Below are 54,392 nucleotides of genomic sequence, written 5' to 3' on the forward strand. Positions count from 1 at the left end.
AGGGCGGCCGGGGGCGGCGACGCGACCGTCACCGGCGCGCTGCTGGCCGTCGGCGTCGTGCTGGCCGGCTGCGGGCTGGCCATCCACCTGCTCGGCGTGCGGATCATCCACCGCGTCTTCCCGCCGATCGTCACCGGCGGCGTGGTGATGCTGATCGGCTTCGGCATGGCCTACGTCGCGGCCGACGTCTACTGGCCCAAGGACCCGTGGGTGGCGCTGCTCACGATGGCGGCCACGTTCGTGTTCATCGGGGTCTTCAAGGGCTTCCTCGGCCGCATCGGCGTGCTGCTCGGCCTGGTCTTCGGGTTCGTGCTGTCGTGGGTCTGGGACGTGGTGGGCGGCAAGATCCTGGCCCCCGACGCCACCGGCAAGGTGACCGAGCACTTCCGCGTCAACCTCCAGGGCGTCGCCGACGCCGACTGGATCGGCCTGCCGTCGCTGCACGGGCCGGTGTTCGAGGTGTCGGCGATCGTGCTGGTGCTGCCGGTCGTGATCGCGCTCATCGCCGAGAACGTCGGCCACGTCAAGGCCGTCGGCGAGATGACCGGCGCGGACGTCGACGGCTACATGGGCCGCGCCATCATGGCCGACGGCGTCGGCACCGTGGTCGCCACCTCGGTCGGCGGCCCGGCCACCACCACGTACGCCGAGAACATCGGCGTCATGGCGGCCACCAAGGTCTACTCCACGGCCGCCTACTACATCGCCGCGGTCATCGCGATCCTGTTCGGCCTGTGCCCCAAGTTCGGCGCGCTCGTGGCCGCGACCCCCGACGGCGTGCTCGGCGGCGTCACGACCATCCTGTACGGCATGATCGGCCTGCTCGGCGCCCGCATCTGGATCGAGAACAAGGTGAACCTGTCCGACCCGGTCAACCTGGTCCCGGTGGGCGCGGGCATCATCATCGCCATCGGGCCGGTCGCGTTCCCGATCACCAGCACGTTCTCCCTCAGCGGCATCGCCCTCGGCACGATCGTGCTGCTCGTCGGCTACCACCTGCTGCGCGCCACGCGCCGCGAACCGGTGCCCGAAACAGGCCGATAACCCCCTCTCTGACCGGCCGGCGACTTCTCCGTACGGAGGTTCGCTCTGGTGACCGCGGGATATTTGGCAGATCATGCCCGTGTAGCCGCATCCCAGCGGTCCTAATGTGCCCGCAAAGGCACGGTCGCCGGCCCGGAAGAGAGGGCGCAGATGGTTTTCGGATGGACCAGACACGGTGACGGCAGGCATCTGGCGCCCGGCGAGGTGGTCAGGCCCGACGAGCGGCTGAGCTGGCCGCGCATGATCGGCTTCGGCGCCCAGCACGTGATCGCGATGTTCGGCGCCACGTTCGTGTTCCCGCTGGTGATGGGGCTCGACCCGAACGTCGCCGTGATGATGTCCGGCGTCGCGACGATCATGTTCCTGCTGATCGTGAAGGGCAAGGTGCCCAGCTACCTGGGCACCAGCGCGTCGTTCGTCGGCGGCGTGTTCGCCATCAGGGCCGCGGTCGGCACCGACCAGAGCGTCGCCGACGCCATCGTGACCGGCTCGATCCTGGTCGCCGGGCTCGTGCTGGCGCTGGCGGGGCTGGCCGTGCACGTGCTCGGGGTGCAGATCATCCACCGGGTCTTCCCGCCCGTCGTCACCGGCGCGGTGGTGATGCTCATCGGGTTCGGGCTGGCGTACGTGGTCGCGGACGTCTACTGGGGGCAGGACCAGTGGGTGGCGCTGATCACGATGCTGGTGACGTTCGTGGTGATCGTGGCGTTCAAGGGGTTCGCCGGGCGCGTCGGGGTGCTCATCGGGCTGGTCACCGGGTTCGCGCTGTCCTGGGTGCTGGACCGGGTGGCGGGGCCGGTCACCTCCGTGCTGCCCGGCCAGAACCTGCGCGACGCGGCCGGCGCCGCCTGCCCGGCCGAGGGCACGTACTGCGTGGCCACGGCCTTCCCGCACGACCGGGTCAGCTTCGACGCCGTCGCCAGGGCCGACTGGTTCGGGCTGCCGGACTTCCACGCGCCCGACTTCCGGTTCTCCGCCGTGCTGCTCGTGCTGCCCGCGGTGATCGCGCTCATCGCCGAGAACGTCGGCCACGTCAAGGCCGTCGGCGAGATGACCGGCACCGACGTAGACCCCTACATCGGCCGGGCGATCATGGCCGACGGCGCCGCCACCGTCGTCACCAGCGCCGTCGGCGGCTCGCCCACCACTACGTACGCCGAGAACATCGGCGTCATGGCGGCCACCAAGGTCTACTCCACGGCCGCCTACTACATCGCCGGCCTGATCGCGATCCTGTTCGGCCTGTGCCCGAAGTTCGGGGCGCTGGTCGCCGCCACGCCGGGCGGCGTGCTCGGCGGCGTCACCGTCATCCTGTACGGCATGATCGGACTACTCGGCGCCAAGATCTGGATCGAGAACCGGGTGGATTTCGCCGACCCGGTGAACATGGTCCCGATCGGCGCGGGCATCATCCTGGCGATCGGACCGGTGACGCACATGATCGGCGGAGACTTCTCCCTGGAGGGCATCGCGCTCGGCACCGTCGTGGTGGTGGGCGGCTACCACCTGCTGCGCGTCATAGCCGGGCGCTCACCGGGACCGGCCCGGAAACCGGCCCCGGGCGAGGCCGGGTGAAGCCGCCGCCGTTCACCCACCACGCCCCCCGCGACCTGGAGGCGGCGCTGCGGACGCTCGCCGAGGTGCCCGGCAAGGTGCTGGCCGGCGGCCAGAGCCTGATCCCCATGCTGAACATGCGGCTGGCCGCGCCCGAGCACATCGTCGACATCAACCGCCTGACCGCCCTGGACACGGTGGAATCGGGTGGCGACGGGGTGCGGGTGGGCGCGCTGGCCCGGCACTCGCGGGTGGCCCGGTCCGGCGCGCACCCGCTGCTGACGAAGGCGCTGCGGCTGGTCGCCCACCCCGTGATCCGCAACCGGGGCACGGTCGTCGGGAGCCTGGTGCACGCCGATCCCGCCGCCGAGCTGCCCGCGGTGCTGGCCGTCCTGGGCGGCTCGGTGCGGCTGGCCCGGTGGACCCCCGCGGGCGTCGCCGAGCGGGACGTGCCGGCGCGGGAGTTCTTCGTCGGGCCCATGGAGTCCGGCGTCCGGCCGGACGAGCTGGCCGTGTCGGCCTACTTCCCGGCGCTCGGCGGGCGCGCCGGGACGGCGTTCGAGGAGGTGTCCCGGCGGCACGGCGACTACGCCCTGGCCGGCGTCTGCGCCGTGGTCACGCTCGACGACGACCTGCGCGTCGCCGCGGCCAGGGTCGCCTGCGTCGGCGTGGGCCCGGTCCCCGTCCTGATGGACGTGACCGGCGCGTGCGGCCACCGGCCGGCCGCGAGCGTCGACTGGCCGGCCGTCGCGCGGACCGTGCGGGACGGGACCGACCCCGAAGGGGACATCCACGCCACCGCCGCCTACCGGCGGCACCTGGTGGGCGTGCTGGCCGAACGGGCCCTGCGCGAGGCGGCACGGGAGGGGACGGCGACCGGTGGAACATGAGATCACGCTGACCGTGAACGGCACGGCGAGGCGGGTCAGCGTCCCCGGACGCCGCCTGCTGTCCGACTGCCTGCGCCACGACCTCGGCCTGACCGGCACGCACGTCGGCTGCGAGCACGGCGTCTGCGGCTGCTGCACGGTGCTGCTCGACGGCGAGCCGGTCCGGTCGTGCCTGACCTTCGCGGTCACCGTGGACGGGCACGAGATCACCACCGTCGAGGGCCTGGCCGGCCCGGACGGGCTCTCACCGGTGCAGCGGGCCTTCGCCGAGTGCCACGGCCTCCAGTGCGGCTTCTGCACGCCGGGCTTCCTGTGCACGGTGACCGCCCTGCTGGCCGACAACCCGGCGCCCACCCACGAGGAGGTGCTCGAAGGCGTGTCCGGCAACCTGTGCCGGTGCACCGGCTACCAGAACATCGTCAAGGCCGTCCACCGCGCCGCCGAGCTGCTGGCGGAGGAGTCGTGAGCGGCGCGCGGGCCGGCGGGCCGCGACGGGAGGGACCGTGACGACCAGGATGTTCGGCGAGCCGGTGCGGCGGCGGGAGGACCCGAGGCTGCTCACCGGCCAGGGCCGCTTCCTCGACGACCTGGGCCGCGACGCGCTCGCCGCCGCGTTCGTCCGGTCACCCCACGCCCACGCCCGCGTCGGCGACATCGACGTGTCCGCCGCGCTCGACGTGCCGGGCCTGGTCGCGATCTACACCTGGGAGGACCTGCCCGAGCGGGTGGGCCGGCCGCTGCCGCTGCTGATCCCGCACCCGGCGCTCACCCACGGGCGCACGGCGTACCCGCTGGCCAGGGAGGTCGTCCGGCACGTCGGCGAGCCCGTGGTCATGGTCGTGGCCGCCGACCGGTACGCCGCCGAGGACGCCTGCGCGCTCATCGAGGTCGCCTACGAGCCGCTCAAGCCGGTCGTCGGCCTGGCCGAGGCGGTGCAGGGCGCCCAGCTCGTGCACGAGGACGTGCCGGGGAACGTGGGGGCGCACCTCGTCCAGGAGGTGCCGGGGGCCGACGGCAGGGGCGCGCGCGAGGCCGTCGAGAGCGCGCCGCACACGCTGGCCTTCCGGCTCGACATCGAGCGCAGCGCCAGCATGCCGCTGGAGGGCCGCGGCGTGCACGCCCGCTGGGACGGCCGCGACCTGCGGGTCCACTCCAGCACCCAGACCTCCACCAGCGTGCGCATGGCCGTCGCCGCAGCGCTCGGGCTGCCGCTGCCGCAGGTCGAGGTGATCGCCCCGGACGTCGGCGGCGGCTTCGGCGTCAAGATCGTGCACCCGTGGCCGGAGGAGATCCTGGTGCCGTGGGCCGCGATGACGCTCGGCCGCGAGATCAAGTGGACCGAGGACCGCAGGGAGCACTTCATCTCCTCCGCGCACGAACGCGCCCAGATCCACCACGTACGCGTCGGCTTCGACGACGACGGCCGCGTCCTGGGCCTGGACGTGACGATCCTGCACGACCACGGCGCCTACACGCCGTACGGGATCATCGTGCCCATCGTCACCTCCACGCAGTTGCTGGGGCCGTACAAGCCGGGGGCCTACCGGGTCGAGTTCACCGCGGTCTACACCAACACCGTGCAGGTCACGCCGTACCGGGGGGCCGGCCGGCCGCAGGGCGTGTTCTGCATGGAGCGGACCATGGACAAGATCGCCCGCTACCTGGGCAAGGACCGCACGCAGGTGCGCGCGGCCAACTTCATCCGGCCCGAGGAGTTCCCCTACGACCAGGGGATGACGTTCCAGGACGGCCGCCCGCTCATCTACGACAGCGGGAACTACCCGGAGATGCTCCGCATGATCAAGGAGCTGATCGGCTGGGACTCCTTCGAGCGGCGTCCGGGCCGGGGGATCGGCATCGGCTGCTACGTCGAGGGCACGGGCGTCGGCCCGTACGAGGGCGGGCACGTGCAGATCACCTCCGACGGCCGGGTGCACGTCTCGACCGGCCTGACCTCCCAGGGGCAGGGGCACGAGACCGCCTTCGCCCAGATCGCCGCCGCCGAGCTGGGCGTGCCCATCGAACGCGTCAGCGTGGTCACCGGCGACACCCGCAGGTTCGGGTACGCGGTGGGCACCTTCGCCTCCCGCGCGGCCGTCATGAGCGGCAACGCCATCGCCCTGGCCTGCCGGAAGGTCAAGGAGAAGGCGCTGCGCATCGCGGCCGACGCCCTGGAGGCCGACCCGGCCGACCTGGAGATCGACGACGGCCTGGTGCACGTCGTGGGCGCGCCGACCGCCGCGATCCCGCTCTCGACGGTGGCGGTGCTGGCCAACCCGCTGCGGTACGCCTTCGACGAGGAGACGGCCAGGGCGACCCAGTTCTCCGGCGCGGCCGACCCGGCCCGCCCGCCGGTGGCCGAGGGCGACGAGCCGGGCCTGGAGGGGCGGGAGTTCTACTCGCCGATCCGGTCCACGTTCGCCTCCGGCATGCACGCGGCCATCGTCGAGACCGACCCGGACACCGCCGAGATCAGGGTCGTCAGGTACGCCGTCGTGCACGACTGCGGCCGGCTGATCAACCCGATGATCGTGGAGGGCCAGATCCACGGGGGAGTGGCCCAGGGCATCGGCGGCGCCCTGTACGAGCGCATGGAGTACGACGTCCACGGCCAGCTCGTCAACGCCTCGTTCATGGACTTCCTCATGCCGTACGCCACCGAGATCCCCCCGATCGAGACCGCCCACCTGGAGACGCCCTCGCCGCTCAACCCGCTCGGCATCAAGGGCGCGGGCGAGGCCGGCGTGATCCCGGTGTCGGCGGTCATCGCCTCGGCGATCGAGGACGCCGAGGGCATCGAGATCGACCGCATGCCCATCTCGCCGTCCGACCTGTTCGGGCTGCGTATGCGATGATCGGCGCCATGCTCGCTCCCGGCGCCGGCCTGACCCGCTTCCCCGACGTGCCCGCCGACGTGCGCACGATCGACCTGGCCTGGAACGAGATCACGCACGTGCCCGCCCGGGTGTCCGGGCTGGCCGCGCTGGAGGAGCTGCGGCTCGACGGCAACCGGCTGCGCGAGCTGCCCCGCCTGTCCGGCCTGACCGCGCTGCGCGCCCTGCACCTCGACGGCAACGAGCTGAGCGAGGTCCCCGACTGCCCGCCCGGCCTGGAGACCCTCTTCCTCTACGGCAACCGGATCGAGCGCCTGACCGGCGACCTCGGCCCGCGCCTGCGCCACCTCACGCTCGGCGGCAACCGGCTGACCTCCGTGCCCGCCGGGCTGTGGAAGCTGACCGCGCTGGAATCCCTCAACCTCGCCGAGAACGCCCTCACCGAGATCCCCGCGGCCATCGGCGGACTGACCCGGCTGCGCATGCTCGACCTCGGCCACAACCGGCTCGCCTCGATCCCGCCCGAGGTCGGCGACCTGCCGCTCACCGACTACCTCTACCTGAGCGACAACGGGTTCACCGACGTCCCGGCCGCGCTCGGCCGCCTCGACCGGCTGGCCTACCTCAACCTCACCGACAACCGGCTGACCAGGCTCCCGGACGCGCTCGGGTCGATGGCGTCGCTGGTGGAGCTGCGCCTGTACAACAACCGGCTGGAGACGCTGCCGGAGACCGTCGGCGGGCTCGGCCGGCTGCGCGAGCTGCACCTGCAGGGCAACCGGCTGACCCGGCTGCCCGCCGCCCTCGCGGCGCTGACCGAGCTGCGCGTGCTCGACCTGCGCGACAACCAGCTGAGCGAGCTGCCCGCGCTGCCGTCCGGCCTCACCCATCTCGACCTGCGCAACAACCGGCTGCGCGAGCTGCCCGCCGCGGTCGCCGAGCTGACCGGCCTGCGCAAGCTCGACCTGCGCTGGAACAAGCTCTACGACGACCCGCCGGTGCTCGATCTGCTGCGCGCCCGGGGCTGCGTCGTCCTGCGCTGAACCGGCGCGGGGGGCCGTGCGTATCTCCGCACATGACGACACTTCCACGTCTGGCCGTGCTCGCGCTGCTGGCCGGGCTGGTCGCCGCCTGCTCCGCCGGCGGCGGCTCCGGCGGCCCGGCGGCGGCCGGCCGGAACGCCCCGCGGGCGGCGGCGCCCCAGACGGTCGAGCAGCTCGCCGCCAAGGTCGGCTGCAAGCCGCGCATGCAGGTCGACGCCGCCGAGATCCGTACGGGCTACTGCCGGACCGCCGACGGCCAGTTCTTCGTCACGACGTTCGCCAGCCAGTCCGGCAAGGACGCCTGGATGGACGCCGCCCCCGAGTACAACCCGCACCTGGTCGGCAACCTGTGGACCGTGCTGTCCAGCCGCAAGGTGCTGGAGCTGCTGAAGGAGCGGCTCGGCGGCGACCTCCACCTGAAGGACCACCGCACGAACCAGATGCGCACGGTCGGCTGAGGCGCCCTACGCCGCCGCGAGCATGACCCGCTTGCGGAACACCCAGTACGTCCAGCCCTGGTAGACCAGCACGAACGGCAGCGTGATCAGCCCGATCCAGCTCAGCATCGTCAGCGTGTACGGCCCCGAGGCGGCCGCCGCCAGGGTCAGCTCGGGCAGCGGCGCGACGCGCAGCTCCATGAAGACCGCCAGCGTGGCCAGCACGATGCCGGCGGCGGTCGCGCCGAACGCCCAGCCCTCCCTGCGCCGCCAGATCAGCGCCGCCGCGGCGGCCAGCGCGGCCATGGCGGCCAGGGCGGGCAGCGAGCCCAGGTTCGAAAGGGCCAGCACGGCCACCGGGATGGCCACCGCCGCCGCGGCCATGGCGGCGGTCCTGGCCCGGCGGCGCACCGGGCCGGTGGTGCGCAGCGCGAGGAAGACCGCGCCGTGCAGCACGCAGAGCGTCAGCGTGAACGCGCCGCCGAGCAGGGCCGCCGGGCCGCTGTCGAACAGCACGTCGGCGAAGATCGCGCCCCACAGGAACGCCGGGAGGCCGCTGCCGACCAGGATGCCGAGGTCGCACCAGATCGGGTTGGCGACCTTGCCGCGCCACTCCAGCCCGACGCCGCGCACGATCAGGCCGACCAGGATGAGCGTGACGGGCAGGTAGAACGCGCTGAACAGGCCGGAGTACCAGGCGGGGAAGGCGGCGAACATGGCGCCGACGGCCGTGATCAGCCACACCTCGTTGCCGTCCCAGACCGGGCCGATGGTCTGCAGGCTCTGGCGCTGCTCGGCGGCGTTCCTGCTGAGGAGCGGCGCCAGCAGGCCGACGCCGAAGTCGAAGCCTTCGAGGACGAAGTACCCGGTCCAGAGGAAGGCGATGATGACGAACCACAGGTTGATCATGGTCTGGTCCCTCTAGTACATCAGCGACGGTTCGAGCGGCTGCGCCTCGGGAGCGGGCTGCCGCTCCTCGACGCCCTTGCGCACGTGCTTGGCCAGCAGGACGACCTCGGCCACGGCCAGGCCGCCGTACAGGAGTGTGAAGACGGTCAGCGAGATGGCGACCTCGGCCAGGGTCACGCCGGGCGAGACGCTTGAGGCGGTCAGCAGCTCGCCGGCGACCGTCCAGGGCTGCCGGCCGATCTCGCTCAGCAGCCAGCCCGCGATCACCGCCGCGAACGGCAAGGGCAGCGCCAGCAGCAGCGCCCGCGCCAGCCAGGACGGCACCTCGCGCCTGCGCCGGGTCAGCCAGAGGCCGAGCAGCGCGAGCCCCGCGGTGGCCATGCCGAACACGATCATCACGCGGAACGACCAGAACACGATCGTCGGGTCGGGCCGGTAGTCGCCGGGGCCGAACTGCTGCTCGAAGCGCTTCTGCAGGTCCTCGGTGCCCTGGACGGTGGCGTCGGGGTCGTTGGTGGCCAGGAAGCTGAGCACCTTGGGGATCTCGATGCCGGGCGCGAGGGAGAAGGCCGCGCCCGCGGTGTCGCGCTCCAGGCCCTCGGCCGCGGCCAGTTTCATGGGCTGCTGCTCGTACATGAGCTTGGCCGACATGTCGCCGGTGCCCGCGACGACCGCCCCCGCGATCGCCGTCATGACCAGCGCGCCGCGCGCGGCGCTGCGCCACATCGGCGCGCGCGTCCGCAGCAGCCAGTAGCCGCTGACCGCCAGCACGAACCCGCCCGCCACGATGAACGCGGCCCCGATGACGTGCGGCACCTGCGCGACCGCCGTGGAGTTGGTCAGCACCGCCCACAGGTCGGTCATCCTGGCCTTGCCGTCCACGACCTCGTAGCCGACCGGGTGCTTCATCCAGGCGTTGGCCGCGAGGATGAAGTAGGCCGACAGGTTGGAGCCGATCGCGGCGGCCCAGATGCTGGCCAGGTGCGCCTTCTTCGGCAGCCGGTCCCAGCCGAAGATCCACAGGCCGAGGAACGTGGACTCCATGAAGAAGGCCAGCAGCGCCTCCATGGCCAGCGGCGCGCCGAAGACGTCACCGACGAACGTGGAGTACTCACTCCAGTTCATGCCGAACTGGAACTCCTGCACGATGCCGGTCACCACGCCCATGGCGAAGTTGATCAGGAACAGCTTCCCGAAGAACTTCGTGAGCTTGAGGTAGTGCTCCTTGCCCGTGCGGTGCCAGGCCGTCTGGAGGCCCGCGACGAAGATGCCCAGACCGATGGTCAGGGGCACGAACAAGAAGTGGTACACGGTGGTGACCCCGAACTGCCACCGTGCCGCGTCAAGCGCGTCCATCAATCCCCACCCGCTCATAGCTCTACAAGCTGTAGTACTTCTACCTGTAGTAGTACTACAGGCCGTAGAGCATCGCGATGCGACGTTGGTCACATCCCCCGGTTCTGCCTACTTTTCGAGGATCCCGTACGGGTACGTCCCGGCGCGTCACCCGCCGGGCGGATTGCGCACTACCCCGCCCGGCGGACCCCGCCCGCGGCGTCGAGGTAGGCCTGCAGATTGCCCAGCTCGAAGCCGCGCCGCTTGATCTTGTCGATCAGCACCCGGAAGTCGGCCGCCAGGTTGGGCCGGAAGTGCAGGAGCAGGATGTCGCCCGGACGCAGGCGCTTGTCGGGCACCTGGTAGGCGATCTTGCCGCCCGGCTGCACGGTAGCGGTCCACAGCAGCACGGCCTTCACCCCGCACCGCCGGGCGGCCCGCAGCGTGTCGGTGTTGTAGCTGCCGAACGGCGGCCGGAACAACGCCGGCCGGGTCCCGATCTCCTTGCCGACCACCTGGGCCGCGCCGCAGATCTCGCGGCGCTGCCCGTCGAGGGCCAGGCGGCGCAGGTCGGGATGGGTGAGGGTGTGGTTCTCGACGGGCACGTGGACGTCGCGGAGCTGCCGGAAGTACCCCCACTTGCCGGCGCCCACGTAGCGGCCGGGGCCGCCGGCCGGGTCGGGGCTGCCCTTGGCCTCGACCGCGTCGCGCATGGCGAAGGCGGTGATGGGGACGCGCCGGTCGCGTACCAGCTTGACGAAGCCCGGGTCCTGCTCCCAGCCGTCGTCGATGGTCAGGAAGACGACCTTGCGCTTGGTGGGGATCGAGCTGATCACCGGGGGCAGGCCGTTCTCGCCCCTGATCGGGCCCACCTCGCCGGCCCGCGGCAACGCCCCCGGCGGGCCCTGCGGAGTGGGCCGGGACGTGGGGACGCCGGTCGCGGACGGCTTCGCCGACGGCCCGGTCACGACCCCGCCGGTGTCGCCATCGGTGCCGCCGGTGGCACACCCGGCGGCCAGCGCCACCAGCACCCCGGCGAGCACGGCCGGCCCCAGCCCGCCACGCCCGGCCCCGCCCCTGACCGTTCCACGCCCCCAGCACATGGAGCACCATCTTGCCAGCCCTGATCAGCACGACGCGTCGCCCGACTGGCAGGTCTTGCCCTTAACCAGCCGGTCACCGGTGCCTAGAGTGGCCGCATGAAGGTGGCGGGCAGCGCCGTGATCGGCGTACAGCGAGATCGAGTGTGGGCCGCGCTCCAGGATCCGGCGGTGCTCGTGCGCACCATCCCGGGCTGCGAGCGCCTGGAGGAGACCGGGCCGGACACCTACAGGATGACGGTCAACGCGGGCGTGGCGTCCATCAAGGGCGTCTACCAGGGGGAGGTCGCGCTGGCCGAGCCGCGCGCGCCCGAGAGCTTCACGCTGCGGGCGCGCGGCCAGGGCGCGCCGGGCACGGTCGAGGCGACCGTCCTGGTACGGCTGAGCGAGATCGACGGCGGCACCCGGGTGGACTACGACGCCGACGCGGTGATCGGCGGGATGATCGGCGGCGTCGGGCAGCGCATGCTCGGCTCGGTCGCGAAACGCACGGCGGGCGAGTTCTTCTCCGCCGTCGAGGGCCACCTCAGCGCCCCGCCCCCGATCCCGGCCGCCCAGACCGCACCGGAGACCGCACTGGAGGCCGCCCCGGCCGCCCCGGCGGTCTACGAACGGCCGCCCGCGCGGCCCGCCGAGCCCCGCCCGTGGGCGCTGCTGGCCGCCTTCGGCATGGGCGCGGCCGCCGCGCTCGCCGGCGTCGCGGTGGGCCGGCTGCTCGGCCGCGACACAAGTGGCCGGCGCGGCTGAGGGACGCGCCACGACGACCCTCGCGGAAAAGGATCTCCCGGCGTAGCGTGGCGGTATGCGGCAGGCACACGCTGAAGACGCACGGAACGAAGCCAGGCGCATCGTACGCAACCTGCTGGGGGAGGAGCGCCCCACCGCCGAGTCGCTGGTCGCCGAGGTGCGGCCGGTGTTCGGCGACCAGCGGACCGACCGCGCGCTCGGGCTCGCGCTCGGCGCGTCGCTCACCCGCCGATCGGCCGAACTGGCCGCCATCGCCGCGCTCCTCGTCGGCGCCCGCGAGCTGGGCGCCGGATGGTGGACGCGGCCCAGGGGCGGCAAGCTGCCGCCGCCCGACGAGGTGCTGCGCACAGCCGTCGCGATCGAGCCGTGGACCGACCTGACCGCGCTGGAGATGCTGGCCGCCTGGATCGCCGACGACGCCGCCGACCAGGTCTGGGGCCGGCCCGTCGCCGAGGTCGACCTCAACTCCTGGCAGGCCGAGGACCGCTTCGAGCTGCCGCCGGGGGTCCGGCCGGGTCAGCGGCTCGTGGTGCACTTCGACGCGGGCGGCCGGCTCGACGCGGTCGTCGCCCGCCGTCCCGACGACGAGCTGGGGTCCAACCTCGACTTCCAGTCGCTGCGCTACTCCAGGCCCGCCGAGGCCCAGTGGAGCTGGGGGGTGGCCGCCGGGCTCGGGCCCCACCGGCTGCCCGGCGAGAAGCCCGACCCGTACGCCCGCGAGATCCCGGCCGCCGCCGCGGGCGTGCTGCGGGCCTGGGCCGTCCGCCACGGCGTCACCCGCGAGGAGCTGGGCGAGCGGTGGGGGACCGTCGGCGACGTGGTGGCCGCCATCGAGCGGGTCGACTGGATGTGGCGCAGCGGCGAGTGGTTCGGCTGGTGGCGCGGCGCGTCCGCCCTGGTGGACGACTCGGCCTACCTGCCGTACCGGCTGGAGGAGCTGGCCGCCGGATGACCCGCGGCCGGCGGAATCGTCGTGCGGGCCGCGTGGTTGTCGATGGGGTGAAAGTCGAGATTTTCTCCGATGTCGTGTGCCCCTGGTGTTACATCGGGCACGTCAGGTTCGCCCGCGCCGCCGAGCGTTTCCGTGCCAAGGGCGGCACGATCGAGGTGACCATGCGCCCGTTCCAGCTCAACCCCGACGCCCCCGTCGAGGGCGAGCCGCTGATCCCGGCCCTTGAGCGCAAGTTCGGGCCGGGCGCGCGGCAGATGACCGAGCGGGTCAAGGCCGTCGCCGTCGAAGAGGGCCTGGAGATGGACTACGAGCGGGCCGTCAACGCCAACACCTTCGAGGCCCACCGGCTCATCGAGGCCGCCACCGCCCAGGGGCTCGGCAAGGAGATGGCCGACCGGCTGTTCCGCGCGTACTTCGGCGAGGGCGCGAACGTCGGCGACCCCGCCGTGCTGAGCCGCCTGGCCGGCGAGGTCGGCGTCCAGGACACCGGCGAGGGCGCCGAGCAGGTGCGCGAGCATCTCGCCAGGGCCGGCGCGCTGGGTGTCAGCGGGGTGCCGCTGTTCCTGTTCGAGGGCAAGTTCGCGGTGTCGGGCGCGCAGCCCGAGGACGCCTTCGCGGCGGCGATCGACGAGGTCGCCGAGCGCACCGGTCAAGCGCCGATCACCCAGCTCGCCCCGCCGGCCGACGGCTGCGACGACGACGGCTACTGCGCGGTCTGAACGGCCCCGCCCGCGGCGGTGCGACAATCGGAAGGTGTCGAGCCGCCGCCTTGGTTACCTGCTCAAGCATGCCGCGCTGCGCCTGGCCGAGTTCACCGGCCCGGCGCTCGCGCCCTACGGGATCGACGGGCGGGAGCTCGGGGTGCTGTCGGTGATCGACGCCCCCGAGCCGCTGTCGCAGCAGGAGGCGGCCCAGCGGCTCGGCATCGACCGCACGACGATGGTCGCCATGGTCGACGCGCTGGAGGGCAAGCGGCTGGTGGCGCGGCGGCCGCATCCCGGCGACCGCCGCAAGAACGCGGTCGAGCTGACCGAGCACGGCCGCGAGACCATGCGCCTCGCGGTGCCGGCCGTGGAGGAGGCCGAGCGCGCCTTCCTGTCCGCCCTGCCGGAGGACGAACGCCGCCTGTTCCACGCCGCCCTCGACCGGCTGGTGTGAGCAACGCGGCTCAGGCCGGGGCCAGGCACGCGGGTCAGGCCGGGGCGCCGCCCTCGCCGAGCTGGCCGGAGCGGTGGTGGCGGCGGCAGAGCACCTGGTAGCGCACCGGCGAGGCGTCGGTGTCGCCGATCACGACCTGCTCGCCCGTCCGCGCCAGCACCCCGCCCACCACGCGCGCGTTGAGCTGCCCGGGGCGTCCGCACCAGCACAACACCTCGACCTGCAGCCGGCACACCTCGTCGGCCAGCTCGAACAGCCGCTGCGCGCCGGGGAACATGACCGATCTGAAGTCGGAGGCCAGCCCGAAGGCGTAGACGTCGATGCCGTGCTCGTCCACCAGGTCGGCGAGCTGCTCGATCTGCTCGACCGTGTAGAAGCAGGCCTCGTCGCAGATCAGGTAGTCGATGCGCTCGTGCGAGGTGACCAGGCCGACGAGGTCGAGGGAGTCCTCCACCTCGATCGCCTCAAGGCCCAGCCCGATCCGGCTGGTGACCTTCGGGCCGCCGGAGCGGTCGTGCTTGGTCAGGACCAGTCCGCGCCGCCCCTGGCGGCCGTGGTTGTAGTTCATCTGGAGCGCCAGAGTGGACTTCCCGCAGTCCATGGGGCCGAAGTAGAACTTCAGCACGGCGTCCCGGGCTCCGGATGGCACGGCTGACAAGGCAGACAGTTCGGTCACAGGAGGCCAGCTTAGCGGCTTGGCTTGTTCCATGACCTCGTGGGACATTTCTCCCCTGGACTATCAGGAGGAACTGTGGTCACCGACAATCCACCGACGCTCGACGCGATGCTGACACAGGACGACGTGACGGCCGCCCAGGCCGACGCCACCCGATGGCGGTACGGTTTCCTGGTCGTCGTGGCGGGCATCGTCGCGATCCTGATCGCCTTCGGCGCCGCGGTGTTCGCCACCAAGGAGTTCGCCGCGTTGTTCGCGGGCGTGGCCGGGGTGGTGGGCACGATCATGGGCGCCTATTTCGGCGTGCAGGCCGGCCAGTCGGGGAAGGCCAGAGTCGAGGCCGAACTGGCAAAATCCCAAGAGCTGGTGGTGCGCCTGGCGGCCTACGTCGGCACCCAGAACGCGCCCCGGGTCATCGACGAAGTTCTCGGCCGTCGCCGAAGCTGAGGAGCCATGCGTAGCGTCCGAATCGGAGTGGACACCGGGGGCACGTTCACCGACGTCGTGGCGGTGGACGAGCAGACCGGTGAGATCGTCACCACCAAGACCCCCTCGACGCCCGCGAACCCGGCCGACGGGTTCGTCGCGGGCATCGGGAAGCTGGGCGAGCTCGACGTCGCCTCCATCGTCCACGGCACCACCGTCGCGACGAACCAGCTGCTCGAAGACCGCATCGGCAACCTCGGGTTCATCACCACCGAAGGCTTCGAGTTCATCCTGGAGATCGCCAGGCAGAGTGTGCCGGACGGCTACGGCAACTCCTACTTCTGGGTCAAGCCGCCGCGGATCGTCCCCGTGCACCTCGTCAGGACGGTCGGCGGCCGGCTCGACCACCTCGGCAACGAGGTGCGGCCGTTCTCCGAGGAGCAGGCCGTCGAGGCGGCGCGCTGGCTCAGGTCGAAGGGGATCACCGCGGTCGGCGTGTGCTTCCTGCACTCCTACGCCAACCCCGAGCACGAGCGCCGCATGCGCGAGATCCTCTGGCGCGAGCACCCGGAGGCGGTGATCTCGCTCTCCAGCGACGTGCTGCGCGAGTACCGCGAGTACGAGCGCTCGATCACCACCCTGGTGGACGCCGCGGTCAAGCCCGCCGTGCGCGGCTACATCGCCGGACTGTCCAACCGGCTCGGCATGCCGTTCTCGGTGATGAAGTCCAACGGCGGCGTGCTGTCGGCGCGCGAGGTCGTCAACCAGCCGATCACCACCGTGCTGTCGGGCCCGGCGGCGGGCGCGCTCGGCGCGGCGCTGATCGCCTCCACGGCCGGGCACCCGTCGGTGATCACCCTCGACGGCGGCGGCACCTCGACCGACGTGGCCGTGGTGATCGACGGCGAGCCGTCCCTGACCACAGAGGGCACGGTCGGCCGGTACCCGTGCAAGATCCCGATGATCGACATCGTCACGGTCGGCGCGGGCGGCGGCTCGGTGGCCTGGATCTCGCCCGAGGGCACGCTGAAGGTCGGCCCCCGCTCGGCCGGCGCCGATCCGGGGCCCCTGTGCTACGGCAAGGGCGGCTCGGAGGTCACGGTCACCGACGCGCACGTGTTCCTCGGCCGCATCCCGCCCCACCTGCTGGGCGGCGAGATCCCGCTCGACGCCGACGCCGCCCGCCAGGGCGTCGAGGCGCTGGCCGACAAGCTCGGGCTCAGCCCCGAGCGCACCGCGACCGGCATCCTGGAGATCAGCGCGTTCAACCAGAGCAACGCGATCCGGCAGCTCACCGTCAAGCGCGGCCTCGACGTACGGGACTTCCCGCTGGTGACGTTCGGCGGGTCGGGGCCGCTGCTGGCCTGCCGCCTGATCGACATCCTGGGCCTGCCCGCCGTCGTCGTGCCGCGCGACCCGGGCAACGTCTCGGCGTTCGGCCTGCTCACCGTCGACGTCAAGAACGACTACGTGCGCACGTACGTCACCCGCGACCTCGCGCTCAAGACCGCCGCGCAGATCTTCCAGGAGCTGGAGGGCCAGGCCGCCCAGGCGCTCGACCGCGAGGGCTTCGACGACCCGGTCCACGTGCGCAGCGCCGACCTGCGCTACTACGGGCAGGCGTTCGAGGTGCGCGTCGCGGCTCCGGCGGGCCCGCTCGACGACGACTGGAAGCGCACGGTGATCGACGCCTTCCACGACGCCCACGAGAAGCTGTACGGGTACGCCTACCGCGACGACCCGCGCCACGGCGTCGAATGGGTCAACCTGCGCGTCTCGGGCATCGGTCCCATCACCCGTCCGGCGATCCGGCGGCTCGGCAAGCCGGGGGAGGGGGCCACCTCCGTCCGTCCCGTGCACTTCGATGAGACCCGCGACACGCCGATCCACCAGCGGGCCGCGCTCGGGCCGGGCGCCACCGTCCAGGGCCCGGCGGTCATCGAGGAGTACGGATCGACGATCCCCGTGCACCCGGGCTTCACCGCGAAGGTGGACGAATACGGAAATGTGGAGATCCGACGTGATTGATCCGATCCTGGTGGAGATCGTCGAGGGCACGCTGGCCTCCGTCGAGCGGGAGGTCGAGACGGCCATCGCCCGCACGGCCCGCTCCCCGATGATCCGCGACGCGCACGACTTCCGCGCCGGCATCCACGACGCCCGGCTGCGCAAGCTCACCGGCCGCTCCTACAGCGCGCTCGTCCAGCCGATCGTGCGCGACTTCCCGATCGAGACGATGAAGCCCGGCGACGTCTACTTCCACAACGACGTCTACCTGTCCGAGGGCGGCATCGGCCACCTGCCCGACCTGTGCGTCACCGTGCCGGTCTTCCACGACGGGGCCGTGGTGGCGTTCGTGCAGGCGTTCGGCCACCACGACGACATCGGCGGCGCGGTGCCCGGCTCGATGCCCTCGCACGCCCGCTCGGTGTACGAGGAGGGCCTGATGATCCCGCCGATCAAGCTGTGGGACCAGGGCGTGCCGAACGAGACCGCGCTGCGCATCATGACCCGCAACTCCCGCATGCCCGACTCCCTGGCCGGCGACCTCGACGCCGAGTGCTCGGCCTGCCTCATGGGCGCCCGCCGCCTCGGCGAGCTGTTCGACCGGTACGGCAGGCAGGCCGTCGAGGACTGCTTCGACGCGATCGTCTCCAAGACCACCGAGACCTTCCGCAGGGAGCTGCTCGCCAAGATCCCCGAAGGCACGTACGTCTGGGAGGACTACGCCGAGCACGACGGCGTCGACGAGCCCCGCCTGCACGCCCAGCGCATCACGCTCACCGTCGACCACGCCGCCGACGCGCCGCTCACCATCGACTTCACCGGCACCTCGCCCCAGGCCAAGGGCCCGATCAACCACGCGGGCGACTACGCCGACGGCGTCTTCCTGAAGAAGTGGCTGGCGCCGGTGCTGCGCAACCTCGCCGACACGCCAGAGCGCATGGCCGAGCTCGACGTCAACGAGGGCGTCGTGCCGCTGATCAGGATGGTCTTCCCGGAGAAGGGCACGCTGCTCACCCCGGTCTTCCCGGCCCCCACCAACGCCCGCACGTTCGTCATCCTGCGCCTGCTCGGCGTGCTGGCCGGGGTGCTGGCCAAGGCCACCGGCGGACGCATGCCCGCCGACCAGGAGACCATCCGCTACACCGGCGTCTACGGCAGCGACGCCGACGGCACGCCGTACCTGATGCGCGAGGTCCTGGGCGGCGGCTCGGGCGGCCGCTGGTACGCCGACGGCGAGGACACCATCCACATCGTCCCCGACTCGCGCAACATCCCGGTCGAGTTCGCCGAGGCGCGCTGGCCGTTCCGGGTGGAGCGGCTGGGGCTGGCCTGCGACTCGGGCGGCCCCGGCATGTTCCGCGGCGGCCTGGGCTACGACAAGCACATCAGGATGCTCAGGGACGCGTCGTACATGTCGATCGCCGACCGGTCGATCCTGTCGTGCTGGGGCGTCAACGGCGGCCTGGCCGGGCGTCCGTTCCGGGTGGAGATCGCCGGCAAGGAGATGGACGGCCTGGTGGACGACCACCCCGTCCAGGCCGGCGACCTGATCCGCATCCGCACCACGGGCGGCGGCGGCTGGGGCTCCCCCTACGACCGCGACCCGCGGGCGGTGGCGGCCGACGTTCGCGACGGCAAGGTCTCGATCGCCGGCGCCCTGGGCGACTACGGCGTGGTCCTGGACGGCGACCGCATCGACGAACGCGGCACCGCCGAGCTCCGCGCCCGCCTCCGCCCGCCCGCGGACCGCTTCTTCGACCGCGGCCCCGGCTATCCGAGGCTGTCCGGCGGCAGGACGTTCGCGGAGGTGGACGAACTGTAGGGAACCGGCGGGGCTACTCCTCGTCGAAGCTGGCGAAGTAGGTGGCCACCATGTCCTGGTCGCCATGCCCCTGCGCCTCGGCGCGGCGCAGCCGCTCGCCGGCCGCCGCCACCATGTCCAGCCGCACCCCGGCCGACTCGCCCGCCTGGGTGATCAGCCGGGTGTCCTTCTCGGCGTTGTGCACGGTGAAGGACGGCTCCAGGTCGCCCTCCAGGATGGCCTTCGACTTGGCCTGGAAGTAGACGTTGTCCAGCGGGCCGCCGGTGATCACCTCGCGGACCAGGCCGGGGTCGACGCCGAGCCCCTTGGCCAGGGCCAGGGCCTCGGCCACGATGCCGGTCATCGAGATGGCGTAGCTGACGGCGGCCATCTTGAGCCTGGTGCCGGTGCCCTGGGCGCCGTCCTCGCCGAGCCACAGGGTGCGCGCGCCGACGGCGTCGAACACCGGGGCGAGCGCCTGCCTGGCCGGCTCGGGGGCGGCCGCCAGGATGAGCAGCGTGCCCTGTTCGGCCGGCTGCCTGGTGCCCTGGACGGGCGCGTCGGCGAAGGTCAGCCCGTGCTCGGCGGCCAGGGCGGCCAGGCGGCCGACCGCCGCCACGCCGACCGTGCTCATCTGCGCCCACACCTGGCCGGGGCGCAGCGCGGGCGCGGCGGCGGTCATCGCGTCGTGCACGGCGTCGCCGTCGCTGAGCATCGTGACGATCACGTCGGCGCCCTCGACCGCCTCGGCGGGGGAGCCGGCCACGACGGCGCCGTCGGCCGCCAGCGGCTCGGCCTTGTCCCGCGTGCGGTTCCACACCCTGACCGGCAGGCCGGCCTTGAGCAGGTTGCGGGCCATGGGAGCGCCCATGAGCCCGGTCCCGAGCAATGCGACTTCAGTCATGAGGATCACCCTACGACGGCCCGCTCCGGCGGCTTCGGCGAGGTACGGCGTCCGGATGCGAGGATGGCGGCCATGGGACCTTCGCGGATCGTCGCCGTACGCCACGGGGAGAGCCAGGCGAACCTGGCGCACGCGCAGGCCGGCGACCGGCCACTGGTCTACGAGCGGGGCGACCACGAGGTGACGCTGACCGACCTCGGCCTGCTCCAGGCGCGGGCGCTCGGCCGGATGCTGGCCGGGCTGCCCGCCGGCGAGGCGCCCGAGGAGGTGTGGTGCTCCCCCTACCTGCGGGCCCTCGACACCTGGAAGGCCGCCCAGGAGACCTGGGGCGCCGGCGCGCTGCCGGTGACCGTGGATGAGCGGCTCAGAGACCAGGAGTCGGGCGATTTCGCCCGGTTCAACCTGGCCGCCATCGGCGAGCGGTTCCCCGGCGAGGTGCGGCGGATGCGGGCCGAGGGCCCCTACGCCTACCGCCCGCCCGGCGGCGAGTCGCTGGCCGACGTGGTGGCCCGGCTGAAGGACTTCCTGCACGGGCTGCGCGCGGCGGCGGACGGGCGGCGGGTGCTGATCGTCGCCCACGACTCGGTGGTGCTGGGCCTGCGGCACGTCATGGCCGGGCGGGACGACGCCGATCTGGCCGACGTCCTGCGCTTCGCGCCGGTGCTGAACGCGTCGGTGTCGGTCTGGCGGGCCGCGGGCGGAGGGTTCGAGGTGGTGGCGTTCAACGACGTCACCCACCTAGATCCCGCTTGAGCCGCAGCAGCCGCGCCCGCCGCGCGTGGGCCTGCCCGGTCAGCACGGCGCTCACCGCCACGAACGCCAGCCCGAGCGCCAGCGCGCCGGTGGCCACGGCGGCGACGAGCGCGGTGGTGAGCAGGGCCGCCGCCAGGGCGATCCAGCCGGCGATCACCCGGTCGCGGGCGAACAGCGGCGTCCTGCGCGTGCTCAGCCAGCCGCCGTAGCAGGCCCAGGCCAGGCAGAACGCGGTGAGGGGGGCGAAGGCCAGGTGGGTGCGGCCGGGCAGCGGGCCGGGCTCGGTCCACCACAGGGCGCAGACGAAGACCGTCCCGGCGGCCCCGGCGAGCAGGGCGGTCAGCGCGCGCACGCGCCGCCACGGCGACAGCGACGGTTCGAGGCGCTCGATGATCTGGTCGGCGGTCAGGCGCGGCTCATCGGTCATGGTCGATCTCCTTCAGGTGGTCGCGCAGGAGGCGGCGGGCGCGGCTGAGTCTGGACTTGACGGTTCCGGCGGGGATGCCGCAGATCTGGGCGCACTCCTCGACCGGCAGGTCCTCCAGGTAGTGCAGGACGAGGATCTCCCGCTCGGGAGGCGGCAGGGCGGACAGGGCGGCGAGCAGGCCGGCGCGGTCGACGACGGCCTCGGCGGGGTCCTCGGTCACCGGTTCCGGCTCGGCCGCGCCCTCCGCCCTGGCGTACTCCTCGCGCAGGCGATCGGTGACCGCCCGGCGGGCGATGGTGAACAGCCAGGGCGCGAACCGTCCGGGCGCGCGCAGCCGGGGCAGGCCGCGCACGACGGCCGCCCAGATCTCCTGGGCGACGTCGTCGGCCCGCTCGGCGTCCAGCATGCGCCGGACGTAGGTCCAGACCGGGGTGTGCCAGCGGCGTACGAGTTCGGCGATCGCCGCGCGCTCGCCCAGCTGGGCGCGTACGACGAGCAGCTCATCTGTCATGTCGTCCTTCCGTCACCCTGCTCAGTCGGGCGGGAGGGCGACCCGGTTCACGTCTCGACGACGAGATCGGCGCGCTCGCGGGTGCGGTCGGCGGCGAACCAGGCCCGTTCGGCGGCGAACCACTGCCGCCACCGGGGTTCGAGCTCGGGGCCGTCGCGGTCGAGGACGCGCCGCAGCCGCACGGACTCGGGGGCCTCCACCCAGACGGTGAAGGCCAGCAGGCGGGCGGCCGACCGGCGGGCGGTGCCGACGCCCTCGACGACCAGCACGGGCGCGGCCGGCACGGAGACCTGGTCGGCGTAGCGTTCGCGCACCCAGTCGTACCGGCGGAAACCGGCCGGGCGGCCGTGCCGCAGCGGTTGCAGGACCTGCTCGTCCAGCAGCCGGAACCAGGCGCCGGGGCCGTCGTCCCAGTGGACGGGGAAGTCGTCGCTGTGGATCACCTGGCAGCCGAGCGCCGCGCCGAGCCGGCCGGCGAACGTGGTCTTGCCCGAGCCCGCCGGGCCGTCGACGGCCACCAGGCGGACGGGCCCGCAGGAGGGCGGCAGGGCCTGGATGCGGCGGGCCAGGGACTTCACCGGACCAGGGTAGGCGATGGTGGACGGCCGCCTGAGAGAATATTCTTCCGGCCCAACGCAAGCTGGAGGTTGACCTTGCTCGGACCCCTCGGCGACGTCGTCGTCCTCGATCTGTCCAGGGCCCTGGCGGGGCCGCACGCCGCGCAGATGCTCGGCGACCTGGGCGCCCGGGTGATCAAGGTGGAGCACCCGGACGGAGGTGACGACTCGCGCGGATGGGGGCCGCCCTTCGTCGGGCCCGACCACGACATCTCGACCTACTTCCTGGCGGCCAACCGCAACAAGCAGTCCATCGCGGTCGATCTCAAGTCCGCCGAGGGCAGGCAGCTCATCGAGCGGCTCGTCCGGCAGAGCGACGTGCTGATCGAGAACTTCCGCACCGGCGTGCTCGACCGGCTCGGCTTCCCCGTCGAGCGCCTGCACGAGCTCAACCCGCGCCTGGTCGTCCTGTCGATCACCGGGTTCGGCCACGACGGGCCCGAGGGCGGCCGGCCGGGCTACGACGTGATCGCCCAGGGCGAGGCGGGGCTGATGTCGCTGACCGGGCCCTCGCGCGAGGAGCCGTACCGGGTGGGCGCCTCGATCGCCGACCTGCTGGCCGGCATCCACGGCGCCTACGGCGTGGCGGCGGCCCTGTACGAGCGCGAGCGCACCGGCCGGGGCCGGGTGGTGCGCACGTCCCTGCTGGCCGCGGTCACCGGCGTCCACTCCTACCACGGCACGGCCTGGACGGTCGGCGGCCAGGTCCCCGGCGCCAACGGCAACCACCACGCCTCCATCGCCCCCTACGGCGCCTTCCGCTGCGCCGACGGCATGCTGCAGATCGCCGTGGCGAACGACGGCCAGTGGAAGAAGGTCGCCAAGCTACTCGACATCGACCCTGATGTGGCGAAATATGCGACCAACAGGCAGAGATTCGCACACCGGGACGAGCTGATCGCCGACATGGAGAAGGCCCTGGCCGACCACGACCGCGCCCACTGGCTGGCCAGGCTGGGCGAGGCCGGCGTGCCCGCGGGCGCGATCAGGTCGATCGACGAGGTCTACGCCTGGGAGCAGACCCGCTCCCAGGGGCTCCTGGTCCAGGTGGACCACCCCGTGCTGGGCCCGATCGAGCTTCCCGGGCCGCCGCTGCGCTTCGACGGCCTGCCCGCGGCCGAGCACACCGCGCCCCCCGCGCTCGGCCAGGACGGCGAGGCCGTGCTCGCCTGGCTCGAAGAGCGGGAGGGATGATCGGCAATTCCCGGCTCCGGCATGTACCCTCGTGCGTCACCATGGCATCATCGGTTGATCGTTAGGAGCGATAGTGAGCCGTCCGGACGCGCGCACACTGATCGAAGCGGTCCTCGACAGGGGGTCGTGGAAGTCGTGGGACGCGCCGCCCGCCGATCCGGCGGAGCCCGGCTCCTCCTATGCCGAGGAGCTGGCCGCGGCCCGCGTGAAGTCCGGCTACGACGAGTCGGTGATCACCGGCGAGGGGCTGCTCGACGGCCGCAGGGTCGCCGTCGTGGTCTGCGAGTTCTCCTTCATGGCGGGGTCGGTCGGGGTCGCCGCGGCCACCCGCATCGCGGCCGCGGTCGAGCGCGCCACGCGTGAGCGGCTGCCGTTGCTGGCCGCCCCGGCCTCGGGCGGCACCCGGATGCAGGAGGGGGCGCTGGCTTTCGTCCAGATGGTCCGGATCACCGTCGCGGTGCAGGAGCACCGCGCGGCCGGGCTGCCGTACGTCGTCTACCTGCGCCACCCGACGACGGGCGGCGTGCTGGCCTCCTGGGGCTCGCTCGGGCATGTCACGGCGGCCGAGCCGGGGGCGCTGATCGGGTTCCTCGGGCCGCGGGTGTTCGAGGCGCTGCACGGCTACCCCTTTCCCGAGGGCGTCCAGGTGGCCGAGAACTTCTACGAGCACGGCCTGGTCGACGCCGTCGTGTCGGCCGACGACGCCCGCAGGGTCGCGATCCGGGCCCTTTCCGTGCTGTGCGCCGCGCGTACCGGCGTCGAGGCGGGCGAGCCGCCCGCGGAGGACCTGCGGCCGGTGGAGGCGTGGGAGGCGATCACCCGCTCGCGCCGCGACGACCGTCCGGGCGTGCGCACGCTGCTCAAGCTCGCCGCCACCGACGTGACGCCGCTCAGCGGCAGCGGCGCCGGCGAGAACGAGCCGGGGCTCGTGCTGGCGCTGGCCAGGTTCGGGTCGGCGCCCGCCGTGGTGCTCGGCCAGGACCGGCGAAGACAGCGCCGGCGCTCGCCGCTCGGCCCGGCCGGGCTCAGGGTGGCCAGGCGCGGCATGCGCCTGGCGGCCGAGCTGGGGCTGCCGCTGGTCACCGTGGTCGACACCGCGGGGGCCGACCTGTCGAAGTCGGCCGAGGAGGGCGGGCTGGCCGCCGAGATCGCCCGCTGCCTGGCCGAGCTGGTCACCCTCGACGCGCCGACCGTGTGCCTGCTGCTCGGCGAGGGCGCGGGCGGGGCGGCGCTGGCGCTGCTGCCGGCCGACCGGGTGTTGTGCGCGCAGCACGCCTGGTTGTCGCCGCTGCCGCCGGAGGGCGCCTCGGCCATCCTCTACCGGTCGGTCGACTTCGCCCCCGAGATCGCCCAGGCCCAGCACATCCGGGCCACCGACCTGCGGCGCGACGGCATCGTCGACCGGGTGATCCCCGAGCTGCCGGACGCCGCCTACGAGCCCAGGCAGTTCTGTGAGCGCGTGGGGCGGGCGCTGGAGCACGAGATCGCCAAGCTGCTGGAGGTGCCCCCGGCCGACCGCCTGGCGGCCCGCCTGGCCCGCTATCGCGCCCTGGGCTGACCGCCTACGGCACGGGGATGCGTTCGACGCGGATGGAGAAGACCTCCTCGCGCGGCACGACCACCTCGTACGCGCCGTGGTCGACCATCCAGTAGCCGAGCGCCTCGGCCTTCATGCCGCTGTGGCCGGTGTAGGCGATGTGCAGGCCGTCGTCGTCCTCGTCGAGGACGATGCACGGCTCGCCGCCGAAGGCGCCGACGGTGCGGACGAGCACCAGCCACTCCAGCCGCGACCTGGCCACCACCCGCCGCCAGTAGCCCGAGGCGGGCTCGAAGCCGTCGAGCTCCACCTCGCTGAACAGCACCACCTGGTCGTTGTCGGGGCCGAGCGCGGCCGGCAGCGTACGCTCGCCGAACCGGGCCACGAAGCCGGAGGCGACCGGCGTGATCTCCTCGCTCATGCGGCGGGCCGCCAGGTCAGGCCGTCGTAGCCGGCGAAGGGTCGCTCGCCCTCGCCGGTGACGTGGACGATCTCCGCCCCCGCCGGGATCGGCATCGGGACGGTGTGGAACTGCGGCACCACGTGGTCGGGCGAGGTGGTGAACCCGTTGCCGGCGAACGGCGGCACGTCGCTCCAGTCGCCTCCCATGTGCGGGCCGTAGGGCACCGCGTAGGTGTCGACGTCGCGGGCGTGCCAGCGCATCAGGTAGAGCTCGGGCACCTCGGGGAACAGCTCCGAGCCGTCGAAGGACAGGTCGAGGCCGTAGTAGAGGGCCGCCGGCGTGGTCAGCCTGACGCAGTCCTGGACCCGGTAGACGTAGCCGGAGATCACCGTGCGCTTGCCCGACAGGTACGGCACGAGCAGACGCGGCGGCACGACCTTCTGCATCTGCGTTCCGCTCATGGCTCTACTTTACGGTCGGTTGACCCTTGAGCACCCGGTGATCCAGACACGGGAGCATGGCCCTGGCGGTGGCCGTCCATTCGGTGTCGAGGCGGACGAGCTGGACCCCCGGACCGGTGCCGAGGTCGGCCCGGACCACTCCGAGCGGGTCGACCAGCATGCTGCGGCCCACGCCGAACCCGTCCTTCGACTCCTCCGGGTTGGGCGCCTGGCCGACGGCGGCCGTCCACATCGTGTTCTCCAGGGCCCGTGCGCGGACCAGCGTGACCCAATGGTCCTCCTTCAGCGGGCCCGACCCCCAGGCGGCGATCACCGCGAACAGGTCGGCGCCCTTGTCGACCAGCGCCCTGGTCAGCTCGGGGAAGCGGATGTCGTAGCAGGTGACCAGCCCGACGCGCAGCCCGGCCAGCTCGACCACGGCCGGCTCGGCGCCCGGCGCCACCAGGTCGGACTCCTTGGAGCCGAAGGAGTCGAACAGGTGGATCTTCCGGTAGGCGGCCTTGATCCCGCCGTCGGGGCCGATCGCCACGGCCGTGTTGTGCACCTTGGCGCCGGCCGGGCCCTCGCCCGGCTCGAACACGCCGGCGATCACCGCCAGGCCGTGGGTGCGGGCCGCCTCCGCCAGTCCCGACACGAACGGCCCGTCGAGCGGCTCGGCCAGCTCGGTGACGCGCCTGCCGTAACGGGTGAGCGTGGCCTCGGGGAAGATCGCCAGGTCGGCCCCCTCGGCGCGGGCGAGCGCCTCCCTGGCCCTCTTGAGGTTGGTGGCCGGGTCAGGAGAGACCGGAATCTGGCAGAGGGCGATTGTGGTCACGGCCCGACTCTAACCGGTTGGGCACCAGTCGAAACCAGGTCAGGCACCGCCAGATCCACTCAAGTGGGCCGTACCGAAATCTGGTGAGCCACCAGCCGCTGAACAACGTCTGCGCCACCACGGTGGTCAGCGCCACCGCGAGCACCGGCCAGCGGGCGTCGCCGGTCTTCAGCGGGACCGTGCACAGCGCGATCACCGCCGTGCCGGTGACGTAGTTCGTCAGCGCCATCCGGCCCAGCGGCTCCAGCAGGGCCGACGACCACGGCCGCAGCGCCAGCAGCAGCCCGCTGGCGTACGCCGCCGCCCCCGACAGCGCGGCCACGCTGTAGACGGTCCAGTCGCCCGCCCCCGGCCCCTCCGCGACGCCCGCCCAGCTGACCGTCAGCACCAGGGAGGTCAGCGCCGAGGCCGCGAACACGGGGGCCAGCAGGCTCCGCGGCGGGCGCAGCCGCATCAGCCCCATGCCGACCAGGAACAGCCCGGGGATGAGCGACGGGCCCGCGCCGTGCCAGGTGGCCCAGACGGTCGCCACGACGCCGAGCGCCAGCACCGGCAGGCCGCCCGGCAGGAACGAGGCGGGCAGCAGCACCACCAGGCCGTAGAGGGCGTAGTCGGTCAGCACCTCGCCCTCGTAGAAGGTGTGCTGGAGCAGGCCGAAGCAGGCCAGCCAGGCCAGCCGGCGGGCCAGCGCCCAGCGGCTTCCCGAACGGTCGAGGAACAGCACGAAGCTGATGCCGAACAGCAGCGAGAAGATCGGGTAGAAGCGGCTCTGGAACAGCGCCTCGATCGTGCGGTCGATGCCGGTGTAGGGCTCGTGGCTGGCGTGCTGCCAGGTGTTGACCAGCATGATGCCGCCCACCGCGAAGCCGCGGAGGGCGTCCAGCTCACGGATGCGCGTCACAGGAACCAGGTGAACCACCATACGAGGAATCCGGCGCCGGCGACCGCCGCCACGATGTGCGGCCACCGCCGATCGTGGAACAGGGCCGAGACGCTCAGCACGGCCGAGGCCACCGCGATCCACGTGTACAGGCCGCCGACCGGGGCGGGGACGCCGACGGCCAGGGCCGTCTCGTTCCTGCTCGCCATGCCGTAGACGGCCTGGCCGGTCAGCCCGGCGAACGCCACGCCGGCCAGCCCCGCGAAGGCGGTCACCGACCTGCCGCGCAGCGCTCCCGCGGCGAGCTGGACGAGTGAGACGAGCGCGAACAGCGCGAAGGGCGCGGCCAGCCAGGGAACCTGCGAGATCCGGTACGGCGCGCCGGTGACGTGCGTGTCGGCGAGCCGGAGCGTGGGCGGCCGGCCCGGGTCGGGCTCGCACGGCTTCGGCGACACGCCGCCGGGGGACTCGACGAACTCGGCGATGTGCCTCCTGGCGCACGCGCTGGTGAGGAAGACGGCGTGGCTGCCGCGGAACGTCTCGAACCGGGCGCCGGGGATGGCCCTGGCGGCGGGCCCGGCCGTCCTGGCGGGGGTGGTGGGGTCCCGGTCGCCGCCGACGACGTAGACGGGGGCCTTGGGGACGGCGTTCACGGGGGCGGATTTGGGAAGTTGCCACGCATCACAAACCGCTTTGTCCGCGTTTACCGTGAAAAGTCGGGATTTGGTGGTGAAGGTGTTGAACGGCACCTCGTCCTGGCACTGCACCGCGTGGTACAGCCCGAACTCGTGCGACACCAGCCCCTCGCCCACCGCGTCGGCCAGCGGCCGCAGCAGCTCGTCGTGCCCCTCGGCCAGGCCGCCGACCAGCGCGGGCGCCACGGCCGACACGTCCGCCTCGTGCAGCGCCTCGGCCAGGACGGTGGCCACGTCGTCGCCGGACATCGTCGCCGTGAACGGCCGGCCGAGCAGCGGATCGGTGGTCGGCACCCGGGCGGGGGAGCGGTTGAGCCCGGCCACCACCCGGTCGAAGGCGTCGCCCACGCCGAGCGCGGCCACGGTGTCGCGCAGGTTGCGGTCGGCGTCGTCGTACCAGGCCACGGACTCGGGCAGGAACGAGTCCAGCACGACCGACCGCACGCCCTGCGGATCGGCCGCGGCGACGTCGGTCATGACCCGGGTGGAGTAGCTGACGCCGAACAGGTTCCAGGAGGGGAAACCGAGCGCCTGGCGCAGGGCGACCACGTCGGCGGCGATCTCCTTGGTGTTGTAGCCGCGCAGGTCGACGCCCTGCTCCTGGAGGCGGGCGCGGCAGCGCCGGGCCGCCGCGCCCACGTCGGCGGGCGGCCTGCGCAGCCGTCCGAGCAGCGCCTCGGCCGTCTCGGGGCAGCCCAGCACCGGACGGGAGTACTTCCCGCCGCGCTGCTCGATCGTCACCACGTCGCGGTAGGGGAACATCTGGCTCAGGAACCCGGTGAGCTGCAGCGACGACGACGCCGGCCCGCCGCCCATGTAGACGATCGGGTCAGGTTTGCGGCCGGCGGCCGTCGAGGTGTGCACGGCGTACCCGACCTTGATGGTCCGGTCCGGCGTGTCGCGGCGCTCGGGGACCAGCAGGAACCCGCAGACGGTGTGCTCAGGCACGGCGACCGGGCAGGGCGCGGACTCCACGGGAGGAGGCGTGGCAGGCGTGACGAGGGGAACGCTCAGGGCGAGGGCTAGCACGACCCGGATGATCACGAGACGAGACTAATAGTGTGGGGGCGTGACCGAACCACTTGTTTCCAGGATGCGCGCCTTCGGCACGACGATTTTCGCCGAGATGAGCGCGCTCGCCGTGCAGACCGGGGCCATCAACCTCGGACAGGGCTTCCCTGACACCGACGGCCCGGCCGCCATGCTCGACCGCGCCGTGCAGGCGATCACCTCGGGCGCCAACCAGTACCCGCCGGGGCCTGGGGTGCTGGAGCTCCGGCAGGCGGTCTCGGAGCACCGGATGGCCCACTACCGGCTCGACTACGACCCGGCGGGCGAGGTGCTGGTCACCGTGGGCGCCACCGAGGCCATCGCGGCGAGCGTGCTGGCGCTGTGCGAGCCGGGCGACGAGGTGATCGCGTTCGAGCCGTACTACGACTCCTACGCGGCCTCGATCGCGCTCGCCCAGGCCAGGCTCGCGGCGGTGACGCTGCGCCCGGTGGACGGCCGCTTCACCTTCGACCCCGACGAGCTGCGCGCCGCCGTCACGCCGCGTACCCGGGCGATCCTGGTCAACTCACCGCACAACCCCACGGGGACGGTCTTCACCAGGGACGAGCTGACGGTCATCGCCGAGCTGTGCCAGGAGCACGGCCTGATCGCGATCACCGACGAGGTCTACGAGCACCTCACCTTCGACGGCGTCGAGCACGTCCCGCTGGCCACGCTGCCCGGCATGCGCGAGCGCACGGTCATGATCTCCTCGGCGGGCAAGACGTTCTCGGTCACGGGCTGGAAGACCGGCTGGGTGTGCGCGCCGCCCGAGCTGGTGCGGGCGGTCTCGACGGTCAAGCAGTTCCTCACCTTCACCGCGAGCGCGCCCTGGCAGCTCGCGGTGGCGTACGGGCTGCGCACCGAGCTGGAGTGGGTGGCCGCGCTGCGCGCCGGGCTCCAGGACAAGCGCGACCGGCTGATGGACGGGCTGGCGGCGGCGGGCTTCGAGGTGTTCGGGCCGGCGGGCACGTATTTCGTGCAGACCGACATCCGGCCGCTGGGCTTCACCGACGGCCTGGAGCTCACCCGCCGCCTGCCCGAGCTGGCCGGGGTGGTGGCCATCCCCACGCAGGTCTTCTACGAGCACCCCGAACGCGGCCGGCACTTCGTCCGCTTCGCGTTCTGCAAGAAGGACGAGGTCATCGACGAGGCGGTGACCCGGCTCAAGCGCCTGTCGCAGGGGTAGCCCGGCGCAGGCCGTCGAACAGCACGGCCAGGGCCCTGGCCCGCAGGTCGTCGCTCCAGTTGTGGTGCTGCGCCGCCAGGCAGGCGGCGCTGAGCAGGGCGAGCAGCTCCGTCATGCCCACGTCCTCGCGCACCGCCCCCGCCCGCTGCGCCCGCTCCAGCAGCGCGCCGATCGCGCCCCTGATGTCGGGCGCGCCCGCCTTGGCGTCGATGCCGGCGCTGGCCAGCGCGTCCACCAGGATCTTCTTGACCGTCGAGTAGGCCACGATGCGGTCGAAGAACTCGAAGAAGGCCGCCCCTGCGTCGGCGGCGCCGGCCAGCTCTTCGGCCATCTCGGCCAGCCGCTCCTGCCGGTCGGCCACGATCGCCGCGTACAGGGCCTCCTTGGTGGGGAACTGGCGGTAGATCGTCCCCACGCCCACGCCGGCCAGCGCGGCGATCTCGCGCATCGAGGCGTCGAGCCCGTCGCGGGCCAGCACGACCTCGGCCGCCTCCAGCACACGGGCGCGGTTGCGCCGGGCGTCGGCACGCATGGGCCCTCCTCGCGTTGACATCCTCGCGTTGACATCCGGAACCGTTGTTCCGTATCGTTCCCCGCATCCAAGCGGAACAGTCATTCCGATTCTAGGGGTATCTTCGTGCACTTCCAGACCATGGGACGTTCCGGGCTGCGCGTCTCCCGCGCCTGCCTCGGCACCATGAACTTCGGCACCGAGCACGGGCTGGCCGCGGGCGACGCCGCCGAGGCGGGCCGCGTCATCGACGCCTACCTCGACGCGGGCGGCAACTTCATCGACACCGCCGACCTCTACCACCGGGGCGAGACCGAGGAGATCGTCGGCCAGGCGCTGCGCGGCAGGCGCGAGTGGGTCGTGCTGGCCACCAAGGGCGCCATGCCGGTCGGCCCGGAGGGGCGGGGCCTGTCCAGACGGCACCTCACCCGCGCCCTGGAGGCCAGCCTGCGCCGCCTCGGCACCGACTACATCGACCTCTACCAGTGCCACCAGTGGGACCCGGGCACGCCGATCGAGGAGACGATGGCCACCCTCGACGGCTTCGTCCGTTCGGGCAAGGTGCGCTACCTCGGCTGCTCCAACTTCACCGCCGCGCAGATCGTCGAGGCGCAGTGGGCCGCCGAGCGGGTGGGCGGCACGCCGTTCGTGAGCCTGCAACCGCAGTACTCGCTGCTCCAGCGGGTCGTCGAGGCCGAGATCCTGCCCGCCTGTGCCCGGTTCGGCCTCGGCACGGTGGTGTACGGCGCGCTCGGCGGCGGCGTCCTGACCGGCCGCTACCGGCGCGGCGAGATCCCCGACCCGGACAGCCGCATGGGCCGCCTGCTCGGCGCCGCGATGCCCGGCGCGGCCCGCTGGGCGCAGTCGCTGCTCAACGACCGCAACCTGGCCGTCGCCGAGGGGCTGGCCGAGGTCGCGGCCGAGCTGGGGGCCGACCCGGCCGCGGTCGCCCTGGCCTGGGTCGCCGGACGTCCCGGCGTCACGTCGGTGCTGCTCGGGCCACGCTCGGTACGGCAGCTGCGGGAGAACCTGGCCGCCTTCGACCTCACCCTCCCGCCGGAGGCGGCCACCCGCCTGGACGACCTCTCCGACCCCGCCCACACCCCCGCCGACGGCTCCTTCTTCCACCTCGTCCCCCGCTGACCCCGTTCACGAGGTGAGCTTGACCGGGAGGCGGCGTTGGCGGATGGCGGTGCGGACGGCCTTGGCGAGCTGGTCGTACTCGGCCGCGCGGGCCGAGGAGGCGCGGTAGGCCAGGCCGATCGTGCGGCCGGGGGCGGGGGCGGCGAAGCGGCGCAGCGCCAGGCGTACCCGCTTGCCGGTCTCCACCGGCACGGCCGATTCCGGCAGCAGCGTCACGCCGAGGCCGCCCGCCACGAGCTGCACCAACGTCGGCAGGCTGGTCGCGTACGTGGTCGCGGTGGCCCGCGCGCCCACCTCGCGGCACACGTCTATGGCCTGTTCACGCAGGCAGTGACCCTGGTTGAGGAGCACGATGTCCAGGCCCTTGAGCGCGTCGCGGTCGAGCGGCGCGGGGTCCGCGGCCAGGGGGTGGTCGTGGGGGAGCGCCAGCAGGAAGTCCTCGTCGTAGAGCGGCGTCTCCACCAGGCCGCCCACGTCCGTCGGCAGGGCGAGCAGGACCAGGTCGAGCCGCCCCTCGCGGACCTCCTCCAGGATCGTGTCCGTCTTGGCCTCGTGGACGGTCAGCTTGAGCTGCGGGAAGCGCTGGGCGAACATGGGCAGCAGCGCGGGCAGCACGTACGGCGCCACGGTGGGGATCACGCCGAGGTGGGCCGGGCCGCTGAAGGGCTCGCGGTTCTGGGCGGCCTCGCCCATCAGGTCCTCCACGGCGGCCAGCACCCGCCAGGCGTGCTCGGCCACGCGCTCGCCGGCGGAGGTGAGCAGCACCTTGCGGGTGGTCCGCTCCAGAAGCTGTGTGTCCAATATCTCCTCCAATGAGGCGATATTTCCGGACAGGGTGGGTTGGCTCATCTTCAGTGCCGTCGCCGCCTCCCTGAAGTGGAGATGCTCGGCCACGGCGAGGAAGGAACGCAGCTGAGCGAGGGTGGGCATGGGCTCACTGATAGGAATCACCTCTCAGATTGGTCCAACTACTCGATTTCTCGAATCAATGCTAGGTGCGGCAACGTAGGTGCCCTGACCCGCACTTCCTCCGAAGGAGTAGGAACTTGCTCACCGTCGGTGACCGCTTCCCCGAGTACGAACTCACGGCCTGTGTCGACCTCGACCCCGACAAGGCGTTCGCTGAGATCAACCACAAGACCTACGAGGGCAAGTGGCGCGTGGTGTTCTTCTGGCCGAAGGACTTCACGTTCGTCTGCCCGACCGAGATCGCCGAGTTCGGCCGTCTCAACGGCGAGTTCGCCGACCGTGACGCCCAGGTGCTCGGCGTCTCGATCGACTCCGAGTTCGTGCACCACGCCTGGCGCAAGAACCACGAGGACCTGCGCGACCTGCCCTTCCCGATGCTGAGCGACATCAAGCGCGAGCTGTCGCAGGCCTGCGGCGTGCTCGGCCAGGACGGCGTCGCCCAGCGCGCCACGTTCATCGTCGACCAGAACAACGAGATCCAGTTCTCGATGGTGACCGCCGGTTCCGTGGGCCGCAACGTCAAGGAGGTCCTGCGGGTCCTCGACGCCCTGCAGTCCGACGAGCTGTGCCCGTGCAACTGGAACAAGGGCGAGGCCGGCCTCGACGCCCAGAAGCTGCTGGCCCAGTGAGCGTCGACACCCTGAAGTCGCTCCTGCCCGACTACGCCAAGGACACCAGGCTCAACCTGGGCTCGGTCACGACCACCTCGTCGCTGACCGACCAGCAGCTCTGGGGCACCGTCCTGGCGTGCGCCCTGGCCACCAGGTCGGCGCGGGTCATCGCCGAACTCTCGCAGGACGCCGCCGACCACCTGTCGGCCGAGGCGTTCACCGCCGCCAAGGCGGCCGCGTCGATCATGGCGATGAACAACGTCTACTACCGCGCCACCCACCTGATCGGCGACGAGACGTACGCGACGCTGCCGGCCAGGCTCCGGATGACCGTGATCGGCAACCCGGGCGTGGACAAGACGGACTTCGAGCTGTGGTGCCTGGCGGTCTCCGCGATCAACGGCTGCGGCCGCTGCCTGGAGTCGCACGAGCAGGTGCTGCGGGGCGCGGGGCTGCCGCGTGAGCAGGTCCAGGAGGCGCTGCGGGTGGCCGCCGTGATCAACGCCACCGCCGCCACCCTGGAGGCCGAGGCCGCGCTCCAGACGGTCTGACCTCCCTGCGGAACCGCGGAACCGCGGAACCGCGGAACCGCGGAACCGCGGAACCGCGAAAGCGTGAAAGCGCCCTGCGGAACCGCGCAAGCGCGAACCGCGTAACCGCAGGACCGTGAAGGCGGGCGCCCGTACGGGTGCCCGCCTTCGGCGTGTGCGGGGTGCTAGCTGCTCTGGGGTTCGTCGAGCGGGGTGAGCGCCTGGCTGGCCTGCTCGTGCTCCAGGCCCGTGGCCTGCAACAGGTCCACCGCGATCGACCGCAGCTGCGCGATGATGACGTGCGCCGAAAAGCCCAGCCGCTCGGGCCGTTCCCGGCCGGCCACCGCGAGCAGCGCCTGCCGCGCCAGCAGGGGATCGCGTCCGGCGGCCAGCTCCAGCTGCAGTAGCAGCGCCGCCTCCGAGACCTCCCGCATCGCCTCGGCCAGCGCCGTGGGCGGCGGGCTCGCCTCGCCCAACGCGGCCAGCGTGCGGCGGACCATCACCCGGGCGTTGCGCAGGGCCAGGTCGACGGGGACGGCGGCGGTCTCGTACCGGGCCAGGGCGGCCCGGCGATGCCAGTGCAGCGGCGAGATCATGGTGATCTCCTTGCTGGTCTCCAGCGCCATCGCGAACTCCTCGACGGCGGCCTGCGTCGTCCGCGCCTCCTCCAGCGCCTCGGCGGCCAGGTCGACGTCCCGCTTCTCGATCGCCTCCGCCGCCTGCTCCAGGACGGTGGACAGCGCGTCCAGCACCCCCGACAGGTGTTTGGCCGCGATCGTGAACGGGCTGGCGGGCATCAGCGCGACCGCCGCGACGCCGATGACGCCCCCGGTGAGGGCGTCGGCCATGCGGTCGAGGCCGCCGGCGTTCTCGCCCGGCAGCAGCGTGGCCACCAGCACCGCCGACGAGCCCGCCTGCGCGACGAACAGCGCCCCGCCGTTGAGCAGCAGCGCGACGGCCATGGCCAGCCCGACGACCAGCGCGAGCTGCCAGGGACCCGAGCCGATCCAGGACACCAGCAGGTCGCCGACGCCGACGCCGAGGCTCACGCCGACCACCAGCTCGGCGACGCGCCGCAGCCGCTGGCCGAGCCCCACGCCGACGCAGATCAGCACGGAGATCGGCGCGAAGAACGGCCGGGCGTGCCCGAGCAGGTCGACGGCGACGATCCAGGCCAGCGCCGCGCCCACCGCGCACTGCACGATCGAGGGCGCCATGAGACCGAACGTGCCCAGTCGTTCCCTTACGTGATCGCTGAGCCTCGTTCGCACCTTTTCACCTTGGCGGATCTTTGTGACATTGAGGTCACGTTTGCCCCGTGACATCCGGCTGAACCGCGCCGGGGGCGAGCCGCCTGCGGACGAGCACGATGATCGCGACCACGACCGGCGTGGCCATCCACAGGAACGTGGAGTCCTCGCCGACGCCGAACGCCAGGACCGCGCTGACCGCCCACAACACCCCGCAGCCCCAGTACACCCAGGCCGAGGTGGCCATGCGCCGCCTGCTCGCGTGGGCGTTGAGCAGCCCCTGCGACAGGGCCAGCGTGAACAGCGCGCCCTGGCAGAACATCAGGAGCGCCTCGGTCCCCGCGAACAGCGCCAGCGCCAGGCCCTTGGACGCCTGCACGTCGATGTCGGCCGCCGACATCTCGCTCCACAGGTTCATCGTGTACGGCAGGAACGCCGAGCACAGCAGCAGCGGCACGTGCAGCAGCAGGACCGGCTGGGAGACCCGGTGGAGCTGGTCGAAGAGCGTGTGGTGGGCCCGCCAGCTGAACCACAACATGAGGAAGGCCAGCGCGAACGCCGCGAAGGAGCCCTGGTGATGGCTCAGGAAGCCCGCGAGGTCACGGAAGTCGTCCTCCGCCGGGCGGGGGATCTCCAGGACGAGCAGCGTGATCGCGATCGCGAAGACCGCGTCGCTGAACATCCCGACCCGCTCCGGGGTCATGCCGGGACGGGGGGCCGGTGGGGGGCTGGACACAGCGGGTCTCCGTGAATCGTGGGGGGACGACCAGCATAGAGGTCATGGCCTGCCTGGGCTCACCTGGCCAGGAAGGCGTCCACCGCGGCCAGGAAGGCGGCCCGTTCGGTGACGTGGACGAGGTGCCCGGCCTCGATCGTGACCAGCTCGGCGCCGGGGATCAGGCGGGCCAGCCCGGGGGCGTCGAACGGGCTCAGCCGTCCGCCGGACAGCACCAGCGTGGGTGCCGTGATCTTCCCCAGCTCGGCGGCCAGCGCCGGGTCGGGATCGACGATGTACGGCTCGGTCTGGTGCATCATCCGCCAGTCGAAGCCGGTGGAGTCGTCCTCCACGAGCGGCTGCCGTCCTTCGACCGGGAACGGCGCCGTGACGTCCTCCAGCACCAGCCGCTCGACCCGCTCGGGGTGGCGCATGGCCACGTGGTAGGAGACCATGCCGCCGAGCGAGTGCCCGACCAGCCGGACGCGGTCGAGGCCCAGATGGTCGAGGAGCGCCACGACGTCCTCGGCCATCGTGCTCACCGCGTACTCGCCCGGACGGTCGCTGGCCCCGTGGCCGCGCAGGTCGGGGGCGAGGACGTGGTGACGGGCGGCGAAGTGCTGGGTGATGCCGTTCCAGTCGTTGTGGTTCGCGGTCCTGCCGTGGAGGAGGACCAGCGGCGGAGCGGCGGGGTCGCCCTCCTCGCGGTAGACGAGCTTGATGCCGTTGACGTGGGCTTCGCGAATCACATCCGGGAACACTACCTTCGCTCCTTTTGTGCGCTTCGAGGTTCCGCCGAGAGCTTGACCGGCCAGCGCACCTTGACATCGCCGCGGCCGTTCATGGGCAGACATTGCCCATGAACCCCGCCGGGCCGCTCGGCTAGCGTCGCGACGGTGGGGAAGCCGGTACTGGAGAAGGGGCAACGCATGCCGGACCCGATTGAAGTGCGCAAGGTGCCGATCGAGAGCGTGACCGACGCCTCCGGACTGTCCCGGCTCATCGAGGACGGGGTGATCGAGGCGCGCCGGGTGCTCGCGGTGATCGGCAAGACCGAGGGCAACGGCGGCGTCAACGACTACACGCGCATCCTGGCAGACCGGGCCTTCCGCGAGGTCCTGGCCGAGCACGGCCACCCGTCCCCGGAGAGCGTGCCGCTGGTGTGGTCGGGCGGCACCGACGGCGTCCTCAGCCCGCACGCCACCGTCTTCGCCACCACGGCGGACGCGCCGATGAGCGACGAGCCGCGCCTGTCGGTGGGCGTGGCGATGAGCGAGGTGATCCTGCCCGAGGACATCGGCCGTCCGGCGATGGTGGAGAAGGTGGCCGCCGGGGTGCGGGAGGCCATGAAGATCGCCGGCATCGACGACCCGCGCGACGTGCACTACGTGCAGACCAAGACGCCGCTGCTCACCCTGGCCACCATCACCGAGGCCAGGAGCCGCGGCCAGGACACCGCCATCGAGGAGACCGGCCCGTCGATGGACCTGTCCAACTCCACCACCGCGCTGGGCATCGCCGTCGCGCTCGGCGAGATCGACATGCCGCGGGCCGACCAGATCCACAAGGACCTGTCGCTGTACTCGTCGGTGGCCTCGTGCTCGTCGGGGGTGGAGCTGGACCGGGCGCAGATCGTGCTGGTGGGGAACGTGCGCGGCATCGGCGGGCGCTACCGCATCGGGCACAGCGTGATGCAGGACGCGCTCGACGCCGACGGCATCTGGGCGGCCATCAGGGACTCCGGGCTGCCGCTGCCGGACCGTCCCCACCCTGCCGACCTCGGCGGGCGGCTGGTCAACGTGTTCATGAAGTGCGAGGCCGACCCGTCGGGGCGGGTGCGCGGGCGGCGCAACATCATGCTGGACGACTCCGACGTGCACTGGCACCGGCAGATCAAGGCGGCCGTCGGCGGGGTGGCGGCCTCGGTCACCGGCGACCCCGCGGTGTTCGTCTCGGTGGCCGCCGTGCACCAGGGGCCGTCGGGCGGCGGACCGGTCGCGGCCATCGCCGACCTCGGCTGACCGGCTGGGCCTCGGCCGGCCGGTCAGCCCGGCTGACCGGCAGGCCCTGGCTCGCACCAGGGCAGCACGGTCAGCTCGGGCCAGGCTTCGGCGCAGCGCGCCGCCTTGGCCTCGTAGACCTCGCGCGGCGCCTGCCGGGGGTTGGGACGCAGCACGAGGTTGAAGGCGTCGGCCACGCCGTAGGGGGCGTAGACCCGCCACGCCCCCGACGCGGTGAGCCGGACGCCGATCGCGCTCGTGGTGCTGGGGAAGGAGTCGATCGCGGCCTCGGAGCTGTCGTAGGGCGGGCACGGCACGCCGAAGCGGCGCTCGTACCACAGATGGACGCGGGCCTCGTTGCGGATCTCCACCGGCACGTCGCCGAACAGCTCCCGCCCGGCCCTGATCGCGCGGTCCTCCGCTTCCCACGACAGGTCGGACGGATCGTGATAGATCAGGTCGTAGTCTTTGACGCCGTAGCCCGCCGGACGTCCGGTCACGTGGTTCCAGATCGCCTGGACGACCGAGCCCGCCGCCAGCCACCAGCCGGGCAGGCCGAGCGTGCGAGCTCCGCCGAGCACCCGCACCAGCACCGGGTCGGTCTCCAGCACGGCCCGCACGGCCGCAGTCTGCTCGTCGAGGGGGAGCCGAGAGATCCGCACCACACCTGTCTAGCAGCCCACCCCGACAGAACGCCGCGGGAACGCCGCCGGAACCCGGACAGAACACCGACGAGCATCCCAGGAACGCTGACGAGCATCGCGGGAGCGCCTCCAGGGCGCCTCCAGGAACGGGGGCGGTGGCGCTCGCGGGTAGTCTCGTTCGTTGTGCCGACCATCCCACAGCCACTCGACCCCGACGACGACGGCAGCGCCGCCCCCGCCGTGGCCGCCGCCCTGGCCGCCTACGAGTCGGGCGCGTGCGGCCCCGCCGACGTGCTGGCCGCCCTGAGCGGCGCGCGGCTGCTGGTGCCGGTGGTCGCCCTGCTGACCGAGTCCGAGGTCGGTGAGCACGGGCTGCGCCAGGAGAAGGAGAGCGAGATGGCGCTGCCCAAGCTCGTCGGCCAGGACGGCAGGCACGCGGTGCTCGCCTTCACCGGCACCGACGCGCTGACCAGATGGCGCAAGGACGCCCGCCCCATCCAGACCGGCACGCTCCAGGTCTGCCGGGCGGCCGTGCACGAGGAGGCCGCCGCGGTCGTGGTCGACGTGGCCGGGCCGGTGCAGTTCGTGATCGAGGGCGAGGTGCTGAAGGCGCTGGCCGCGGTCGAGTCCGGCACCGTCGACCAGCTCGGCGGCGTCACCGTCGCCAGGATGGAGCCCGCCCCGCCCCGCCGCCGCTGGTTCTCCCGCCGGAACAGCTGAACACCGCTCCTCCCGCAGATACGGCTGAACACCGCTTCTTCCGCGAGCCGGACAAGCCGACGCCCCCGGCCGGTGTCGTCACCGGCCGGGGGCGCTCGCCGGACGTCCTCAGGAGCGGACGTCCTCAGGAGCGGACGTCCTCAGGAGCGGACGTCCTCAGGAGACGGTCAGGTAGAACCCGGTGTCGGCCGCCACGCCGTCGGCGAGCTGGCTGTAGACCGCGACCGCCCGGTAGTGGCCGCCGCAGATCGCCGCCCCGCGCTGCACCGACAGCGAGCGCGGGTAGCTGGACCGGCCCGTCGGCGTCACGTGGATCGCCAGGTCGCCGTCGTAGTCGACGTCGTCGCTGAGGATCACGCAGTACGTCCCGCGGAACATGCGCCTGACCTCCTCGACGTTCTTGCTGGCGGTCACCACGCCGTCCGCCCTGACGGTGGCCGAGGCCTGGGCGTAGGGCGTGTCCGCGTACGCCGCCGCGGGCGTCAGGACGGCCGCCGCGACGAGCGCGACGCCGGCGGCGCGCCGGATGATGTTCATATGGGTGCTCCCTCGGTTCTCGGTCAGGAGATGGTCAGGTCGAAGCCGCCGTCGGCGAGCCGGCCGGTGCTGGTGTCGTAGACGCCGACGGTGATCGTGTTGGACTCGTGGCAGGTCGCCGACGAGTTCCGGTAGGCGATGAACGGCAGGCGGCGGGGCGCCCGCGGGGTGATCTGGATCACCGCGGCGGACGTGGTGACGTGCCTGTCGACCATCACGCAGTAGCGGCCGGTGGAGGCCCGCCACGTCTTGAGGATGTTCTTGCCGTTGTTCAGCTCGCCGTCCGCGTCGACGATCGCCGCGGCCCGCGCGTAAGGGGCCTGCAGGTCGGCGTACGCGGCGGGGCCGGTCATGATGAGGCTTGCGGCGCTCAGCGCGAGGCCGCCGGCCAAGATGCCACGGAACATGGGTCTTCCTCTCGGTCACTCTTCCGGGGGGCCACGACAGAAAGTAGGTTCCTGACCACCCCCGGAGCCGCGTGCCACCCCGTCCCGGACGATCAAAGTTCCTTGGGGGATCGCCCCCGAACCCATGACCGCCGGCGTGCGTCGCGGCCCTCCGTCCGGGGCGTGAGGGCCCGCCGGGACGCGGGTTCGCTCTTGGCGCACGCCATACCCGGGCCGCCCGCCGCGATCCCGGGACGGCCGCCGGGCCGCCGCATTAGGGTCTGCTCGTGGTCGCACTGATGGCGCTGCTCGGTCTGGTCGCCGGACACCAGGTCAGGGCGCTGGCCGACGCCTACGACGACCTCGCGTCCCCGCCACCCTGGCCGCCGGGCGTGGAACTGCTGACCGCCGCCGTGACGGCGCTGACCGCCTGGCTCGCCGGGCCGCCGTACACGGGTCTCGCGCTGGCCGGCACGGCGCTGGCGGTCATCGACTGGCGTACCACCCTGCTGCCCGACGCGATCACGCTGCCCGCGTACCCGATCATCGCACTGACCCTGCTCCCCACCGGGGAGCTGCCGCGCGCGCTGCTCGGCGCGGCGGCGCTGGCGGCCGTCTACGGCCTGTTGTGGTTCGCCAGGCCGGCCGCGATGGGCCTCGGCGACGTCAAGCTGGCCGGGCTCATCGGCATGGCGGCGGCGGCGATGAGCTGGCAGACGTGGGTGGCCGCCGCTTTCGCCGGGCAGGTGCTCGGCGCGCTGTACGCGGTCGCGCTGCTGCTCACCGGGCGGGGCGACCGGCACACCCAGTTCCCCTTCGGGCCGTTCATGCTGCTCGGTGCTTTCGTGGCGCTCTGTCTCGGCTGGTGAACGACGGACATCCCACCCGGCCGCACGTGGAAGACTTGGAGTCATGTTGCGCTGGTTGACGGCCGGAGAGTCCCACGGCCCCGAACTCGTTGCCATCCTCGAAGGACTGCCCGCCGGGGTCGAGGTGACCACGGCCGCGATCGACGAGGCCCTGCGCCGCCGCAGGCTCGGCTACGGCCGCGGCGCGCGGATGAAGTTCGAGCAGGACCAGGTGACGATCGTCGGCGGCGTGCGCCACGGCCGCACCATGGGCAGCCCGGTCGCCGTCCGCGTGGGCAACACCGAGTGGCCCAAGTGGGAGAAGGTCATGTCGGCCGACCCGGTCGACCCGGCCGAGCTGGAGGGCCTGGCCCGCAACGCGCCGCGGTCCCGCCCCCGCCCCGGCCACGCCGACCTGGCCGGCATGCAGAAGTACGGCTTCGACGACGCCCGTCAGGTGCTCGACCGGGCCAGCGCCCGCGAGACCGCGGCCCGCGTCGCGCTCGGCGAGGTCGCCAGGCGCTTCCTGAAGCAGGCGCTCGGCGTCGACATCGTCAGCCACGTCACCTCCATCGGCGGCGCGCAGACCCCGACCGAGGTGCTGCCCGGCCCCGGCGACCTGGCCAGGATCGACGAAGACCCGGTCCGCTGCTCCGACCCCGAGGGCAGCGCCGCCATGGTCGCCGTGATCGACCAGGCGCACAAAGAGGGCGACACGCTCGGCGGCGTCGTGGAGGTGCTGGCCTACGGCCTGCCGCCCGGCCTGGGCAGCTACACCCACTGGGACCGCAGGCTCGACTCCCGGCTCGCCGCGGCCCTCATGGGCATCCAGGCGATCAAGGGCGTCGCGGTCGGCGACGGCTTCGAGACCGCCCGCCGGCCCGGCTCGCGCGCCCACGACGAGATCGAGTACACCGCCGAGAACGGCGTCAAGCGCGTCACCAACCGCGCGGGCGGCGTCGAGGGCGGCATGACCAACGGCGAGGTCCTGCGGGTCAGCGCCGCCATGAAGCCCATCTCCACCGTGCCGAGGGCCCTGGCCACGATCGACGTCAGGACCGGCGAGGCGGCCAAGGCCCACCACGAGCGCTCCGACGTGTGCGCCGTCCCGGCCGCGGGCATCGTGGCCGAGGCCATGGTCGCGCTGGTGCTGGCCGACGCGGCCCTGGAGAAGTTCGGCGGCGACTCGGTGGAGGAGGTCGCCCGCAACCTGTCCGGCTACCTCTCCTCGATGGTGATCAAGTGACGACCGCGCGGAGCGAACGAGAAGGGGTGAGCGACCAGTGACCAGAGCCGTGCTCATCGGCCCGCCCGGATCCGGCAAGACCACGATCGGGCAGCTGCTGGCCGAGCGGCTCGGCGTCGCCTTCCGCGACACCGACGCCGACGTCGAGGCCGTGGCCGGCAAGCCGGTCTCCGACATCTTCGTCGAGGACGGCGAGGCCCGCTTCCGCGAGCTGGAACACCAGGCCGTGCGCCGCGCGCTGGCCGAGCACGACGGCGTGCTGTCGCTCGGCGGCGGCGCCGTGCTCAACGAGGACACCCAGGCCCTGCTCGCCGGCCACCACGTGGTCTACCTGCAGGTGGGCCTGGCCGACGCGGTCCAGCGGGTCGGGCTCGGCTCGGCCAGGCCGCTGCTGGTGCTCAACCCGCGCAGCCAGCTCAAGAAGCTGATGGAGGAGCGGCGGCCGGTCTACGAGCGGCTGGCCGTGGTCACGCTCGCCACCGACAAGCGCGACCCCGGCGAGCTCGCCGACGAGATCCTGGAGGGCCTGCCGGCATGACCGCGACGCGGATCCCCGTATCCGGCGACAGCCCGTACGACGTCGTGGTGGGCAGCGGCGTGCAGGCCGAGCTGCCGGACCTGTTCCGGCCGGGCGTGCGCACGGTCGCCGTCGTCCGCCCGCAGGGCCTGCCCGAGCTGTCCCGCCCGGTCCTCACGGCGCTGGCCGAGGCCGGTTACGAGGTGGCCGACCTGCCCGTCCCCGACGGCGAGGCGTGCAAGACGCCCGAGGTGGCCGCCGGCCTGTGGTCCGCGCTCGGCCGCCACGGCCTGACCCGCTCCGACGCCGTCGTGGGCGTGGGCGGCGGCGCGACGACCGACCTGGCCGGCTTCGTGGCCGGCACCTGGCTGCGCGGCGTGCAGGTCGTGCTCGTGCCGACGACGCTGCTGGCCATGGTCGACGCCGCCGTCGGCGGCAAGAACGGCATCGACACCCCCGAGGGCAAGAACCTGGTGGGCACGTTCCTGCCGCCCGCCGGGGTGCTCTGCGACCTGGCCGTGCTGCCCGGCATGCCGAAGGCCGACTACGTGGCGGGGCTCGCCGAGATCATCAAGGGCGGCTTCATCGCCGACCCGCAGATCCTCGCGCTGGTCGAGTCCGACCCCGAGGGGGCCACCAGGCCCGACGGCCCCCACACCCGCGAGCTGATCGAGCGCAAGATCCGCGTCAAGGCCCACGTCGTGGGCGCCGACCTGCGCGAGCAGGGCCTGCGCGAGATCCTCAACTACGGACACACGCTCGCCCACGCCATCGAGCGCGACGAGCACTACACGATCCGCCACGGCGAGGCGGTCGCCATCGGCATGGTCTACGCCGCCGAGCTGTCCCGGCTGTCCGGCCGCGCCGACCTGACCGCCCGCACCCGCGCGATCCTCACCTCCGTGGGCCTGCCGGTCTCCTACCACGCCGGCGCCTGGCCGCGGCTGCGCGACCACATGCGGCTGGACAAGAAGAACCGGGGCGCCAAGCAGCGCTTCGTCGTCCTCGACGACCTGGCCAGGCCCGGGCGGCTCGAAGACCCCGCCGAAGAGCTGCTCGAAGCCGCCTACAAGGAGATCGCGCGATGATCCTCGTGCTCAACGGCCCCAACCTGAGCCGGCTCGGCACCCGCGAGCCCGACGTCTACGGGGCCGAGACGCTGGAGGACCTCGCCGAGCTGTGCCGCGAGACCGGCCGCAAGCTCGGCGAGCAGGTCGAGGTGCGCCAGACCGACGACGAGGCCGAGCTGATCGGCTGGCTGCACGAGGCCGCCGACGGCCGCATTCCCGTCGTGCTCAACCCGGCCGCCTTCACCCACTACTCCTACGCCGTGCGCGACGCCATCGCCCAGCGCACCGCCCCGCTCGTCGAGGTGCACATCAGCAACCCCGCGGCGAGGGAAGAGTTTCGCCACACCTCGGTCGTCGCCGGGGTGGCGACGGGCACGATCGCCGGATTCGGACTACAGTCCTACGTCCTGGCGCTACACGCTATCGCGGAGATGAACAGCAGCTCATGAGGCAATACAAGTCCTTCGTCGCACTCGGGGACAGTTTCACCGAAGGACTGAACGATCCAGGCCCCGACGGGCACTACCGCGGCTGGGCCGACCGGGTGGCCGAACGGCTCGCCGCCGACGACCCGGCGTTCCGCTACGCGAACCTGGCCGTCCGCGGCAAGCTGCTCGACCAGATCGTCACCGAGCAGGTGCCGCGGGCCATCGAGATGGGCCCCGACCTGGTCAGCTTCTGCGCGGGCGGCAACGACCTGCTGCGGCCGGGCAGCGACCCCGACGTGATGGCCAAGCGCCTGGCCCGCGCGGTGCGCGACCTGCGGGCCGGAGGCGCGGACGTGCTGCTGTTCACCGGGGTCGATCCGCGCGACACGCCGCTGATGCGGCGGCTGCGCGGCCGTTTCGCCATCTTCTACCTGCACATCCGTTCCATCGCCGACCTCTACGGCTGCCGGCTGGTAGACCAGTGGTCGATGCAGGGGCTGCGCGACTGGCGGGCCTGGAGCACCGACCGCCTGCACATGAACGAGGACGGCCACCGGCTGGTGGCGGCCCGCGTGCTCGACGTGCTCGGGGTGCCGTTCGACGACTGGCGCAAGGATTGGCCGGAGCGGCTGGTCGACCCGCGGGCGCGGCGCCGCGAGGACGCCCAGTGGATCCGCGAGCACCTGGTGCCGTGGATGTCCCGCCGGCTGCGCGGCACCTCCTCCGGCGACGGCCTCACCCCCAAGCGCCCCGACCTCACCCCGTTCTAGCCGCTCCCGCAGAACCGCCCCGGATCAGGCCCGCTCAGGGTTCCGTCGCGGGCTTGCGGGGCCACGGAGTGGGGTAGGGCGGGCTCGCGTGACGGCGGCCCGCCGGTGAAGGGTCAGCGGGCGTTTCCTGGAAGGCCACCGGCCCCGTACGGCGGGTGGCCTGACCCGGCGAAGCCGTAAGGAAAGAAGCCGTAAGGAAAGAAGCCGTAAGGAAAGAAGCCGTAAGGAAAGAAGCCGTAAGGAAAGAAGCCGTAAGGAAAGGGCCGTTGCCCGAAGTCAGTCCCTGAAGATCAGCGGGTCAGGACTCGGTGGACAGGCGCTTGAGCGCGGCACGGGGGACGGCCGGGTCGGTGGTGCGCCAGAACGGCGGCAACGACCCCAGCAGGAAACCGCTGTACCGGGCCGTGGCCAGGCGCGGGTCGAGGACCGCGATGACGCCCTTGTCGTCCTGCGCGCGCAGCAACCGGCCGGTGCCCTGGGCCAGCAGCAGGGCCGCGTGGTTGGCCGCCACCGCCATGAACCCGTTGCCGCCGCGCGCCGCGACGTGCCGCTGACGGGCCGAGGTGAGCGGATCGTCGGGACGCGGGAACGGCACCCGGTCGATGATGACCAGCCGCAGCGACGGCCCGGGGACGTCGACCCCCTGCCACAGCGACAACGTGCCGAACAGGCAGGTCGGCTCGTCCTCGGCGAACTGCTTGACCAGCAGCATGGTCGAGTCGTCGCCCTGGCACAGCAGCGGCACGTCGAGCCGGTCGCGCAGCGCCTCCGTGGCGGCCTTGGCGGCGCGCATCGAGGAGAACAGCCCCAGCGTGCGCCCGCCGGCCGCCTCGATGAGCTCGGTGATCTCGTCGAGATACTGCTGCGGCAGCCCGTCGCGGCCCGGCTGGGGGAGGTGCTTGGCGACGTAGAGGATGCCGGCGCGCGGGTGGTCGAACGGCGAGCCGACGTCGATGCCCTGCCAGCGCTTGCTGTCGCCCAGCCCCCACTGCGCGGCCAGCCCGTCGAACGTGCCGCCGAGGGCGAGCGTGGCGGAGGTGAGCACCACCGTGCGCTCGCCGAACAGCCGGTCGCGCAGCATGCCGCTCACGCTCAGCGGCGCGACCCGCAACATGGGCGGACGGCGGTCGGTGGCGCCGTCGAGCCAGACCACCTCGGCGCGGTCGGCCTCGGAGGCGTGGCCGTAGGCGTCGAGCATGCGGACGGCGGTGTCGTGCACCTCGTCGAGCGCGGTGAAGGCGGCCTTGCGCTGGCCGGCCTTGTCGGGGTCGTCCTTGTCGGCGTTGCGCGGGCCCATGGCGGTGATGCAGCGCCAGGCCGTGTCGCGGATGAGCTGCAAGGTGAGGCCGAGCACCTGCGGCAGCTCGTCGATGCGGCCGGGCGGGGCGGCGGCCAGCAGCGCCTTGAGGTCTTCGCCCGCCTCCATGAGCTGGTCGGCGAGCGGTTGCTCGATCAGCCGGCCGACGCGGCGCACGGCCAGCATCACCGACGCCTCCGACAGCTCGCTGGTGACCACCGAGGTCACCCGGTCGACCAGCTCGTGGGCCTCGTCGACGACCACGACCTCGTGCTCGGGCAGCACCGGCAGGTCGCCCATGGCGTCGATGGCCAGCAGCGCGTGGTTGGTCACCACGACGTCGACCTCGCCGGCGCGCGCCCTGGCCAGCTCGGCGAAGCACTCGGGGCCGCTCGGGCAGCGGGTGGCGCCCAGGCACTCCTGCGCGCTCACCGAGAACTGCCGCCAGGCCTGCTCGCTCACGCCGGGCACCAGCTCGTCGCGGTCGCCCGTCTCGGTCTCGTCGGCCCACTCCTGGATGCGCTGGACCATGCGGCCGGTCGCGCTCACCTCACGCGGATCGAAGAGCTGGTCCTGCTCGTCCTCCTCGGGCCAGCCCGCCGTCGCCTTGTAGCGGCACAGGTAGTTGCGCCGGCCCTTGAGTATGGCGAACGTCGGCTCGTGCGGCAGCTCCTTGCCCAGCGCCTCGGCCAGCCGGGGCAGGTCGCGGTCGACGAGCTGGCGCTGCAGCGCGATGGTGGCCGTGGAGATGACGACGGGGGTGTCGCTGTCCATGGCGTGCCGGATCGAGGGCACCAGGTACGCCAGCGACTTGCCGGTGCCCGTGCCCGCCTGGACGGCCAGGTGCTCCTCGTCGTCGATGGCCTTCTGGACGGCCTTGACCATGGTGACCTGGCCCTGCCGTTCGCTCCCTCCGAGAGCGCCGACCGCGATGCTGAGCAGTTCGTCCACTGACGGGAGATGGGAGTCCGGCACGGTCGTCAACGGTACCCGCAATCCCGGGCCGACGCGCCGGGACGCCCTGTGTCCGGTCATGCGCATCCCGGCGTTCCCGGGCTGCCCGCGGGACTCGCGTGGCACACTGTCGAGCGGAACTCCAACTGGTCAGGAAGATCTTGCTGGTGTGATCGATGGGGTTCACGGTCTCGATGGTGAGAGCGGTTAGGTAGGGTTTTCCGGGGTTGAGTGGACGAATAAAGGCTGGTTAAAGCAGTATGTCTGCCATGTCGGAAGTTGTCCCGTTGCCGTCGTTCGGCGAAGTCTTCTTCGATGCACGAGGTCAGGAGCGGTGCCTCCGGGTCACGTGGCATGAGGGCACACTGGTCCTCAGCCTGTGGCGAGGGGAGATGTGCACAGCGAGCTTCCGCATGCCGATGGAGGACGTCGGCAGGCTGCTCGACACGCTCGACGACGGCTACGCCGAGGCCACGGGCGAGCAGCCCGCGGTGCCCGCGGCCGATCCGGGCACCGAGGTGATGCCGGGCACCGGCACGTACCACCGGCCGCCTCAGCACGCCCAGCAGCCTCCGCCGCCCGCGCTCGACGAGCGGCCCACAGCGTCGCTGTCGCCCAACGACGTGCTGGTCGCGCGCGGCCCCGCGCCGCAGGACAAACTGGTGGCCTCCTACAGCGAGACCACCGGCCCCCGGGAGACGCCGTCGTACGGCGAGCGCAGCCCCTTCACCGGCCCCCAGTACGTCGAGCAGCCCGCCGCCCAGTACCCCGGCGACCCGCACAGCGGCCCCCAGTACACCGGTGACCCGTTCAGCGGCCCGCAGTACACCGGCGATCCGCTGAGCGGCCCGCAGTACACGGGTGACGCCTTCAGCGGCCCGCAGTACACGGGCGACCCGCTGAGCGGCCCCCAGTACACCGGCGACCCCTTCACCGGCCCCCAGTACGTCGAGAGCAGCGAGCCCGTCTACCAGCTGCCCGCCGACCAGCGCCGACCGGCGCCGCTGAGCACCGACCCGCTCGGCTTCCCGTCGCAGGCCGCCGACCCCTACCCGCCGGCCCAGCAGTACTCTCCCGACCCGTACGGCTCCTACCAGCAGCCGCCGTCCCAGCCCCAGCCCCAGCAGCCTCCGGCACAGCCGCAGAGCACGGCCGGGCTCGGCACGCCCATGCACGGCATCCCCGGCGCGGGCCGCAGGCACAACCCCGCGCCCGCCCAGGACTCCTACCGCGCGGCCGACACCTACCAGGGCTACCAGCAGCCCGCGCAGCCCAACCCGGTGGACCCGCTGCTGGCGCTCGGCCGTCAGGAGTACCCGCCGCAGCCGTCCGACCCGAACATGGGCCGTCCGTACGTGACGGACCCCCTGTTCTCGACCGGCGAACGCCTGCGCCCCGACCAGCAGCAGGACTACGGGGACGGGCGCGACCGCCGGGAGTGGTGACGACCTCCTCCCGCCCGCCGGGTACGCTCTCGGCATCCACCCGGGCGAGCTGGAGGAACGTCGTTGAACCCGACCATGGGCCTGCAACTGCTGCTGATGGCCGGTGGCGCGGTCGCGGTCGCGGCGGTGGCGCGGCGGCGGGGCTGGCCGGCTCCGTTGTTGCTGGTCGCGGCCGGCCTGCTGGTCTCGCCGCTGGTCCCGGCGGTGCCGTTGCAGCCCGAGCTGGTGCTGTTCGTGTTCCTGCCGCCGCTGCTCTACTCGGCCGCGCTCGACAGCTCCTACCTGCGCCTGCGTGACGTCAAGCGGGCCGTGGCGCTGCTGTCGATCGGCCTGGTGCTGTTCACCACGGCCGTGGTGGGGCTGGTCGTCCACCTGCTGCTGCCGCAGCTCCCGCTGGCCGCAGCCTTCGCGCTCGGCGCGATCATCGCGCCGCCCGACGCCGTGGCGGCCGTCGCCGTGGGCCGGCGGCTCGGGCTGCCGCGCAAGTCGCTGACGATCCTCATCGGCGAGAGCCTGTTCAACGACGCCACGGCGCTGACGGCCTACCGGGTGGCCATCGGGGCGGCCGTGGGCGGCAGCATCGACCTGTTCCAGGGCGTGGCGCAGTTCCTGTTCGCGGCGCTCGGCGGGGTGGCGATCGGGCTGGCGCTGGCGTTCGTGTTCGCCTGGGTGTTCCAGCACACCCGCGACTCGCTGGTCGAGAACACGCTGATGCTGCTGATCCCGTTCGCGGCCTATCTCGCGGCCGAGTCCGTGCACGTCTCCGGGCTCGGGCCCGAGCCGGTGCACGCCTCGGGCGTGATCTCCGTCGTGGTCGTCGGCCTCTACCTGGGCAACCGCATGCACCAGCGGGGGTTCGGCACCCGGCTGGTGTCCGACGCGGTGTGGAAGGTCACCGACTTCTTCCTGGAGTCGATCGTCTTCGCGCTCATCGGGCTGCAGCTCGTGACCGTGATCAAGGGCATCACCGGCTACGGCCCCTGGCAGGTCGCCGGCTACGCGCTGGCGGTGCTCGCGGTGACGATCGTGTCCAGGTTCGTGTGGGTGTTCGCCTTCACTCCGCTGGTCAAGCTCGTCCGGCGGGGCCCGGCGCCCAGCCCGCAGCAGACGGTGATCCTGGGCTGGGCCGGCATGCGGGGCGTGGTGTCGCTCGCGGCGGCGTTCTCCATCCCGCCGGAGATCCCGGCCCGCGACCGGGCCATGCTGCTGTTCCTGACGTTCACCACGGTGATCGGCACCCTGCTGATCCAGGGCATGACGTTCCCCGCGCTGATCAGGAAGCTGCGCGTGTCGAGCGAGCAGGAGCGCTACGAGGACACGCTGGCCGAGGCGGCCGCCCAGCAGGCCGCGCTGGAGGCGGGCCTGGCCGAGCTCGAACGGCTGGTCGAGCAGGAGGGCGAGCCCGACGAGATCAAGAAGCAGGTCATCGACCAGCTCAGGGAGAAGTCGTGGCGGCGGTCGCTGACCGCGTGGGAACGCCTGGGCGGCGGCACCGCGCAGGGCGGCGCCGAGACCCCCAGCAGCATCTACCGGCGGCTGCGCCGTGACATGCTCACGGCCGAGCGCGAGGTGTTCGTCCGCCTGCGCGACGAGCGCCGCCTCGACGACGAGGTGCTGCGCGAGGTGATGGCCCAGCTCGACTTCGAGGAGGCCATCCTCGAACGCTGACCCCGACGGGCGCCGCCCGCGCAGGGCGCCGGCCGGATCAGCCCATCTGGTTGTCCACGAAGCACCAGCGCCAGCTCTCGCCCGGTTCGAACGACTGGATCACCGGGTGCGTGGTCGCGTGGAAGTGCTTGGTCGCGTGCTTGTTGGGCGAGGAGTCGCAGCAGCCGATGTGGCCGCACTCCAGGCAGCGCCGCAGGTGCACCCATCGGCTGCCGCTGGCCAGGCACTCCTCGCAGCCCTCTGGGGTCTTCGCCGCCGGGTCGTCGGCCTGGGAAAGATGCTCGCACATTGCCATGGATCCGATCCTAGGACCCGGCCGCCGATGCTTCCGCGCAGACCTCCTGTCCGGGCCCTGACCTGCGAGAAGGCCGTGCGTGCCGGGCCTTCGGCGAAGGGAGCTCCGCGCGGCCGGCGGGGTGGTCGATCAGACTCTTCTCAGGGGGTCCGCGCTCAGGGGAGTGAGAAGGCATGGCCGATATGTTCGCGAAGTGTCGTCTGCCCGGGTACCAGCCGGTCAAGGAGCTGGGCGTCTATCCGTACTACCACCCGATCCAGGAGCGGCCGGGCGACGGGGAGGTGGTGGTCGGCGGGCGGGTGCTGGTGCAGGCCGGGTCCAACGACTATCTCGGGCTCTCGGGGGATCCCCGCGTCAAGGAGGCCGCCGTCGCGGCGATCCGGCGGCTCGGGGCGGGCAGCGGCGGTTCGCGGCTGACGAACGGCTCCCTCGCGCTGCACGAGGAGCTGGAGGCGCGGCTCGCGGAGTTCCTCGGGCGTCCGGCGGTCATGGTGACCAGCGCCGGCTACCTGGCCAACCTCGCGCTGGGCGCACTGCTGGGGCCCGGCGACGTGGTGATCGGCGACCGGCTGGTGCACGCGTGCCTCATCGACGCCGTACGCCTGGGCGGGGCGCGCTTACGTCGCTACCGGCACAACGACATGGACCACCTGGAACGGCTGCTGGCCGCGGGCGACCCGGACGCCGGCCGGATGATCGTGACCGAGGGCATGTTCTCCACCTCAGGCAACGTGTGCGACCTGCCGGGCATCGCCAAGCTCGCCCGCGCGTACGGAGCCCGCGTCGTGATGGACAGCGCGCACGACGCCGGCCTGCTCGGGGACGCCGGTCGCGGCGCCGCCGAGGCGCACGGCCTGGAGGAGGCGGTGGACGTGCAGACCATCACCTTCTCCAAGTCGTTCGGCACGATCGGCGGCGCGGTCGCCGGGCCGGAGGAGATCATCCTCTACCTGCGCCACCACGCGCGGTCCATGGTGTTCACCGCCGCGCTGTCACCGGCCTGCGCCGCCGCCGCGCTGGCCGCCCTGGAGATCGTCGTCGCCGAGCCCGAGCGGCGGCGCCGGTTGCGGACCGCGGCCGGGCGGCTGAGCGGCGAGCTGGCCGGGCTGGGGTACGCCGTCGTGCCGTCGGACCGTCCGGTCATCGCCGTGCCGGTGGGGGAGGACCTGCGCTGCTTCCGGTTGTGGCGGGAGCTGTTCGACGAAGGGGTGTTCACCACGGCCATGATCTCGCCCGGGGTGCCGCCGGGGCAGGCGCTCATCCGGGTCAGCCTCACCGCCACCCACACCGACGCCCAGCTCGACCGGATCGCGGCCGCCTTCGCCACCGCCGGCCGTCGAACGGGGCTTCTTCACTGATCGCGCGCCGCCGCGGGCGCGGGGCGCTGGGTAAGGTCGAGGTATGCGACTCATCAAGAGCCGGTTCGTGCCCCTGGCGCTCTTCGCCGTCTGCGTCCTGGCCGCCGGGTGCGGCGAGGTCAACGACACGATCGACAAGGCCCAGGCGTGCCTGGAGGCGCCGAAGATCGTCACCGACCTGGCCGCCAAGGTCAAGGACCTCACCGACGACCCCAAGGCCATGGAGAAGGCGCTCGACGACGCCGCGGGCAAGCTCAACGACGTGGCCGACAAGGCCGCCAACACCACGCTCAAGCAGGCCAGCGAAGACCTTGCCAAGACTTTGGGCGGGATCGACGTCCAGAACGTGAACGACGCCGTCGACGCGGCCCAGAAGGTGGGCAGCGAGGCGGTCGACTACGCCCAGCAGGTCGCCAAGGCGTGCAGCTGAAATCCCGTCTTCTCTAGGGGAAAAGGGGACGAATTACCATATAAGGCATGGAGTCCGACCCGCGTTTCACCTTGGCCAACGAACGCACCTTCCTCACGTGGCTGAGTACGGCGCTGGCGCTCAGCGCGGGCGGGGTGGCCATGGCGGCGGTGCCCTCCGACGTGTTCGTCCCGTGGGTCCGCACGGTGCTGGCCGTCATGCTGGTGTCGTTGTCCGCGCTGGCCGCGGGCATGGCCTATCCGCGCTGGCGCAACATCCAGCGCGCCCTGCGCAACCAGGCGCCGCTCCCGCCGCCCGCCCTCGCGGCGGTCTTCGGGTACGGCGTCGCCACCGTGGCCGTCGTCGCCCTCGTGCTCATCATCCTGTCGGTGTAGATGTCACAGGAGATCTGGGACGAGGGCCTGCAGAGCGAGCGCACCCGGCTCGCCTGGGTCCGCACCGCCGTGGCGCTGGCCACGGGCGGGCTCGGCGCGGCCGGGCTCGCGGTGCGCCACGGCCTGCCCGCCGTGGCCGTCGCCGGGTTCGCGCTGGCCGCGCTGTGCGGCGCGGTCCTGCTGATCAGGACGGGGGTGCGCTTCCGCCGGGTCCAGGAGGCCCTGCACGGCGGACGGCCCATCGACGCGGGCCTCGACGCGCTGTTCGCCTGGCTCGGCACCCTCAGCGTCGTGCTCGGCGCGGTCACCTTCGTGCTCACGGTCCGGTGACCCCCGGCTTGCGATGTTCCGGAGGGGAGGCGGACACTCGTAGTGAGGGGGTGACCTCAGTGGAGGAAGAACGCAGGACCCTGCCCTTCGAGTGCCGCGGTTGCTGGCACGTCTGGGAAGAGGACTACCTCGTCCGGCACGTCGACGACGAGCACGGGAACGCCGCCGAGATCTGGCTCAGGGACGGGCTCGTGGTGCCGCCGCCGTCGTACGGAGTGATCTGCCCGCATTGCGGCTGTCAGCAGACCACCACGTTCCCGGCCGGCTATCTCGCCCGGCATCCGGAGCTGTTCCGGTCGGACGAGCCCGTCGTGCCGGACGCGACGCCGCTGCTCAGCCCGGTTCCGCCGCGACGTCCGTACTGACGGGAGACGCGACGGCGGGCGGGCAAGTGCCGAAAAACGGCGCTAAACCATGACACTTGGTAAGCGTTTCGTAGCTTGAAGTGTCATAAGGTGCGTCTTGCGCAGGCGCGGGGCCAGGCGCAGACTCAGGTCTAGACCACTGAATCCCCAGCCGGGGGTGATCCTCGTGCGCGACGGGTTCGAGACCCGCGAGACCTGGCCCTTCGAGTGCCTGCGCTGTCTGCGCGTCTGGGAGGAGGAATTCGTCGTCCGGCATTTCGCCGACGACCACGGCAATCAGGTCGAGATCTGGCTCAGCTCCGGCGTTGCCGTGCAACCTCCCTCGTCGGGCACGTGCTGCCCGGGATGCGGCGCCTACCACGTGACGTCGTTCCCGAACGGCTACCTGGCCAGGCACCCCGAGCTGCGGCCGGATCCCGAGGTGCGGCCCCAACTCGTGCCCGAGCTCGGCGCCGTGTCGGGTCCGGCGCTGGAGGAGCCGAAGGCGCCCCTGGCGGGGGCGCCGCTGGCCGGTCGGCTGCTCGTCGCGATCGGGGTGCCCGTGGCCCTGTTCGTCGGGTACGAGCTGTACCGCGGCCTCGTGGCCGCCGCGCCCGTCCACCACTAGCGCGCCGGCCCGCCGCTTGCGCGGTG

60 protein-coding genes (1 of these 60 cut by a window edge) are annotated in these 54,392 nt (G+C 72.5%); 37 read left to right on the forward strand and 23 right to left on the reverse strand.

What is annotated here, in order from left to right; genetic code table 11:
- From ACWEJ6_RS10815 to ACWEJ6_RS10845, 7 genes are all read left to right on the forward strand, one after another.
- On the forward strand, window positions 1–1,044 hold the 3' portion of the coding sequence (locus tag ACWEJ6_RS10815; protein ID WP_358284878.1) for a uracil-xanthine permease family protein. 285 nt of this gene lie to the left of the window's left edge; 1,044 of the gene's 1,329 nt are visible here — the last part of the coding sequence; its start codon lies beyond the left edge, outside the window; its stop codon occupies window positions 1,042–1,044.
- A gap of 150 nt (window positions 1,045–1,194) precedes the next feature.
- Window positions 1,195–2,619, forward strand: coding sequence for a uracil-xanthine permease family protein (locus ACWEJ6_RS10820; protein WP_452422959.1), 1,425 nt, complete (start codon window positions 1,195–1,197; stop codon window positions 2,617–2,619).
- Window positions 2,616–3,488, forward strand: coding sequence for an FAD binding domain-containing protein (locus ACWEJ6_RS10825; RefSeq protein ID WP_452422961.1), 873 nt, complete (start codon window positions 2,616–2,618; stop codon window positions 3,486–3,488). Before ACWEJ6_RS10820 ends, ACWEJ6_RS10825 begins: the two co-directional genes overlap by 4 nt.
- The gene (locus tag ACWEJ6_RS10830) at window positions 3,478–3,954 is read left to right on the forward strand and encodes a (2Fe-2S)-binding protein (RefSeq protein WP_357964812.1); all 477 of its coding nucleotides are present in this window, start codon (window positions 3,478–3,480) and stop codon (window positions 3,952–3,954) included. The genes ACWEJ6_RS10825 and ACWEJ6_RS10830 overlap by 11 nt, the downstream gene beginning before the upstream one ends.
- A gap of 37 nt (window positions 3,955–3,991) precedes the next feature.
- Window positions 3,992–6,343, forward strand: a complete 2,352-nt coding sequence (cutA, locus tag ACWEJ6_RS10835; RefSeq protein WP_452422963.1) for an aerobic carbon-monoxide dehydrogenase large subunit — start codon at window positions 3,992–3,994, stop codon at window positions 6,341–6,343.
- Window positions 6,344–6,351: 8 nt separating this feature from the next.
- Window positions 6,352–7,365: a leucine-rich repeat domain-containing protein gene (locus ACWEJ6_RS10840; RefSeq protein ID WP_452422965.1), complete on the forward strand. Its 1,014-nt coding sequence runs from the start codon at window positions 6,352–6,354 to the stop codon at window positions 7,363–7,365.
- Window positions 7,366–7,397: 32 nt separating this feature from the next.
- Window positions 7,398–7,823, forward strand: coding sequence for a hypothetical protein (locus tag ACWEJ6_RS10845; RefSeq protein ID WP_358284891.1), 426 nt, complete (start codon window positions 7,398–7,400; stop codon window positions 7,821–7,823).
- 6 nt (window positions 7,824–7,829) lie between these two features.
- Here the strand turns inward: ACWEJ6_RS10845 and cydB are convergent, their stop codons facing one another.
- The 3 genes from cydB to ACWEJ6_RS10860 form a co-directional block, all read right to left on the reverse strand.
- On the reverse strand, window positions 7,830–8,711 hold the full coding sequence (gene cydB / locus ACWEJ6_RS10850) for a cytochrome d ubiquinol oxidase subunit II (protein ID WP_452422967.1): 882 nt from the start codon (window positions 8,709–8,711) through the stop codon (window positions 7,830–7,832).
- Window positions 8,712–8,723: 12 nt separating this feature from the next.
- Window positions 8,724–10,067, reverse strand: coding sequence for a cytochrome ubiquinol oxidase subunit I (locus ACWEJ6_RS10855; protein ID WP_452422969.1), 1,344 nt, complete (start codon window positions 10,065–10,067; stop codon window positions 8,724–8,726).
- Between the two features lie 170 nt (window positions 10,068–10,237).
- Window positions 10,238–11,149, reverse strand: a complete 912-nt coding sequence (locus ACWEJ6_RS10860) for a polysaccharide deacetylase family protein (RefSeq protein ID WP_452422971.1) — start codon at window positions 11,147–11,149, stop codon at window positions 10,238–10,240.
- A gap of 96 nt (window positions 11,150–11,245) precedes the next feature.
- On the opposite strand from ACWEJ6_RS10860, the gene ACWEJ6_RS10865 reads away from it, so the two are divergent.
- From ACWEJ6_RS10865 to ACWEJ6_RS10880, 4 genes are read left to right on the forward strand one after another with little or no spacing between them, the layout of a single operon-like run.
- On the forward strand, window positions 11,246–11,893 hold the full coding sequence (locus tag ACWEJ6_RS10865; protein ID WP_452422973.1) for an SRPBCC family protein: 648 nt from the start codon (window positions 11,246–11,248) through the stop codon (window positions 11,891–11,893).
- Window positions 11,894–11,948: 55 nt separating this feature from the next.
- Window positions 11,949–12,845 (forward strand): hypothetical protein, encoded by an 897-nt coding sequence (locus ACWEJ6_RS10870; RefSeq protein ID WP_452422975.1) that lies wholly within the window; start codon window positions 11,949–11,951, stop codon window positions 12,843–12,845.
- Between the two features lie 47 nt (window positions 12,846–12,892).
- Window positions 12,893–13,564, forward strand: coding sequence for a DsbA family oxidoreductase (locus ACWEJ6_RS10875; protein WP_452422977.1), 672 nt, complete (start codon window positions 12,893–12,895; stop codon window positions 13,562–13,564).
- A 34-nt stretch (window positions 13,565–13,598) separates the two neighbouring features.
- Window positions 13,599–14,003 (forward strand): MarR family winged helix-turn-helix transcriptional regulator, encoded by a 405-nt coding sequence (locus ACWEJ6_RS10880; protein WP_387664194.1) that lies wholly within the window; start codon window positions 13,599–13,601, stop codon window positions 14,001–14,003.
- Window positions 14,004–14,037: 34 nt separating this feature from the next.
- Here the strand turns inward: ACWEJ6_RS10880 and ACWEJ6_RS10885 are convergent, their stop codons facing one another.
- A complete protein-coding gene (locus ACWEJ6_RS10885; protein ID WP_352322400.1) occupies window positions 14,038–14,652 on the reverse strand; it encodes a thymidine kinase in 615 nt (204 codons plus the stop codon).
- Window positions 14,653–14,787: 135 nt separating this feature from the next.
- On the opposite strand from ACWEJ6_RS10885, the gene ACWEJ6_RS10890 reads away from it, so the two are divergent.
- From ACWEJ6_RS10890 to ACWEJ6_RS10900, 3 genes are read left to right on the forward strand one after another with little or no spacing between them, the layout of a single operon-like run.
- Window positions 14,788–15,126 (forward strand): hypothetical protein, encoded by a 339-nt coding sequence (locus ACWEJ6_RS10890; RefSeq protein ID WP_352363898.1) that lies wholly within the window; start codon window positions 14,788–14,790, stop codon window positions 15,124–15,126.
- A gap of 6 nt (window positions 15,127–15,132) precedes the next feature.
- Window positions 15,133–17,133, forward strand: coding sequence for a hydantoinase/oxoprolinase family protein (locus tag ACWEJ6_RS10895; protein WP_452422980.1), 2,001 nt, complete (start codon window positions 15,133–15,135; stop codon window positions 17,131–17,133).
- Window positions 17,126–18,934, forward strand: coding sequence for a hydantoinase B/oxoprolinase family protein (locus ACWEJ6_RS10900; protein ID WP_452422982.1), 1,809 nt, complete (start codon window positions 17,126–17,128; stop codon window positions 18,932–18,934). Before ACWEJ6_RS10895 ends, ACWEJ6_RS10900 begins: the two co-directional genes overlap by 8 nt.
- A 13-nt stretch (window positions 18,935–18,947) precedes the next feature.
- Here the strand turns inward: ACWEJ6_RS10900 and ACWEJ6_RS10905 are convergent, their stop codons facing one another.
- Window positions 18,948–19,817, reverse strand: coding sequence for an NAD(P)-dependent oxidoreductase (locus ACWEJ6_RS10905; protein WP_397163686.1), 870 nt, complete (start codon window positions 19,815–19,817; stop codon window positions 18,948–18,950).
- A gap of 72 nt (window positions 19,818–19,889) precedes the next feature.
- Between ACWEJ6_RS10905 and ACWEJ6_RS10910 the strand changes: the two genes are divergently transcribed.
- Entirely contained in the window at window positions 19,890–20,570 is a 681-nt protein-coding gene (locus ACWEJ6_RS10910) for a histidine phosphatase family protein (RefSeq protein ID WP_449922594.1), read from the forward strand.
- Here the strand turns inward: ACWEJ6_RS10910 and ACWEJ6_RS10915 are convergent.
- Genes ACWEJ6_RS10915 through ACWEJ6_RS10925 form a run of 3 tightly spaced genes read right to left on the reverse strand, consistent with a single transcriptional unit; the run spans window position 20,548 to window position 22,086 of the window.
- Window positions 20,548–20,997, reverse strand: coding sequence for a hypothetical protein (locus ACWEJ6_RS10915; protein WP_452422985.1), 450 nt, complete (start codon window positions 20,995–20,997; stop codon window positions 20,548–20,550). The genes ACWEJ6_RS10910 and ACWEJ6_RS10915 overlap by 23 nt on opposite strands.
- A complete protein-coding gene (locus ACWEJ6_RS10920; RefSeq protein WP_452422987.1) occupies window positions 20,987–21,508 on the reverse strand; it encodes an RNA polymerase sigma factor in 522 nt (173 codons plus the stop codon). Before ACWEJ6_RS10920 ends, ACWEJ6_RS10915 begins: the two co-directional genes overlap by 11 nt.
- A 47-nt stretch (window positions 21,509–21,555) precedes the next feature.
- Window positions 21,556–22,086, reverse strand: a complete 531-nt coding sequence (locus ACWEJ6_RS10925) for a uridine kinase family protein (protein ID WP_452422989.1) — start codon at window positions 22,084–22,086, stop codon at window positions 21,556–21,558.
- Between the two features lie 75 nt (window positions 22,087–22,161).
- Between ACWEJ6_RS10925 and ACWEJ6_RS10930 the strand changes: the two genes are divergently transcribed.
- Both ACWEJ6_RS10930 and ACWEJ6_RS10935 read left to right on the forward strand, forming a co-directional pair.
- Window positions 22,162–23,319 carry a CaiB/BaiF CoA transferase family protein gene (locus ACWEJ6_RS10930; RefSeq protein WP_358284925.1) on the forward strand — a complete coding sequence of 386 codons (1,158 nt, stop codon included), beginning with the start codon at window positions 22,162–22,164 and terminating at the stop codon, window positions 23,317–23,319.
- 73 nt (window positions 23,320–23,392) lie between these two features.
- Complete coding sequence (locus tag ACWEJ6_RS10935) at window positions 23,393–24,877, forward strand: carboxyl transferase domain-containing protein (protein WP_364328282.1); 1,485 nt, start codon at window positions 23,393–23,395, stop codon at window positions 24,875–24,877.
- Between the two features lie 4 nt (window positions 24,878–24,881).
- Here ACWEJ6_RS10935 and ACWEJ6_RS10940 read toward each other — a convergent pair whose 3' ends face one another.
- From ACWEJ6_RS10940 to ACWEJ6_RS10960, 5 genes are read right to left on the reverse strand one after another with little or no spacing between them, the layout of a single operon-like run.
- Window positions 24,882–25,277: a hypothetical protein gene (locus ACWEJ6_RS10940; RefSeq protein ID WP_352363918.1), complete on the reverse strand. Its 396-nt coding sequence runs from the start codon at window positions 25,275–25,277 to the stop codon at window positions 24,882–24,884.
- The gene (locus tag ACWEJ6_RS10945; RefSeq protein ID WP_352322420.1) at window positions 25,274–25,720 is read right to left on the reverse strand and encodes a hypothetical protein; all 447 of its coding nucleotides are present in this window, start codon (window positions 25,718–25,720) and stop codon (window positions 25,274–25,276) included. The genes ACWEJ6_RS10940 and ACWEJ6_RS10945 overlap by 4 nt, the downstream gene beginning before the upstream one ends.
- 4 nt (window positions 25,721–25,724) lie before the next feature.
- Complete coding sequence (locus ACWEJ6_RS10950) at window positions 25,725–26,534, reverse strand: carbon-nitrogen hydrolase family protein (RefSeq protein ID WP_358284933.1); 810 nt, start codon at window positions 26,532–26,534, stop codon at window positions 25,725–25,727.
- Window positions 26,494–27,435 carry a DUF418 domain-containing protein gene (locus tag ACWEJ6_RS10955; protein WP_452422992.1) on the reverse strand — a complete coding sequence of 314 codons (942 nt, stop codon included), beginning with the start codon at window positions 27,433–27,435 and terminating at the stop codon, window positions 26,494–26,496. Before ACWEJ6_RS10955 ends, ACWEJ6_RS10950 begins: the two co-directional genes overlap by 41 nt.
- On the reverse strand, window positions 27,432–29,153 hold the full coding sequence (locus ACWEJ6_RS10960) for an alpha/beta hydrolase (RefSeq protein WP_452422994.1): 1,722 nt from the start codon (window positions 29,151–29,153) through the stop codon (window positions 27,432–27,434). Before ACWEJ6_RS10960 ends, ACWEJ6_RS10955 begins: the two co-directional genes overlap by 4 nt.
- A 25-nt stretch (window positions 29,154–29,178) precedes the next feature.
- Between ACWEJ6_RS10960 and ACWEJ6_RS10965 the strand changes: the two genes are divergently transcribed.
- Window positions 29,179–30,348, forward strand: coding sequence for a pyridoxal phosphate-dependent aminotransferase (locus ACWEJ6_RS10965; RefSeq protein WP_452422996.1), 1,170 nt, complete (start codon window positions 29,179–29,181; stop codon window positions 30,346–30,348).
- Here the strand turns inward: ACWEJ6_RS10965 and ACWEJ6_RS10970 are convergent.
- Complete coding sequence (locus ACWEJ6_RS10970; protein ID WP_397163702.1) at window positions 30,326–30,880, reverse strand: helix-turn-helix domain-containing protein; 555 nt, start codon at window positions 30,878–30,880, stop codon at window positions 30,326–30,328. The genes ACWEJ6_RS10965 and ACWEJ6_RS10970 overlap by 23 nt on opposite strands.
- A 105-nt stretch (window positions 30,881–30,985) precedes the next feature.
- On the opposite strand from ACWEJ6_RS10970, the gene ACWEJ6_RS10975 reads away from it, so the two are divergent.
- Window positions 30,986–32,002, forward strand: a complete 1,017-nt coding sequence (locus ACWEJ6_RS10975) for an aldo/keto reductase (RefSeq protein ID WP_452422998.1) — start codon at window positions 30,986–30,988, stop codon at window positions 32,000–32,002.
- 6 nt (window positions 32,003–32,008) lie between these two features.
- Here the strand turns inward: ACWEJ6_RS10975 and ACWEJ6_RS10980 are convergent, their stop codons facing one another.
- A complete protein-coding gene (locus ACWEJ6_RS10980; RefSeq protein WP_358284944.1) occupies window positions 32,009–32,932 on the reverse strand; it encodes a LysR substrate-binding domain-containing protein in 924 nt (307 codons plus the stop codon).
- 116 nt (window positions 32,933–33,048) lie between these two features.
- Here ACWEJ6_RS10980 and ACWEJ6_RS10985 point away from each other — a divergent pair, with 116 nt between their 5' ends.
- Both ACWEJ6_RS10985 and ACWEJ6_RS10990 read left to right on the forward strand, forming a co-directional pair.
- Window positions 33,049–33,600, forward strand: a complete 552-nt coding sequence (locus tag ACWEJ6_RS10985) for a peroxiredoxin (protein WP_357964755.1) — start codon at window positions 33,049–33,051, stop codon at window positions 33,598–33,600.
- Window positions 33,597–34,133 (forward strand): carboxymuconolactone decarboxylase family protein, encoded by a 537-nt coding sequence (locus ACWEJ6_RS10990; protein ID WP_387664225.1) that lies wholly within the window; start codon window positions 33,597–33,599, stop codon window positions 34,131–34,133. Before ACWEJ6_RS10985 ends, ACWEJ6_RS10990 begins: the two co-directional genes overlap by 4 nt.
- A gap of 164 nt (window positions 34,134–34,297) precedes the next feature.
- Here the strand turns inward: ACWEJ6_RS10990 and ACWEJ6_RS10995 are convergent, their stop codons facing one another.
- The 3 genes from ACWEJ6_RS10995 to ACWEJ6_RS11005 all read right to left on the reverse strand — a co-directional run bounded on the left by ACWEJ6_RS10995 (window position 34,298) and on the right by ACWEJ6_RS11005 (window position 36,826).
- Entirely contained in the window at window positions 34,298–35,329 is a 1,032-nt protein-coding gene (locus tag ACWEJ6_RS10995; protein WP_358284948.1) for an FUSC family protein, read from the reverse strand.
- Window positions 35,330–35,417: 88 nt separating this feature from the next.
- Window positions 35,418–36,098 (reverse strand): TMEM175 family protein, encoded by a 681-nt coding sequence (locus tag ACWEJ6_RS11000; protein ID WP_387664227.1) that lies wholly within the window; start codon window positions 36,096–36,098, stop codon window positions 35,418–35,420.
- Window positions 36,099–36,157: 59 nt separating this feature from the next.
- Window positions 36,158–36,826 carry an alpha/beta fold hydrolase gene (locus tag ACWEJ6_RS11005; protein ID WP_452423002.1) on the reverse strand — a complete coding sequence of 223 codons (669 nt, stop codon included), beginning with the start codon at window positions 36,824–36,826 and terminating at the stop codon, window positions 36,158–36,160.
- A 180-nt stretch (window positions 36,827–37,006) separates the two neighbouring features.
- On the opposite strand from ACWEJ6_RS11005, the gene ACWEJ6_RS11010 reads away from it, so the two are divergent.
- On the forward strand, window positions 37,007–38,098 hold the full coding sequence (locus tag ACWEJ6_RS11010; protein ID WP_358284954.1) for a barbiturase: 1,092 nt from the start codon (window positions 37,007–37,009) through the stop codon (window positions 38,096–38,098).
- Window positions 38,099–38,121: 23 nt separating this feature from the next.
- Here the strand turns inward: ACWEJ6_RS11010 and ACWEJ6_RS11015 are convergent, their stop codons facing one another.
- Complete coding sequence (locus tag ACWEJ6_RS11015) at window positions 38,122–38,739, reverse strand: nucleotidyltransferase family protein (protein WP_452423004.1); 618 nt, start codon at window positions 38,737–38,739, stop codon at window positions 38,122–38,124.
- A 165-nt stretch (window positions 38,740–38,904) separates the two neighbouring features.
- Between ACWEJ6_RS11015 and ACWEJ6_RS11020 the strand changes: the two genes are divergently transcribed.
- Window positions 38,905–39,441 (forward strand): SseB family protein, encoded by a 537-nt coding sequence (locus ACWEJ6_RS11020; protein ID WP_387664235.1) that lies wholly within the window; start codon window positions 38,905–38,907, stop codon window positions 39,439–39,441.
- A gap of 156 nt (window positions 39,442–39,597) precedes the next feature.
- Here ACWEJ6_RS11020 and ACWEJ6_RS11025 read toward each other — a convergent pair whose 3' ends face one another.
- The gene (locus tag ACWEJ6_RS11025; protein WP_358284960.1) at window positions 39,598–39,978 is read right to left on the reverse strand and encodes a hypothetical protein; all 381 of its coding nucleotides are present in this window, start codon (window positions 39,976–39,978) and stop codon (window positions 39,598–39,600) included.
- Between the two features lie 23 nt (window positions 39,979–40,001).
- Window positions 40,002–40,385 carry a hypothetical protein gene (locus ACWEJ6_RS11030; protein WP_352363953.1) on the reverse strand — a complete coding sequence of 128 codons (384 nt, stop codon included), beginning with the start codon at window positions 40,383–40,385 and terminating at the stop codon, window positions 40,002–40,004.
- 266 nt (window positions 40,386–40,651) lie between these two features.
- Here ACWEJ6_RS11030 and ACWEJ6_RS11035 point away from each other — a divergent pair, with 266 nt between their 5' ends.
- Genes ACWEJ6_RS11035 through ACWEJ6_RS11060 form a run of 6 tightly spaced genes read left to right on the forward strand, consistent with a single transcriptional unit; the run spans window position 40,652 to window position 45,243 of the window.
- Complete coding sequence (locus ACWEJ6_RS11035; RefSeq protein ID WP_358284962.1) at window positions 40,652–41,233, forward strand: prepilin peptidase; 582 nt, start codon at window positions 40,652–40,654, stop codon at window positions 41,231–41,233.
- 43 nt (window positions 41,234–41,276) lie between these two features.
- Window positions 41,277–42,458, forward strand: a complete 1,182-nt coding sequence (gene aroC / locus ACWEJ6_RS11040) for a chorismate synthase (protein WP_452423008.1) — start codon at window positions 41,277–41,279, stop codon at window positions 42,456–42,458.
- A 37-nt stretch (window positions 42,459–42,495) separates the two neighbouring features.
- On the forward strand, window positions 42,496–42,996 hold the full coding sequence (locus ACWEJ6_RS11045) for a shikimate kinase (RefSeq protein ID WP_358284966.1): 501 nt from the start codon (window positions 42,496–42,498) through the stop codon (window positions 42,994–42,996).
- The gene (gene aroB, locus ACWEJ6_RS11050; protein WP_452423011.1) at window positions 42,993–44,063 is read left to right on the forward strand and encodes a 3-dehydroquinate synthase; all 1,071 of its coding nucleotides are present in this window, start codon (window positions 42,993–42,995) and stop codon (window positions 44,061–44,063) included. The genes ACWEJ6_RS11045 and aroB overlap by 4 nt, the downstream gene beginning before the upstream one ends.
- The gene (gene aroQ / locus ACWEJ6_RS11055; protein WP_352363963.1) at window positions 44,060–44,494 is read left to right on the forward strand and encodes a type II 3-dehydroquinate dehydratase; all 435 of its coding nucleotides are present in this window, start codon (window positions 44,060–44,062) and stop codon (window positions 44,492–44,494) included. The genes aroB and aroQ overlap by 4 nt, the downstream gene beginning before the upstream one ends.
- On the forward strand, window positions 44,491–45,243 hold the full coding sequence (locus tag ACWEJ6_RS11060; protein WP_358284970.1) for an SGNH/GDSL hydrolase family protein: 753 nt from the start codon (window positions 44,491–44,493) through the stop codon (window positions 45,241–45,243). Before aroQ ends, ACWEJ6_RS11060 begins: the two co-directional genes overlap by 4 nt.
- Window positions 45,244–45,541: 298 nt before the next feature.
- Here ACWEJ6_RS11060 and ACWEJ6_RS11065 read toward each other — a convergent pair whose 3' ends face one another.
- On the reverse strand, window positions 45,542–47,515 hold the full coding sequence (locus ACWEJ6_RS11065) for an ATP-dependent DNA helicase (protein WP_387664243.1): 1,974 nt from the start codon (window positions 47,513–47,515) through the stop codon (window positions 45,542–45,544).
- A gap of 392 nt (window positions 47,516–47,907) precedes the next feature.
- Between ACWEJ6_RS11065 and ACWEJ6_RS11070 the strand changes: the two genes are divergently transcribed.
- Window positions 47,908–48,939 carry a hypothetical protein gene (locus ACWEJ6_RS11070; protein ID WP_452423013.1) on the forward strand — a complete coding sequence of 344 codons (1,032 nt, stop codon included), beginning with the start codon at window positions 47,908–47,910 and terminating at the stop codon, window positions 48,937–48,939.
- A 63-nt stretch (window positions 48,940–49,002) separates the two neighbouring features.
- On the forward strand, window positions 49,003–50,607 hold the full coding sequence (locus tag ACWEJ6_RS11075) for a Na+/H+ antiporter (RefSeq protein ID WP_358284976.1): 1,605 nt from the start codon (window positions 49,003–49,005) through the stop codon (window positions 50,605–50,607).
- A 37-nt stretch (window positions 50,608–50,644) separates the two neighbouring features.
- Here ACWEJ6_RS11075 and ACWEJ6_RS11080 read toward each other — a convergent pair whose 3' ends face one another.
- On the reverse strand, window positions 50,645–50,902 hold the full coding sequence (locus ACWEJ6_RS11080; protein ID WP_358284978.1) for a ubiquitin carboxyl-terminal hydrolase 14: 258 nt from the start codon (window positions 50,900–50,902) through the stop codon (window positions 50,645–50,647).
- A gap of 173 nt (window positions 50,903–51,075) precedes the next feature.
- Between ACWEJ6_RS11080 and ACWEJ6_RS11085 the strand changes: the two genes are divergently transcribed.
- From ACWEJ6_RS11085 to ACWEJ6_RS11110, 6 genes are all read left to right on the forward strand, one after another.
- Window positions 51,076–52,260 (forward strand): aminotransferase class I/II-fold pyridoxal phosphate-dependent enzyme, encoded by a 1,185-nt coding sequence (locus tag ACWEJ6_RS11085; RefSeq protein WP_452423016.1) that lies wholly within the window; start codon window positions 51,076–51,078, stop codon window positions 52,258–52,260.
- Between the two features lie 43 nt (window positions 52,261–52,303).
- On the forward strand, window positions 52,304–52,690 hold the full coding sequence (locus ACWEJ6_RS11090) for a hypothetical protein (RefSeq protein WP_352324105.1): 387 nt from the start codon (window positions 52,304–52,306) through the stop codon (window positions 52,688–52,690).
- A 47-nt stretch (window positions 52,691–52,737) separates the two neighbouring features.
- The gene (locus ACWEJ6_RS11095; RefSeq protein WP_452423018.1) at window positions 52,738–53,064 is read left to right on the forward strand and encodes a YidH family protein; all 327 of its coding nucleotides are present in this window, start codon (window positions 52,738–52,740) and stop codon (window positions 53,062–53,064) included.
- The gene (locus tag ACWEJ6_RS11100) at window positions 53,065–53,394 is read left to right on the forward strand and encodes a DUF202 domain-containing protein (protein WP_357964720.1); all 330 of its coding nucleotides are present in this window, start codon (window positions 53,065–53,067) and stop codon (window positions 53,392–53,394) included.
- A gap of 59 nt (window positions 53,395–53,453) precedes the next feature.
- Window positions 53,454–53,759 carry a hypothetical protein gene (locus ACWEJ6_RS11105; RefSeq protein ID WP_358284985.1) on the forward strand — a complete coding sequence of 102 codons (306 nt, stop codon included), beginning with the start codon at window positions 53,454–53,456 and terminating at the stop codon, window positions 53,757–53,759.
- A 166-nt stretch (window positions 53,760–53,925) separates the two neighbouring features.
- On the forward strand, window positions 53,926–54,366 hold the full coding sequence (locus tag ACWEJ6_RS11110; RefSeq protein WP_397163732.1) for a hypothetical protein: 441 nt from the start codon (window positions 53,926–53,928) through the stop codon (window positions 54,364–54,366).
- Window positions 54,367–54,392 lie beyond the last annotated feature (26 nt).

It is taken from the genome of Nonomuraea sp. NPDC004702, assembly GCF_053601695.1.

Bases quoted from the DNA above. Each gene is read 5' to 3' on its own strand.
- ACWEJ6_RS10980 (WP_358284944.1), bottom strand. From the start codon at position 32,932: ATGCCCACCCTCGCTCAGCTGCGTTCCTTCCTCGCCGTGGCCGAGCAT.
- ACWEJ6_RS10895 (WP_452422980.1), top strand. From the start codon at position 15,133: ATGCGTAGCGTCCGAATCGGAGTGGACACCGGGGGCACGTTCACCGAC.
- ACWEJ6_RS10870 (WP_452422975.1), top strand. From the start codon at position 11,949: ATGCGGCAGGCACACGCTGAAGACGCACGGAACGAAGCCAGGCGCATC.
- ACWEJ6_RS10970 (WP_397163702.1), bottom strand. From the start codon at position 30,880: ATGCGTGCCGACGCCCGGCGCAACCGCGCCCGTGTGCTGGAGGCGGCC.
- ACWEJ6_RS11025 (WP_358284960.1), bottom strand. From the start codon at position 39,978: ATGAACATCATCCGGCGCGCCGCCGGCGTCGCGCTCGTCGCGGCGGCC.
- ACWEJ6_RS10920 (WP_452422987.1), bottom strand. From the start codon at position 21,508: ATGACAGATGAGCTGCTCGTCGTACGCGCCCAGCTGGGCGAGCGCGCG.
- ACWEJ6_RS10890 (WP_352363898.1), top strand. From the start codon at position 14,788: ATGCTGACACAGGACGACGTGACGGCCGCCCAGGCCGACGCCACCCGA.
- cydB (WP_452422967.1), bottom strand. From the start codon at position 8,711: ATGATCAACCTGTGGTTCGTCATCATCGCCTTCCTCTGGACCGGGTAC.
- ACWEJ6_RS10915 (WP_452422985.1), bottom strand. From the start codon at position 20,997: ATGACCGATGAGCCGCGCCTGACCGCCGACCAGATCATCGAGCGCCTC.
- ACWEJ6_RS10905 (WP_397163686.1), bottom strand. From the start codon at position 19,817: ATGACTGAAGTCGCATTGCTCGGGACCGGGCTCATGGGCGCTCCCATG.
- ACWEJ6_RS10845 (WP_358284891.1), top strand. From the start codon at position 7,398: ATGACGACACTTCCACGTCTGGCCGTGCTCGCGCTGCTGGCCGGGCTG.
- ACWEJ6_RS10910 (WP_449922594.1), top strand. From the start codon at position 19,890: ATGGGACCTTCGCGGATCGTCGCCGTACGCCACGGGGAGAGCCAGGCG.
- ACWEJ6_RS11090 (WP_352324105.1), top strand. From the start codon at position 52,304: ATGCGACTCATCAAGAGCCGGTTCGTGCCCCTGGCGCTCTTCGCCGTC.
- ACWEJ6_RS10940 (WP_352363918.1), bottom strand. From the start codon at position 25,277: ATGAGCGAGGAGATCACGCCGGTCGCCTCCGGCTTCGTGGCCCGGTTC.
- ACWEJ6_RS10855 (WP_452422969.1), bottom strand. From the start codon at position 10,067: ATGGACGCGCTTGACGCGGCACGGTGGCAGTTCGGGGTCACCACCGTG.
- ACWEJ6_RS11070 (WP_452423013.1), top strand. From the start codon at position 47,908: ATGCCGATGGAGGACGTCGGCAGGCTGCTCGACACGCTCGACGACGGC.
- ACWEJ6_RS11100 (WP_357964720.1), top strand. From the start codon at position 53,065: ATGTCACAGGAGATCTGGGACGAGGGCCTGCAGAGCGAGCGCACCCGG.
- ACWEJ6_RS10840 (WP_452422965.1), top strand. From the start codon at position 6,352: ATGCTCGCTCCCGGCGCCGGCCTGACCCGCTTCCCCGACGTGCCCGCC.
- ACWEJ6_RS11060 (WP_358284970.1), top strand. From the start codon at position 44,491: ATGAGGCAATACAAGTCCTTCGTCGCACTCGGGGACAGTTTCACCGAA.
- ACWEJ6_RS10945 (WP_352322420.1), bottom strand. From the start codon at position 25,720: ATGAGCGGAACGCAGATGCAGAAGGTCGTGCCGCCGCGTCTGCTCGTG.
- ACWEJ6_RS11080 (WP_358284978.1), bottom strand. From the start codon at position 50,902: ATGGCAATGTGCGAGCATCTTTCCCAGGCCGACGACCCGGCGGCGAAG.
- aroC (WP_452423008.1), top strand. From the start codon at position 41,277: ATGTTGCGCTGGTTGACGGCCGGAGAGTCCCACGGCCCCGAACTCGTT.
- ACWEJ6_RS11010 (WP_358284954.1), top strand. From the start codon at position 37,007: ATGCCGGACCCGATTGAAGTGCGCAAGGTGCCGATCGAGAGCGTGACC.
- ACWEJ6_RS11085 (WP_452423016.1), top strand. From the start codon at position 51,076: ATGGCCGATATGTTCGCGAAGTGTCGTCTGCCCGGGTACCAGCCGGTC.
- ACWEJ6_RS10860 (WP_452422971.1), bottom strand. From the start codon at position 11,149: ATGTGCTGGGGGCGTGGAACGGTCAGGGGCGGGGCCGGGCGTGGCGGG.
- ACWEJ6_RS10820 (WP_452422959.1), top strand. From the start codon at position 1,195: ATGGTTTTCGGATGGACCAGACACGGTGACGGCAGGCATCTGGCGCCC.
- ACWEJ6_RS11095 (WP_452423018.1), top strand. From the start codon at position 52,738: ATGGAGTCCGACCCGCGTTTCACCTTGGCCAACGAACGCACCTTCCTC.
- aroB (WP_452423011.1), top strand. From the start codon at position 42,993: ATGACCGCGACGCGGATCCCCGTATCCGGCGACAGCCCGTACGACGTC.
- ACWEJ6_RS10865 (WP_452422973.1), top strand. From the start codon at position 11,246: ATGAAGGTGGCGGGCAGCGCCGTGATCGGCGTACAGCGAGATCGAGTG.
- aroQ (WP_352363963.1), top strand. From the start codon at position 44,060: ATGATCCTCGTGCTCAACGGCCCCAACCTGAGCCGGCTCGGCACCCGC.
- ACWEJ6_RS11030 (WP_352363953.1), bottom strand. From the start codon at position 40,385: ATGTTCCGTGGCATCTTGGCCGGCGGCCTCGCGCTGAGCGCCGCAAGC.
- ACWEJ6_RS10995 (WP_358284948.1), bottom strand. From the start codon at position 35,329: ATGGCGCCCTCGATCGTGCAGTGCGCGGTGGGCGCGGCGCTGGCCTGG.